The 45,053-nt window shown below is 38.1% G+C and carries 37 protein-coding genes, 1 tRNA gene and 5 pseudogenes; 28 read left to right on the forward strand and 15 right to left on the reverse strand.

What is annotated here, in order from left to right; translation table 11 throughout:
• Positions 1–58: 58 nt before the first annotated feature.
• From mtnA to FJR06_RS09470, 5 genes and pseudogenes are all read left to right on the forward strand, one after another.
• Entirely contained in the window at positions 59–1,096 is a 1,038-nt protein-coding gene (gene mtnA / locus FJR06_RS09450; RefSeq protein ID WP_015078313.1) for an S-methyl-5-thioribose-1-phosphate isomerase, read from the forward strand.
• A gap of 168 nt (positions 1,097–1,264) precedes the next feature.
• Positions 1,265–2,044: a transposase gene (locus FJR06_RS09455; protein ID WP_371723719.1), complete on the forward strand. Its 780-nt coding sequence runs from the start codon at positions 1,265–1,267 to the stop codon at positions 2,042–2,044.
• Positions 1,977–4,097 (forward strand): annotated as a pseudogene (locus FJR06_RS09460) (peptidase domain-containing ABC transporter); the annotation flags it as partial. The gene FJR06_RS09455 and the pseudogene FJR06_RS09460, both read left to right, overlap by 68 nt.
• A 2-nt stretch (positions 4,098–4,099) precedes the next feature.
• Positions 4,100–5,140: pseudogene (locus FJR06_RS09465) on the forward strand (HlyD family efflux transporter periplasmic adaptor subunit); the annotation flags it as partial.
• Between the two features lie 394 nt (positions 5,141–5,534).
• Positions 5,535–6,272 (forward strand): peptidylprolyl isomerase, encoded by a 738-nt coding sequence (locus FJR06_RS09470; RefSeq protein ID WP_168651299.1) that lies wholly within the window; start codon positions 5,535–5,537, stop codon positions 6,270–6,272.
• Positions 6,273–6,464: 192 nt separating this feature from the next.
• Here the strand turns inward: FJR06_RS09470 and FJR06_RS09475 are convergent, their stop codons facing one another.
• The 3 genes from FJR06_RS09475 to FJR06_RS09485 all read right to left on the reverse strand — a co-directional run bounded on the left by FJR06_RS09475 (position 6,465) and on the right by FJR06_RS09485 (position 9,452).
• The gene (locus tag FJR06_RS09475) at positions 6,465–6,689 is read right to left on the reverse strand and encodes a hypothetical protein (protein WP_168651300.1); all 225 of its coding nucleotides are present in this window, start codon (positions 6,687–6,689) and stop codon (positions 6,465–6,467) included.
• Positions 6,690–7,121: 432 nt separating this feature from the next.
• Positions 7,122–8,081 (reverse strand): DUF4351 domain-containing protein, encoded by a 960-nt coding sequence (locus FJR06_RS09480; protein WP_168651301.1) that lies wholly within the window; start codon positions 8,079–8,081, stop codon positions 7,122–7,124.
• A gap of 384 nt (positions 8,082–8,465) precedes the next feature.
• Positions 8,466–9,452 carry an ATP-grasp domain-containing protein gene (locus FJR06_RS09485; RefSeq protein ID WP_015078329.1) on the reverse strand — a complete coding sequence of 329 codons (987 nt, stop codon included), beginning with the start codon at positions 9,450–9,452 and terminating at the stop codon, positions 8,466–8,468.
• Between the two features lie 278 nt (positions 9,453–9,730).
• Between FJR06_RS09485 and FJR06_RS09490 the strand changes: the two genes are divergently transcribed.
• Positions 9,731–9,988 (forward strand): hypothetical protein, encoded by a 258-nt coding sequence (locus FJR06_RS09490; protein WP_015078330.1) that lies wholly within the window; start codon positions 9,731–9,733, stop codon positions 9,986–9,988.
• Between the two features lie 143 nt (positions 9,989–10,131).
• Here FJR06_RS09490 and FJR06_RS09495 read toward each other — a convergent pair whose 3' ends face one another.
• The gene (locus FJR06_RS09495; RefSeq protein WP_015078331.1) at positions 10,132–12,258 is read right to left on the reverse strand and encodes a M3 family metallopeptidase; all 2,127 of its coding nucleotides are present in this window, start codon (positions 12,256–12,258) and stop codon (positions 10,132–10,134) included.
• Between the two features lie 681 nt (positions 12,259–12,939).
• On the opposite strand from FJR06_RS09495, the gene FJR06_RS09500 reads away from it, so the two are divergent.
• On the forward strand, positions 12,940–13,317 hold the full coding sequence (locus FJR06_RS09500) for a DUF1823 family protein (RefSeq protein WP_168651302.1): 378 nt from the start codon (positions 12,940–12,942) through the stop codon (positions 13,315–13,317).
• Positions 13,318–13,629: 312 nt separating this feature from the next.
• On the forward strand, positions 13,630–14,673 hold the full coding sequence (locus tag FJR06_RS09505) for a 3-deoxy-7-phosphoheptulonate synthase (RefSeq protein ID WP_168651303.1): 1,044 nt from the start codon (positions 13,630–13,632) through the stop codon (positions 14,671–14,673).
• Between the two features lie 142 nt (positions 14,674–14,815).
• Here FJR06_RS09505 and FJR06_RS09510 read toward each other — a convergent pair.
• A tRNA-Arg gene (locus FJR06_RS09510) sits at positions 14,816–14,889 on the reverse strand.
• A 105-nt stretch (positions 14,890–14,994) separates the two neighbouring features.
• On the opposite strand from FJR06_RS09510, the gene FJR06_RS24315 reads away from it, so the two are divergent.
• Together FJR06_RS24315 and FJR06_RS23960 are read left to right on the forward strand one after the other, a co-directional pair.
• A complete protein-coding gene (locus FJR06_RS24315) occupies positions 14,995–15,198 on the forward strand; it encodes a hypothetical protein (protein WP_174783446.1) in 204 nt (67 codons plus the stop codon).
• Complete coding sequence (locus FJR06_RS23960) at positions 15,144–15,959, forward strand: recombinase family protein (RefSeq protein WP_254434408.1); 816 nt, start codon at positions 15,144–15,146, stop codon at positions 15,957–15,959. The genes FJR06_RS24315 and FJR06_RS23960 overlap by 55 nt, the downstream gene beginning before the upstream one ends.
• A 113-nt stretch (positions 15,960–16,072) precedes the next feature.
• Here the strand turns inward: FJR06_RS23960 and FJR06_RS09530 are convergent, their stop codons facing one another.
• Positions 16,073–17,176: a tocopherol cyclase family protein gene (locus tag FJR06_RS09530; RefSeq protein WP_168651304.1), complete on the reverse strand. Its 1,104-nt coding sequence runs from the start codon at positions 17,174–17,176 to the stop codon at positions 16,073–16,075.
• Positions 17,177–17,856: 680 nt separating this feature from the next.
• Here FJR06_RS09530 and FJR06_RS09535 point away from each other — a divergent pair.
• From FJR06_RS09535 to FJR06_RS09560, 6 genes are all read left to right on the forward strand, one after another.
• The gene (locus FJR06_RS09535; protein ID WP_174783447.1) at positions 17,857–19,281 is read left to right on the forward strand and encodes a sugar transferase; all 1,425 of its coding nucleotides are present in this window, start codon (positions 17,857–17,859) and stop codon (positions 19,279–19,281) included.
• Positions 19,278–20,255: a UDP-glucose 4-epimerase GalE gene (gene galE, locus FJR06_RS09540; RefSeq protein WP_168651305.1), complete on the forward strand. Its 978-nt coding sequence runs from the start codon at positions 19,278–19,280 to the stop codon at positions 20,253–20,255. The genes FJR06_RS09535 and galE overlap by 4 nt, the downstream gene beginning before the upstream one ends.
• 259 nt (positions 20,256–20,514) lie before the next feature.
• Entirely contained in the window at positions 20,515–22,704 is a 2,190-nt protein-coding gene (locus tag FJR06_RS09545; protein ID WP_168651306.1) for a polysaccharide biosynthesis tyrosine autokinase, read from the forward strand.
• Between the two features lie 262 nt (positions 22,705–22,966).
• Positions 22,967–23,527 carry a Uma2 family endonuclease gene (locus FJR06_RS09550; RefSeq protein WP_168651307.1) on the forward strand — a complete coding sequence of 187 codons (561 nt, stop codon included), beginning with the start codon at positions 22,967–22,969 and terminating at the stop codon, positions 23,525–23,527.
• 296 nt (positions 23,528–23,823) lie between these two features.
• Positions 23,824–25,290 carry a lipopolysaccharide biosynthesis protein gene (locus tag FJR06_RS09555; RefSeq protein WP_168651308.1) on the forward strand — a complete coding sequence of 489 codons (1,467 nt, stop codon included), beginning with the start codon at positions 23,824–23,826 and terminating at the stop codon, positions 25,288–25,290.
• Positions 25,291–25,388: 98 nt separating this feature from the next.
• Complete coding sequence (locus FJR06_RS09560) at positions 25,389–26,168, forward strand: class I SAM-dependent methyltransferase (protein ID WP_168651309.1); 780 nt, start codon at positions 25,389–25,391, stop codon at positions 26,166–26,168.
• A 23-nt stretch (positions 26,169–26,191) separates the two neighbouring features.
• On the opposite strand, the pseudogene FJR06_RS24320 reads toward FJR06_RS09560, so the two are convergent.
• Positions 26,192–26,380: pseudogene (locus tag FJR06_RS24320) on the reverse strand (IS30 family transposase); the annotation flags it as partial.
• Between the two features lie 117 nt (positions 26,381–26,497).
• On the opposite strand from FJR06_RS24320, the gene FJR06_RS09565 reads away from it, so the two are divergent.
• The 7 genes and pseudogenes from FJR06_RS09565 to FJR06_RS09595 all read left to right on the forward strand — a co-directional run.
• Positions 26,498–27,445: a glycosyltransferase family 2 protein gene (locus FJR06_RS09565; RefSeq protein ID WP_168651310.1), complete on the forward strand. Its 948-nt coding sequence runs from the start codon at positions 26,498–26,500 to the stop codon at positions 27,443–27,445.
• Positions 27,442–28,389 carry a glycosyltransferase family 2 protein gene (locus FJR06_RS09570; protein WP_168651311.1) on the forward strand — a complete coding sequence of 316 codons (948 nt, stop codon included), beginning with the start codon at positions 27,442–27,444 and terminating at the stop codon, positions 28,387–28,389. The genes FJR06_RS09565 and FJR06_RS09570 overlap by 4 nt, the downstream gene beginning before the upstream one ends.
• A gap of 12 nt (positions 28,390–28,401) precedes the next feature.
• Positions 28,402–29,745 carry a hypothetical protein gene (locus FJR06_RS09575; protein ID WP_015078344.1) on the forward strand — a complete coding sequence of 448 codons (1,344 nt, stop codon included), beginning with the start codon at positions 28,402–28,404 and terminating at the stop codon, positions 29,743–29,745.
• Between the two features lie 311 nt (positions 29,746–30,056).
• A complete protein-coding gene (locus FJR06_RS09580) occupies positions 30,057–31,214 on the forward strand; it encodes a glycosyltransferase family 1 protein (RefSeq protein WP_015078345.1) in 1,158 nt (385 codons plus the stop codon).
• Entirely contained in the window at positions 31,211–32,392 is a 1,182-nt protein-coding gene (locus FJR06_RS09585) for a glycosyltransferase (protein WP_015078346.1), read from the forward strand. The genes FJR06_RS09580 and FJR06_RS09585 overlap by 4 nt, the downstream gene beginning before the upstream one ends.
• 11 nt (positions 32,393–32,403) lie before the next feature.
• A pseudogene (locus FJR06_RS09590) lies at positions 32,404–32,985 on the forward strand (ISKra4 family transposase); the annotation flags it as partial.
• A 124-nt stretch (positions 32,986–33,109) separates the two neighbouring features.
• Positions 33,110–33,259 (forward strand): annotated as a pseudogene (locus FJR06_RS09595) (GDP-mannose 4,6-dehydratase); the annotation flags it as partial.
• Between the two features lie 64 nt (positions 33,260–33,323).
• On the opposite strand, the gene FJR06_RS09600 reads toward FJR06_RS09595, so the two are convergent.
• The 4 genes from FJR06_RS09600 to rpsF form a co-directional block, all read right to left on the reverse strand.
• Positions 33,324–33,812 (reverse strand): hypothetical protein, encoded by a 489-nt coding sequence (locus FJR06_RS09600; RefSeq protein WP_015078348.1) that lies wholly within the window; start codon positions 33,810–33,812, stop codon positions 33,324–33,326.
• Positions 33,809–34,918: an AAA family ATPase gene (locus FJR06_RS09605; protein ID WP_015078349.1), complete on the reverse strand. Its 1,110-nt coding sequence runs from the start codon at positions 34,916–34,918 to the stop codon at positions 33,809–33,811. The genes FJR06_RS09600 and FJR06_RS09605 overlap by 4 nt, the downstream gene beginning before the upstream one ends.
• 384 nt (positions 34,919–35,302) lie before the next feature.
• On the reverse strand, positions 35,303–35,863 hold the full coding sequence (locus tag FJR06_RS09610; RefSeq protein WP_168651312.1) for an Npun_F5560 family protein: 561 nt from the start codon (positions 35,861–35,863) through the stop codon (positions 35,303–35,305).
• 362 nt (positions 35,864–36,225) lie between these two features.
• Positions 36,226–36,549: a 30S ribosomal protein S6 gene (gene rpsF, locus FJR06_RS09615; RefSeq protein ID WP_015078351.1), complete on the reverse strand. Its 324-nt coding sequence runs from the start codon at positions 36,547–36,549 to the stop codon at positions 36,226–36,228.
• A 289-nt stretch (positions 36,550–36,838) separates the two neighbouring features.
• Between rpsF and FJR06_RS09620 the strand changes: the two genes are divergently transcribed.
• Positions 36,839–37,612: a fumarylacetoacetate hydrolase family protein gene (locus FJR06_RS09620; RefSeq protein WP_015078352.1), complete on the forward strand. Its 774-nt coding sequence runs from the start codon at positions 36,839–36,841 to the stop codon at positions 37,610–37,612.
• Positions 37,613–37,615: 3 nt separating this feature from the next.
• On the opposite strand, the gene FJR06_RS09625 is transcribed toward FJR06_RS09620, so the two are convergent.
• Together FJR06_RS09625 and FJR06_RS09630 are read right to left on the reverse strand one after the other, a co-directional pair.
• Entirely contained in the window at positions 37,616–38,092 is a 477-nt protein-coding gene (locus FJR06_RS09625) for a Tic20 family protein (protein WP_015078353.1), read from the reverse strand.
• Between the two features lie 465 nt (positions 38,093–38,557).
• Positions 38,558–38,755: a hypothetical protein gene (locus tag FJR06_RS09630; protein WP_015078354.1), complete on the reverse strand. Its 198-nt coding sequence runs from the start codon at positions 38,753–38,755 to the stop codon at positions 38,558–38,560.
• Between the two features lie 352 nt (positions 38,756–39,107).
• Here FJR06_RS09630 and glyA point away from each other — a divergent pair, with 352 nt between their 5' ends.
• Positions 39,108–40,391: a serine hydroxymethyltransferase gene (gene glyA / locus FJR06_RS09635; protein WP_168634677.1), complete on the forward strand. Its 1,284-nt coding sequence runs from the start codon at positions 39,108–39,110 to the stop codon at positions 40,389–40,391.
• 224 nt (positions 40,392–40,615) lie between these two features.
• Here glyA and FJR06_RS09640 read toward each other — a convergent pair whose 3' ends face one another.
• On the reverse strand, positions 40,616–42,148 hold the full coding sequence (locus FJR06_RS09640; protein ID WP_168634676.1) for a YifB family Mg chelatase-like AAA ATPase: 1,533 nt from the start codon (positions 42,146–42,148) through the stop codon (positions 40,616–40,618).
• Between the two features lie 120 nt (positions 42,149–42,268).
• Here FJR06_RS09640 and FJR06_RS09645 point away from each other — a divergent pair, with 120 nt between their 5' ends.
• Both FJR06_RS09645 and FJR06_RS09650 read left to right on the forward strand, forming a co-directional pair.
• Complete coding sequence (locus FJR06_RS09645; protein WP_168651313.1) at positions 42,269–42,874, forward strand: Uma2 family endonuclease; 606 nt, start codon at positions 42,269–42,271, stop codon at positions 42,872–42,874.
• Positions 42,875–42,914: 40 nt separating this feature from the next.
• On the forward strand, positions 42,915–43,478 hold the full coding sequence (locus FJR06_RS09650; RefSeq protein WP_015078358.1) for a Uma2 family endonuclease: 564 nt from the start codon (positions 42,915–42,917) through the stop codon (positions 43,476–43,478).
• Positions 43,479–43,542: 64 nt separating this feature from the next.
• Here FJR06_RS09650 and FJR06_RS09655 read toward each other — a convergent pair whose 3' ends face one another.
• A complete protein-coding gene (locus FJR06_RS09655; protein WP_015078359.1) occupies positions 43,543–44,424 on the reverse strand; it encodes a hypothetical protein in 882 nt (293 codons plus the stop codon).
• 96 nt (positions 44,425–44,520) lie between these two features.
• Between FJR06_RS09655 and FJR06_RS09660 the strand changes: the two genes are divergently transcribed.
• Positions 44,521–44,871: a histidine triad nucleotide-binding protein gene (locus tag FJR06_RS09660; RefSeq protein WP_168651314.1), complete on the forward strand. Its 351-nt coding sequence runs from the start codon at positions 44,521–44,523 to the stop codon at positions 44,869–44,871.
• The last annotated feature ends 182 nt before the right edge of the window (positions 44,872–45,053 follow it).

A 45,053-nucleotide genomic window follows, 5' to 3' on the forward strand; every position in this document is an offset into this window, starting at 1 on the left:
TGACCGATAATTTATCTTGCAAATGCTTCGCCCCTACTGACAACTGACAACTAACAATATGGTTTATCCCGTTATTTGGCGCAATAATTCAGTATCACTCATTGATCAAACTCGCTTACCTAATGAATATACAGTGGTGGAGATTCACCGCAGTGAAGATATGGCACAAGCCATTACAACCATGATTGTGAGAGGTGCGCCGGCGATAGGAGTGGCTGCGGCCTATGGAATGTATTTAGGTGCAAGGGAAATTGAAACAAGCGAAATCCAAGAGTTTTTGACTAAACTGGAAACAGTCGCTAATTTGTTGCGTTCTACCCGTCCCACTGCGGTAAATTTGTTTTGGGCCATTGGCAGAATGATGAAAACGGCTTATGAAACCGTGGGAACAGTCGCCGAAATTAAACAAGTTCTTTTAGAAACTGCCCAAAAGATCAATGCCGAAGATCTACAAACCTGTCAAGCTATAGGTGATCATGGTTTGGCAGCATTACCGCAAACCCCAGACCAACTAATTATACTCACTCATTGCAACGCTGGGGCATTAGCCACTGCCGGTTATGGGACAGCATTAGGTGTAGTCCGTTCTGCGTGGAAAGAAGGACGTTTAGCCAGGGTATTTGCTGACGAAACCCGTCCCCGGTTACAAGGTGCAAAACTCACCGCGTGGGAATGTGTCCAAGAAGGCATTCCAGTGACAGTAATTACCGATAATATGGCTGCCCACTGCATGAAACAAGGTTTAATTGATGCTGTAGTTGTGGGTGCTGATAGAATTGCTGCTAATGGTGACACTGCCAATAAAATCGGAACTTATAGTTTAGCTATTGTCGCCAAAGCTCATAATATTCCCTTCTTTGTCGCTGCACCCTTATCTACAGTAGATTTTGAATTAATTGATGGTAGTCAAATTCCCATTGAAGAACGTCACCCAGCAGAAATATATCAAATAGGTGAAACTATCCTCACCCCTCCAGGAGTGGAATTTTATAACCCGGCTTTTGATGTCACACCTGCTGATTTAATTACCGCCATTATTACTGAAAATGGGGCTTTTCTGCCAGGTGATTTATTAAAGGCTAAAAAGATGCTTTAATTTTTGGCGTTGCAGATAGCCTACGTGGTGTAGCCATATTGGCGGATGATTTTTGGAGGTAGAGCCGAGAATCTCTACCCATGTAAAGTCTCTACAAAGGTATTAAACGGATGCGAAATTATTTTCATCCCTAAAATAAGGCCAAGCTCTCATTAAGAGGGAACTAGGATGCTTGCGGAGTTTGATTTTTACGAGATTGAACCATTTATGTATACATATCAATGGACAAGTAGTAATAAAGCGGGGAGCAATTCTTCAAGTAACTTGTTAACAGATTTTCAGCGACAAATGCTGTTAAAATCATTACAAGAACATCGCTCTCAATCCCAGCGGCAACGGATTCAAATTATGTTGTTAGCGGACCAAGGGATAACTCAAGCAGAAATTTGTCAAATTTTGGGGTGTTGTCCCGCAACCGCTAGACATTGGATACACATAGCTCGTCAGGGAATGGCGCATCAATGGCAAGATTGTCCGATTGGTCGCCCTAAATTAGTTAGTAATGAATACTTACAACGATTAAAAGAATTATTTTACAGTAATCCTCGTGATTATGGTCATGTTTCTCAACACTGGACATTGAATTGGTTACAGAAACATCTATGCGAAGAATTTGGCTTTGAAGTGAGCGATCGCCACTTTAAGCGACTTCTCAAACAAATGGGCTTATCCACTCGACCGAAACCCAGTCATGATGGACAAAATAGCCCAAAATCGGCTACAGAACCCAAAATATCAATTGCTGACCTCAAAAAAGCAAATACCACCGATTCCTCAGAAATTATACCTATTAATTTTCACAAAGCAGTAAAGGATTCAGACATTTATGGCGCACAATATATCCGCTCAATTAGTATCTCTGCAACAAATCAACAATACATTGGGGTATTCACTAACCGCAGAAGAATTTTATCACTATCTTCCCGAACTTCAGTCTATCAACCCTAAAGTCGGCAAATTCTGGACAGGAAAGAATGTTGAACCGGGCATTTACATTATCATTACGGGCAAAGTCAGACTATTAGATGATAGAGATGAATTAATTACTACCCTAGAGCCTGGAGAATCTTTCGGTGAATTTACTTTGTTTTCCGAATCTAAATTTCAGACTTATGCAGCCAGAGCTTCAGCAAATTTACAGTTATGCTTCTTGCCAGAAAAGTTACTATTGCCATTAATAGCCAAGTATCCCCAAATTCGAGAACATTTATGGGAGAAAGCATACTCACTCCTGAGAAACACAGATTATACACCCATAAAACCAAGCTCTCCAGAGAACGACAATTCAGATTCAACCCCCTATTTGACCTCAGAATCAAAAATTAGTAAAGCCTATTTTCCCAGTCCCAGACAACGGGTGGGGCATTTATGGCAAAAGGTAATGGGGCGCTATCCATTCTTTGCTCAACAAAGTGGTTCTGACTGCGGGGCAGCTTGTCTAGTCATGGTGTCCCGGTATTGGGGGAAACGTTTTAGTGTAAATCGCTTGCGTGATATTGCCAATGTAGACCGCAATGGTGCATCCTTGCGGGGGTTATTAACAGCAGCAGAAAGTCTAGGTTTTGCCACTAGACCTGTCAAAGCTAGTTTAAAGCAGTTAGGAAAGCAAAAATTACCTGCTATTGTTCACTGGGAAGGCAAACATTACATAGTGGTCTACGAAATTACCCCTAAATATGTAATTGTGGCAGACCCTGCTATTGGTCAACGCACCCTCACCCATGAGGAATTTAACAACGACTGGACTGGTTATACATTGTTGTTACAACCGACAGCAATGCTCAAAGAAACGAAAGAGACATCTACACCTTTTTGGCAATTTTTTGAGTTAATAAAACCCCATTCTGTAGTCATGTTGGAAGTATTTATCGCTTCCATATTCATCCAGATATTTGGCTTAATTACCCCCCTATTTACCCAATTAATTTTAGATCGGGTAGTGGTACAACGGTCAGAACTGACCCTGACAGCAGTAGGAATAGGATTGTTGATTTTTAGCCTTTTTCGGGTGGCTATGACGGGTTTAAGGCAATATCTTTTAGATCATATAGCTAATCGGATAGACTTAGCATTAATTGTCGGTTTTATTCGCCATACATTGCGTTTACCCCTGAGTTTTTTCGAGACTCGTTATGTGGGGGATATTATTTCTCGCGTGCAGGAAAACCGCAAAATTCAACGCTTTTTATCGGGTGAAGCATTATCAATTCTCTTAGATTTATTCACTGTCTTTATCTATGTGGGCTTGATGTTTTGGTACAGTTGGAAAATGGCATTATTAGCTTTAATAATTGTGCCACCCTTTGCCTTATTAGCCTTAATTGCCACACCTTTTTTACAAAGGATTTCCAGAGAAATATTCAATGCAGTCAACAAAGAAAGCAGTTATTTAATAGAAGCTTTAACTGGTGTGAGAACTGTCAAAGCCACAGCAGTAGAACAAACAGTAAGATGGCATTGGGAAGAGTTATTAAATAAAGAGGTAAAAACCAACTTTTCCGGGCAAGTTATCGGCAATAATTTACAAATTTTCAGTAACACAATTGAAGCAGTAGCTACCACAGCTTTATTATGGTTTGGGGCATATTTAGTAATTCATAATCAGTTAACTGTGGGACAACTAGTAGCATTTAATATGCTGCTGGGTAATATTATTCGCCCCTTCCAACGGTTAATTGTCTTATGGAATGAATTGCAGGAAGTTGTGATTGCAGTAGAAAGAATTAACGATGTTTTAGACACAGAACCAGAAGAAGACTTACAAAATCAATCACGGCAGAATTTACCACCAATTCAGGGGCATATTCGCTTTGAAAACGTCACATTTCGCTATCATCCAGAAAGCGATATTAATATATTAGAAAACCTCAGTTTTGAAATCAAACCCTGACAAATGGTAGCTTTAGTGGGACGCAGTGGTTCAGGAAAAACCACCATTTCTAAATTAGTTATCGGCTTATATCCCCCCACAGATGGTAAAGTTTTAATTGATGAACAAGATAACAACAACAAAATCAATCTCAACAATTAGAGAAACAAGCACAAATTGATCAAGCGCAACAGAATATTAATACCCTAAAAAATGCCTATCAATTTCAGAAAGAAGAAAGATTATCTCAACTTAATCAAGCGCGACAAACCCTAACTAATAGTCAAACTACTAATCAATTAGCAGAGAGTAGTTTATTAAGTAGTCAGCGAGAAGTAAAACGCTATAGTCAACTCAGACAACAGGGAGTAATTCCAGAAATAAATTTAGTAGACAAGCAAGATATCGCTAAGGAAAAGCAAAAATTGTATGCACAAACCCAATCAGATGTTCAACAAGCTAAGTTACGTTTAGCAGAACAACAAAGTAGTTATGAGCGAAATTTTCGCCAAGCTCATGCCGATATTGAACAGGCTAAATTGCGACTGGGAGAACAGCAAAGAAGCTATCAAACTTTAACCCTTTCTGGTCAGTCAGCGGTGTTAAAAATTGCTGAACAGCAGAAAAGTTTAGACACAGATATTAGTTCTCTCAAATCAGATATTTCTCAAACTAAACGCCAAATTGATGCCTTAAAATTTCAGTTGGGACAGCGAGAAATTAAAGCTTCTGTCAATGGTATATTATTTCAATTACCAATTCAAAAACCCGGCTCAGTTGTGCAAGTAGGGACAATGGTTGCCGAAATTGCTCAAGATAATTCACCCTTAATAATTCGAGCGCAAATGGCAACTACAGACAGTGGTTTTTTGCGGTTAGGATTACCAGTAAAACTCAAATTTGATGCTTATCCTTTTCAGGATTATGGTATTATCTCAGGAGAGTTAATTAAAATTTCTCCTAATACGATAGAGATAGATACAGCTAATGGCAAAGTAGCCGCTTATAACTTAGAAATTTCTCTCAAACAAAGTTGTATTCCCACTGCTAATAAATGTATTCCTTTGCGTCCAGGGGATACAGCAACCGCTGAGGTAATTGTCCGTCAGCGACGAATTATTGATTTTCTACTTGACCCATTTAAAAAATTGCAACAAGGAGGAGTGAAATTGTAGAAAATTTATCGAATTACCTCCCTTAGTCCCCCCTTGTTTCCCTCGTTCCCATACTCTGTATGGGAATGAATTACGGAAGGCTCTGCTTTCATTAATACTAAGTCATGGAGGCAGAGCCTCTAGGTAGCATTCCCAGTCTGAGACTGGGAACGAGAAGGGGGGAAACAATTAATTCAGTCCCCTCTCTTTAGTCTTTCCCCTCGTTCCCATACTCTGTATGGGAATGAATTACGGAAGGCTCTGCCTTCATTAATACTAAGCCATGGAGGCAGAGCCTCTAGGTAGCATTCCCAGTCTCCGACTGGGAACGAGAAAAAATTCATCGAATTGTCCCCTCCCCTTAGCAAGGGGAGGGTTAGGGTGGGGTATAATTTATGTATTTAGGGAGCAAATTATGTCAGAAAGCATCACCATTACCCAATCAGATATTTTACAACAAATTAAATTATCCTGTAAAATACCTGAGTTAGTTGAGCAAATTATCAGCCGAAAAGTGATTATAACTGCTGCGGAAGAAGCAGGGATAAAAGTAGAAGTTGAAGAATTACAAAAAGCAGCGGATTTTCTGCGATTAAATAATGACCTGACCAGTGCTAATGACACTTGGAAATGGTTAGAAAAACATAGTTTATCTATAGATGATTTTGAAGATATAGTCTATACTGGTGTGGTTACTGCTAAGTTAAGCAAACATTTATTTTCTGATCAAATCGAACCTTTCTTCTTTGAAAATCAGCTAAATTATGCTGGTGTGGTTATGTATGAAGTTGTATTTAATGATGAAGATCTAGCAATAGAACTTTTTTATGCAGTCAAAGAAGGAGAAATGAGTTTTTATGATGTAGCTCACCAATATATTCAAGATATAGAATTACGTCGTAAGGGAGGATATTTAGGAATATTAAATCGTCGGGATTTAAAGCCAGAAATATCTGCTGCTGTCTTTGGTGCCAAACCCCCACAGGTAATTAAACCGATAATTACTTCTAAAGGGGTACATTTAATTTTTGTTGAGGAGATTATTCAGCCGGAATTGAATGATAAATTGCGTCAGGAAATTGTTAGCGATTTACTATTAAGTTGGATCAAAAAACAGGTTAATCAAACAGAGATTAATGTTAATTTCGAGTGATTTAATCACAAAAATGTTCTCGTTCCCATACTCTGTATGGGAATGAATTACAGAAGGCTCTGCCTTCATTAATACTAAGTCATGGAGGCAGAGCCTCTAGGTAGCATTCCCAGTCAGAGACTGGGAACGAGAAACGAGAAAAAAAATGTAGGGTGGGTTAGCTATAGCGTAACCCACCATTTAATAGTGTGGTTAGTGGTGATGCACTTCTCCCTCACGGACTATAGATGCACCAGCACCAATCAGGGCTACACCTATCTGAAATGGACTTGTGAAAATCCCCAACACTATCAGTACTGTTCCAAATATTCTTGTAAACCAAGAACCTCCATTAATATCTAAAATCTCCCCGTCATTAAGTTCATACAAAAGTTCAGATTCAGAGGGATTAATATCAGCAATTTGAATGCGAGCCATTTTGGTATTCTCCTTGGTTTTAAAAAATCAAAAAATCTAGAAGAAATCGGAAATGTTGTACTTTTTCATTTCCCGACTACATCCTATGAAAAATAAAACCCTCTGTCTAGAGACTTAGACAAAATAAAAGTGACATAATTGTTTCAGTTTTGTCACTTTCAATAGCTTGATGATAACAGCATTTTCCGCACAAATATCCGTAAAATTGCCTTTTTAGGTTGAAAATATCACTAAAAAACGCACAATTACGGATTAAAAATAGCCAAAAAAAGTGACATAATTGCTGCAATTTTGTCACTTTTGCCTATTAACTTAAATACAAACAAATGCCCGACTTATTTAAGAAGTCAGGCATCTATCTTAATCAAGACTTATTTCATGTACTTTATTGCTAATCTACCTTACATATATTTGAAGATTTCAACAAGAGGATTAATTTAATTGCAACCAATTAAGTAAATCCGCCATACTGCTAAAATCTAGTAAAGCCTCGCTTAAATTTTCCAACTGATTAACAGAAAGAGATTGAATCCGCTGTGTTGTTTCCGGTGATAATTCACCTAGTCGCCTTTTAAGCAGTTTTAAAATAACTAACCGTTCTCCTTCCTGTCTACCTTCTTCTATTCCCCGCTCGTAACCTATGCGCTCACCAGTGGTAATATATCTCATAGTTCGCTCCTGCTCGAATTTTTTATACTCCGACCACAATTGATTTTCCAATGGTTTTGGTAAAATCATCACCCAGTCTATAAAGCGATACAGGTTACGAATATCTTGCTCTTGTAAGCCTAAATCGTATAACCTGCGAATTAAACTGAATTTCCAGATTTTGCGTTTTTGGGGATATGAGCGCGTTTGCTGGGTTTTCAAATGCGCCATAACCACTGTAGCAAAAGGATTCTTACTATTTTCTAACTCTTGCCACCGTTGTTCATAATCTAACAGTTTAATGCTACCAAATTCAAAATTTAACTTTGTCTGGGGATAATTGTAACCGTAATTACTCGGTCGCCATTCACGGTTTGTGTCACATAAAATCGCCAAACTGGTTGCGGGTTGACCAAAACTGTCAAAAATGCGATAATTGTAGGTAAACATCCGTTGACTGAAATTATCTTCTTTTTTTCCCTGAATTTCTACATGGACTAATAACCACAATTGTTCACCCTGAATTTGCCAAACTTTGACTAATTGATCAGCATATCTCTTTCCTTGTTCGGCTTCACGGGTAATTTGTTGAAATTCTTTATCGAGAAATTCATAAGGACGTTCCCAGTCAATTAGTGCCTCGGTTTCGGGAAAAAAGAATTGCATTGCTTGGGGAAAATATGCGTTGAGAATTTCTTTCCATGGACTATCAAAATCAGCCCGTTTATTAATAATATTGGTCATGAATTAATGGCAGATGATTATTTATCTTACCTCAAATTATTAGTTACTGAATAAAAGTTATATAATCTGAATTATAGATATAGCTATTCTCCCTGGTTTGTGAAGGGATTTTTTGGAACGAACCACAGAGGACACAGAGGACACAGAGGTAGAGAAAAGGAGGTATTTATGTCTTATTTAGGATACATAATTGCAGCAATTATGTCCCTTTTATTTTTTACTTTCAATATAAACAGATACCCGACTTCTTTAAGAAGTCGGGTATCTATATTAATCGAGGCTGATTTAATGTATTCTTTTGCCAACCCACCTACGCTTTAAATAGGGATTAATCTGATGGAAACTCCAGCAATTTTTCACTCCTATTGCTTTTTTCAGCCAGCCCTAACTATCATTCTCTAGGACTTGGAGAATTTTCAGATAAAACTCTTCCACCCTTTTTGCTGCTACTTCACCACTAGCAGCATAGTGATTTAGACCAGGAGAACCATTGACTTCAATGAGCGTATAATCTACCATCGGCATAGTTATATCATGGGTGAGTATATCCACCCCTGTTAATCTTAATCCCATATCTTTAGTAATGTTAATTGCTAATTTTTGAAAATCAGGATGAATCCTTTCAGAAAAATCTACTGCTTCACCTCCACTGGATAAATTAGCACTATCCAAAAGATAGATAATATTATTATGAGGAATCACACTATTCCAATCAATATTTTGCGTTTTTAATTTTTGGGAAATGCGAAAATCATCAAATTTAATCACATTTTTTCTCCCCATGTTCAAAAATTTTTCCTGTTTTTGTTGAAGTAACTCTAAAACATTAGATATACCATCACCAACAACAAATAAGGGAATTCTTTGATAAGCGGTAATCACCTCATCATCCAAAACAACAATTCTATAGTCATTACCACTATAAAACTTTTCTACAATCAATCCTGATTTAATTTCAAAGATTTTATGAGCTACATCATAATATTCTGCCTGATTATATACCTTAGTCACCAAAATGCCTTGACTAAGATTCAGAGGTTTAACAATTACTGGAAATCCGATTGATTGTGCATAATTAAATCCATCATGAATATTTCTAGGATGAGCTATTTTCGCACATAACTGATCAGTAAAAAATGTCTTACCCTCCGTTACTCGATATCCAAGCTGCTTGAGGAAAAAATTACTATAGGCTTTATCTTTGACTAACTCGGCTGAAGCAAGACCGTTAATATTCAATTTGGCATAACTAAAAACTGATCTTTTCCCGTTTTTAAAAGTAATATGCCCAACTAATTTATATTCTGGTTCAAGTAAAACCACAGCCCCTATTTGTAATGCTACTTTTTGGATGATTGATGTAATTGACATTTTTATTTTGCAAGATGATCTCAAATGATTGAAGCTTGGTATGGTTTATACCAATATTTCTTGTCTCTATTTAAGTTTAAATACTGAACTAATACAGTATATATTAGTCCGAATTAAATAAAAGCAAAGATTGTCAGAAAATAAGTTGTTGCACCAAGTATTGACAATTTTTAAAATATGTAATAACAAGGTGGCATCATCAATAAAAGACGCTAGTAAATCTTTGGTTAAGAGACATACTAACGCCCTTCACTCAAGTTCTTATGCATAAAATAATCATGCCACAAAATACGGATTACAAAAATAGCACTTCAGAAGATCTCACAATTCCTGCGGCAAGAGAAGATAACGCCTACAAAAAAAGGCTGAATGGTTGGGCTGTAGCCCGTATCGTTAGCGAACGGGAAAAAGTTATTGTTTCCCGGTTTCGCAGTCGTTCTGATGCCGAAGGCTATATTCAACACATCCGTCAGATGATTCCTGATACTGTTTTTGAACTTTTCTTTGATTGCCAACGGGAAGAAGTTGTCGTGTAAATTTACGGAATGGCTGACTGGTGCAAGGGAAAAATTATCTTCCCCAACCTCCCCAACCTCCCCAACCTCCCCAACCTCCCCAACCTCCCCTACTTCCCCTACCACCCCTACCACCCCTACCACCCCTACCACCCCTACCACCCCTACCACCCCTGCTTATCCGAACAGCATTGAGTCAGCAGCCCATTGTGCTTAAGTAAAGCCTTGGTACTGGGTTCTCGTCCCCGGAAGGTTTTAAAGACATCCATGGGATGCTGACTGCCACCTAGTGCTAAAACCGTATCTCGGTAACGTCTGCCAATGGCGTGGATTGCGGCTTCATCTTCTAAGCCCGCTTCTTCAAAAGCAGCAAAAACATCAGCACTGAGAACCTCAGCCCACTTATAACTATAGTATCCGGCTGCATAACCCCCTTCAAAAATATGACCGAAAGCACATAGAAACGCATCCTCCGGCAATGGTGGTAATACAGTTGTTAACTTAGCAATGCGGTGTCGCAGATCTGTCACGGTTTCCTGACTATTGGGAGAATAGCGGTAGTGTAATTCCAAATCAACACTACTAAAATCTAGTTGCCGCAACATAGTTGAACCGCTCATGTAATTACGTGCTGCCAACAATTTTTGGTAATAATGCTCTGGTAATGATTCCCCTGTTTGATAATGTTTAGCCATACCAAACAAGGTTTGGCGGTCATAGCACCAGTTTTCCATAAATTGGCTCGGTAATTCCACAGCGTCCCACTCAACATTATTAATACCTGCTGCTCCCAGATAATCCACCTTAGTCAGCATATGATGTAAGCCATGGCCAAATTCATGGAACAGTGTCTCCACCTCATCAAAAGCCATCAAACTCGGATTCCCATCCACAGGGGGAGTTTGGTTACAAATCAAATAAGCTACAGGGAGACGGATAGTAGTCAAATCATTTTCTGTAACTTTCCTCCGGTGAATGCAAGCATCCATCCAAGCCCCACCACGCTTTTCTGCGGGACGGCTGTAAGCATCTAAGTAAAAATAAGCAATAGGTTCACCATATTTATCAGCAATTTGGAAATAACGCACATCCTCATGCCATATTGGGGCTTGGCCATCAGCCGGTGTCACCGTCACCCCAAAAAGCCTTTTTACTAGCCCAAATAGCCCATCTAGGACTTGAGGGAGGGGAAAATAGGGCAGTAATTCTTCCGCAGTAAAAGCAAATTTTTCTTCCCGTTGCCGTTCAGCCCAAAAGCCAATATCCCAATGCTGCAAATTTTCGGCTTCTGCTGCTCCCTTGGCTTTAGCAAAGGCTTTGAGTTTTTCTAAATCTTTGACAGCAGCATGATAACTAGCTTGACGGAGTTCTTCTAATAGTTTTTCGACAGAGGCAACATCTTTGGCCATCTTACTAGCCAAACTCAGTTCAGCAAAAGTCTCAAAGCCAATTAATTGAGCTAGTTCTTTTCTTAACTCTAAAATACGGATAATCAAAGGATTATTATCTAATTCCCCAGAAGATGCCCTGGTAATATAAGCCTTATAGATTTTTTCCCGTAAATCCCGCCGGGTACTGTGCTGCATGAACGGGAAATAGCTAGGAAAATCTAAAGTAATATGCCACGGTCCATGTTCTGGTGTAGCATTTTCCTCTCCAGCCGCCCGCGCAGCTTGGGCTGCAAGACTCAACAAGCTACTTGGTAAGCCATCAATGTCATTGTGGGTGGTGAGAATTAAAATAAAGCCTTTAGTGGCATCTAGAACGTGATTAGCAAATCTAGTCGCTAGTTCTGCTAATTCCATTTGGATATTATTAAACCGTTCTCTGTCTTTTCCTTCTAAACCAACACCAGACAATTCTGCATCTCGAATTGCCGCTTTGATAATTCTCTGTTGGGCTGAATTTAAAGTTTCCCAGGTAGGACTATGGCGAATTGCTTTAAAAGCATTATAAATAGGTTTGCTTTGTCCCAGGATATTCATAAACTGAACTACTTGCGGCTGTACCTTTTCATAGGCAATACGTAGTTCTGGACTATTTTTTACACCCATTAAATGATTTAGGATTCCCCAACTCCAATTTAGCCGTTCTGTCAATTTTTCTAGAGGTTCTACTAAGCCGCTCCAAGTAGGCTCTATATTTGCCTCTAAGTCAGTTAATTGCTTTTCAAGTTCTCCTAACAGATAACTAAAAGCTGGTTCGACTTGCTCCGATTTAATAGCCGCAAATGCGGGTAAACCAGAGCTTTGAAGTAGGGGATTCTGATAAATAGTAGCAGTTGCACGCATGGTAATGAGCTAATAGCCGATGAATTAATTGGGAACAACGATTGATTTTTCTTTATATAACTAATAATTTAGCGTTACGACAAAATTTCGCATTGCTAGAATGGCAATCTTACTAAACAGAATACAGAAGTTAGGAGATTATGAGCAATTAAGTAAGGTTTTATACAATAAATAATTGAATCTACCTCAATTCTTATGCCAGTTATACAAAAAAGTTCATTTTGATAGCGTAGCGTAGTGTGGCGTAAACCATCCTCCTGCAACTTTTAACAACTGAATTCCTGTTTGATAACTGAGATACATCATCCAGAAGCTAAAAGCAGAATTGTAGCAATTATTTTCAAAATAATGACTTTTATTTTGTCGAGTTTTGTGGTGATAATTCACCATAATCAATTTTGAATACTTAATAAAGTTATGAAATTTTGACTTTCTGTTTTGCTGACACTGCGCTAGTGTTGTTAAGTTCTGCTCATGTATTAGCAGAACTTAAAACTAAAACAATTGAGTACAAGCAAGGAAGTACAGTATTAGAAGGATGTCTTGCTTATAATGATGCTATTGAAGTTAAGCGTACCTTTACTAAGTAATATTTTGTGGGTTTGAACACTGATTATATCTGCAAGGGCTGGTAATTGGTAAAATTATCATCTGTTACCTGTTCCCTGTTTTCTCAAAATTATGTCTCATCTTCCCCCACTAAATACAGAAACAATTTGGGCAATCATTAATGATAAAATTGATGATGATACTGTAAAAAAATTATTATGGTATCACCTGGGTTATCGCTATAATCCCATTACAGACACATGGACTAATAGTGAAGTAGCACCAACCTGGAGAGATGAATATCCACAACCACCGGATTTTATTGATTCTCGTCCAGCAATTATGAAATTGACTCGTTCTATTCCTCCAGAAAATAAACAGGCTCTCAAAGAAAAACTCGGTTTTAAAGGTTACAAAATCGGTGAATTTAGTCCGCGACAAACTCGCAGAGCCACATCAGCAAATTGGTTATTAAGTTATATGTTAATAACCACTGGTAAAATTGAGTAAAGTTACTATATTTAGTAATTTTCCAAAAATATCCCCTGCTTCTCTAAGGTTGGGGACAGGAGCTTTTTATCTAAATTTCTGGATTAAATTATTGTTTTATGTCCAAATGTTATGGAAATAACACGGACTTATCTTGTATTTTTCTGAAAAACTGTGTATATTAATATATTCAACCCTTGCATAGAGTAATCTGATCTAAATTTGTGCAACTTGTTTTTTTAACAAACTACTTTAGGCTTAAAGAGAACAAGAAACGTTTTCACAGATATTTGAGAATTACTACCGTATAACACAAATCCAGAGATTTCTGCTATGATCCACAAATTAATTAACACTAACATTAAGAGTTCTCATGTTTTACCAACTCCTAATGAAGTGAAGGCAAAATTACCTTTAACGAAAACTGCTGAAAATACAATTTTAAAATTCAGACAAGAAATAGAACATATTCTAGATTTTCAAGACCGACGTAAATTCATTGTCGTCGGTCCTTGTTCAATTCATGATCCAAAAGCAGCCATAGAATATGGAGAAAACTTGCTAGGTCTAGCCGAAAAAGTTCAGGATAAACTGCTGCTAATTATGCGGGTTTATTTTGAAAAACCCCGAACTACAGTAGGCTGGAAAGGATTAATTAATGATCCAAAAATGGATGATTCTTTTCATGTAGAAGAAGGAATTTCAATTGCCAGGAACTTACTATTAAAGTTGACAGAGTTAGGATTACCAACTGCCACAGAAGCACTTGATCCCATCATCCCTCAATATATCAGTGAATTGGTATCTTGGTCAGCAATTGGCGCAAGAACCACCGAATCGCAAACACACCGAGAAATGGCCAGTGGTTTATCTATGCCGGTGGGATTTAAAAATGGTACAGACGGGAATATTCAAGTTGCAGTAAATGCGCTTAAATCAGCGAACACACCCCATCATTTCCTGGGTATCAATCAAAAAGGACAAGTGAGTGTATTTCAAACTAAAGGAAATGCTCATGGCCATGTAATCTTGCGTGGAGGAACTCAGCCTAATTTTGATGCAGAGAACATTAAACTAGTAGAAGAACAATTAAAAGCAGCCAACTTATCACCAAGAATAGTTGTTGATTGTAGTCATGGTAATACCAACAAAGATTATAGATTACAATCCATAGTCTTTGAAAATATTATTCAGCAAATAATAGATGGCAATAATTCCATCGTCGGCATGATGCTAGAATCAAACTTGTACGAAGGTAGCCAACCGATAACCGGAAAACGAGAAGACTTGCAATATGGTGTTTCCGTAACAGATAAATGTATCAATTGGCAAGAAACAGAAAGAATTATTTTAGCTGCTCACGCTAAATTGGAGTAAACCGACAGCATTTTTCATGTATTTACACCGTAAATAGATATACCTCTTCCTTTGCGTCTTTGCTCCTTTGCGTCTCTGCGCGAAACAAAAACAAAATGTAGTTGCGCTTTAATTCCAAGTGCAGCTACATGACAAATACAAATGGGATTGGTGCGGATCGAACGCACGGCCTAGCGCTTAGGAGGCGCTCGCTCTATCCAACTGAGCTACAACCCCAAGAATGAACCAAATATTATCATAGCAGAATTTTTATTGAGACTGCCAAACTCTCTAATCTCAAAATAACGTAGTATACTGGGGCTAATCGTATTTAACCGAAAGATGAAATACCTAACCCCAGAACAAGTTTACAAACAATTTGGCTATCACCCTAAGACAACGGCAGAATGGGCTGACTTAGGGAAAATAGAATGTATTTCCCTGGGGGACATCGGAGATATCCAGAGTCAGCATTCATCAAAACAGTCTCAATGGATAAAGAGAGGGTTCTTTATGCCCGTGTCAGCACAAAAACCCAGTTGTTAGACCTTGACACACAAATAGATTTTTTAGGTAAAACTTACCCAGGATGCCGGGTCGTCAAGGATGTTGCCAGTGGTATGAACTGGAAGCGGAAAAACTTTCTTAAATTAATGACTCAAGTTGCCCAAAATCAAATTTCTGAAATTGTCGTGGGACATAAGGATAGGTTATGCAGATTTGGTTTTGAGTTTGTTGAGTGGTTTTGCAATCTTCACGGCTGCAAAATTGTCGTGGTGAACAATGCCAAGGCTGATAGAATTAAACGGAATAACCTTGGTAAAATCAAGTGGAATAATCGGGAAACATCCTTTAAAGGTAGGATTAAAACAATCGTTTTTACAGCCACCCATGACTTGATGTTAAATGCAATCAAGGTAGCTTTTGAAGATTTGACGGAAGCACTAAAAGGCAAAAAGCCCATGAGAAAGCGTATGAAGAGAAATGTTTCTTCATGGTGCAAGGGGATAGTTGCGGATGCCCTCAAACAAGTTTCAACCCGTGTAGGTTGCACCGTTGTTAGTGTGAATTGTGCGTATACGTCACAACTTGACTCCAGATTTAGTACCTTAACGGGTAGTAGAAATGGTGACAAGTTTACCGGACATGATGGGGTCGTGATGCACTCAGATACTAACGCTGCTGACAACGTTCTAGCAAGAATGAGTGACGTTGAAATCACTCGTTATATGAAACATTCCGATGTAAAAGTAATCTTGCTAGAACGAACTCAGAAGTTTCACCGATTCCCTAATAGTGGAAACTGAAGCGGAAACGGGCATGGATAAGCCCCAGACTCTAGAACCTAAAAGCTCTCCTTACGAGTAAGGTCAATCAGAGAGCAAATTATAAGCAATTGACGTTGTTTGACCTTGTTTAACTACGTTATTTGTGTATCCCAGTAATTATCCCAATCATCACCACCAACTTCTAAACCGCATAGATTACTACTGGCATTGAGGATAACTTGAGATTTGCTGCCATTAAGTTCTCGCAATTCTAAATTTAGCTCCCCTTGCATAGTATCCCGACAACAAAAATTTAAACCATTGCTTGTCGGTGCGCGGAGAGATGTACCTGGTAACTGGGTAGTTCCTGTCAGTTCAATTTCGTAATTTAGGTTTTTGGCTTGCATTTGCCATCTACCCCAGGGCTGAATTTGCCATTTTACTTCTGAATTCCAAGGAACAAATTCATAAAATTTGCCTTGGTGGTGGATACCAATCATCGCCACTGATTCCATCCACCATAATACACCACGTTTACCGCCACCGGCTGTTAAAGCTAAATCGGGTTGATTAATAAAAGAATTGCAATTTAGCCAAAACCATTTTTGGGGAAAAGCACCACCCCAATTTTTTTCTGCGTATGCTGGAGCATTTGTAAATTCATAAATTTTACCATGCCAATCAATCCAACCACTGGCTAAACCGTGAGCCATTAAAATTTGCCAGCCGGGTTCAAATATCTGCGAAAATGATAGCCAACCAGCGGTTGATTGCTGAAGACTATTTTGATTTCCCCATGCGTATACGGGTTTAATTTCGTATTCCCATCGGCAATAATTACCAGTGGCAGGATCTGTAATTATGCCTTGATTTAAGGTGGCTGTGGCTTGATAACCTTCTTGAATATGGTGTGTAAATTCACTGGGGATAAGATACAGGGGGGAAACTTGTAAGTTAGTTTTTCCCCAATGTCCTAATCCTAAAACATCCCGACTCGCCCAAAATTTATTCACATCGGGAAAGGTGCGACAAAGATATTCATCATTTATGCCCAGTATTTGGGCTGCACCGCCGCTGTAGGGCTGATTACCGCTGGGATCTTCGATAGAGTACATGAAGGCGATAGTTTGCTTAATTTCGGGCAGTGTGACGCGGTAATACCAGCCTTCAAAGAAACGACGATGGCTACAGTCCCAATGATAGCCGCTATGGGGAGTTTGAGTGAAATCGAGGAGGTTTTTAGGAATACTCGGCATAAGGTGTCTTTTTTGCTTACTTTTCAGTATGGGCAATGCGGAGATTTTGGATTAAGATGATTCAGGATGCGATCGCCATATCAAAGCAATCACTGAATTTAATCTTATGTCACATTCCGTAATCTCGCTGTTGCTATCCATAATTACTCGAAAAAATGCCCCCCCAAAAATAAAATCAAACATCTGTAGCCACAAAAGACATTTGATTAGCTGTCAATATTCCCATCTGCCAATAAACCCTACTTTCAAATGCGGGTTGGGTTGGTAAGTCTCCCATTAACTCAGCCTTGCTGTATCGTCTTTGTACCGCTTAGTCTCAACTTCAGCAGTGAGAAACTTTACATTTTAGTATCTGCTGTGATTAAATATTTAGTGTTGGGTATATCTATTTAGAATTCACCCACTAACTGTCGCAAAATCCCGCAGTCTATTTAAATTGTATCCATCCGGGAAGAATTGTGAAAGTATGGGGCTGAATATTTTACAAAGCAACAGCGCAACACAACGCTCATGTTATGTTTCATGGTGATTGCTCTGCAACGCAAAAGTAAACAACCTAACCTACAAATTAAGGCTTCTTACAATTTTGACAAGGTATTTATGAATTAAAGCTTTTTTCAATTTGGCGAAGCTATTGTTTACAAGTTCATTTTTTTACAAGCAACTTCAAAAAAATACTTATGTTAGAGATAGGATTTGAGACTAATAGAGGCAGCAGCAGCATTCAGTTAGTAAAACTCCCACGATTTATATCTCTATTCCTGGTGGTGGGGGATGTCCTTGGCCTATTTGTCTGCTTGGGACTTACTTCTTACTGGACGTTAAATAATCCATTGACAGGATTTGACCCATTTGTCTGCGGATTTATCTTACTGGTTTTAACAGGGATGTATTTGTCAGATACATACCATCCAGAGAAAGAAATTGCAGGTTTACAAGCTCCAAATCGCATTCTCATCAGTAGTGGAATAATTACCCTCATCACTTCATTGGTAATTTATCTATCGGAGAGTTGGGAACAGCATTCAGGAGGGATGAGGGGTATATTGCTAGTTAATCTGGGAATATTTACAATCTGGGCAATCATATTAAGACTATTGGCATTCAATTGGTGGCGATCAAAGTCCCACCAGGGTCGTTGGTTAATGCTAGGATCTGGCAATCATGCGATAAAGTTTGCCCAAATGTTCTTAACACGGAATCCCTTGGGAAGATTAGTTATCCTGACTGAAAATGGCCAACAACTGCCTGAATTAGCAGAAATAGAACCCCAACTAAGTCATGAAGGCTGCCTCAGCGACCTATCTGATTGGAGTCAGCAACCCTTATTAGGGGTGGTAGTAGGGACAAAAATCAGTCTCTCTGATGTACAAGTGCAAAGTTTAATGCAACTACGACTAAAAGGCATCCCTGTTTACCAGTTGCCCGATATTTGGGAAACTTTATGCTACAAACTTCCCTCCTCTCTACTTGAAGATGAGTGGTTTGCTTTTAGTAGTGGCTTTAACCTGGTATTTTGTGGTTTTAGTCTCAAAATCAAGCGGTTTACAGATATAATGCTGACTGGAGTATTATCTGTGCTGCTACTGCCACTCATGGTCATTGTTGGTTTAATCATTAAGTTAGATAGTCCAGGTCCAATTTTCTATAGCCAATTACGAACAGGATTATACGGTAAACCATTTCGGGTTTACAAGTTCCGTTCCATGTCTCAGGATGCTGAAAAGAAGGGCGCACAATGGGCAATTCAACGAGATCCACGCATTACCAGGGTGGGATATTGGCTACGAGTTTTGCGAATTGACGAACTACCTCAGATTTGGAATGTGTTATCTGGAGAAATGAGCCTGATTGGTCCTCGTCCAGAGAGGCCAGAGTTTGATGTCAAGCTCAAAGAAGCAATTCCTTATTATGAAATGCGCTATTTAGTCAAACCAGGAATCACAGGTTGGGCGCAGGTACTTTATCCATACGGAGCTTCCCTTGAAGATGCCTATGAAAAGCTGGCTTACGACCTTTACTATATCAAGAACTATTCTTTATGGTTGGATATAGTCATAGTCTTGAAAACCATCAGAGTTGTTTTATTGGGTAAAGGCAGATGAATCAAAAAGTCTTGGTGACAGGAGGTGCAGGCTATATTGGTTCCCACGTCGTGCGTCAACTAGGCGAGGCTGGTTATAATACAGTCGTATATGACAATTGCTCTACGGGTTTACCCCAATCCGTACTCCATGGTGAGCTAATTATTGGCGATTTAGGAGATATAGACCGCCTTTACCAAGTCTTTGGCAAACATCAATTTAGTGCAGTCCTGCACTTTGCAGCTAGTCTAGTTGTACCAGAATCCGTTGCCTATCCCCTCGATTACTACGCAAATAATACACGGAATACTCTGAATTTGCTCCGGTGCTGTAGTGTCATGGGTGTTAACCAATTGATATTTTCTAGTACAGCCGCAGTTTACGGCGAACCCCAAGAAAATCCAGTCACCGAGTCTACTCCTACCCTACCAATTAATCCCTACGGACGCTCCAAACTGATAAGCGAATTCATGATTCAAGACTATGGACTAGCTTCTTGTCTGCGGTATGTAATTCTCCGCTATTTCAACGTCGCCGGAGCCGACCCCGGTGGCAGAATCGGACAAAACTCAAGCAATGCAACTCATTTGATTGCCAATGCCTGTAATGCCGCCCTGAAACGCCAATCAGAATTGAAGATCTTTGGCACTGATTTTCCCACCCCAGATGGTACAGGAATTCGAGATTATATCCATGTTGAAGACTTAGCCGCAGCCCATGTTGATGCGTTACGCTATCTGGAACGAGATGGAGAAAGTCAAGTTCTCAACTGTGGTTATGGAGAAGGTTATAGTGTCCGGCAAGTTGTGGAACGGGTCAAAGCTATTTCTGGTGTGGATTTTCCCGTAATTGAAGTAGCGCGTCGTCCCGGAGATCCAGCCTGTGTGACTGCTGATGCAGAGAAAATTAAGCAGGTATTGAACTGGCAACCCAAGTATAATAACCTAGACAATATCATCTACAGCTTTCTATCGTGGGAAAAAGGTAAGATATGAACTTCTTTGATTAAATTTCATAGCCTGTAATTTTGCAAACTCTTCAATTTATCGAATAGTGTGTAAAAAGGATTATTTACTACCTTGTCCATTTTCTGTTTTGTTGGATTTCGCTGTCGCTTAACCCAACCTACAAATCAAGACTTTTTGCGATTTGGACAAGGTATTGCCGGAAATGACTTAATTTTGTGCAAATACATGATCTACAATTTCTACAACACTTAAGTTCTATACTTAGTATATTTTCTTAAATTAATTTATGTCTATTAACCAAGAAGACCAAGATTCCTCTCTTGATATCCAACAATACTGGCTAACATTCAAAAGACATTGGCTGGTGACATCAATTGTCTTTGCCTCTGTCTTAGGAGTCACAGCCTTACTCACTTACTCAGCAAAACCAGTTTACGAGTCGGAAGGCAAGCTGGTTTTCACTAAAAAAAGTGGGGCTTCCTCACTCGCAGGTCTCTCCCAATCCCTGGGAGAACTGGGCGGATTGACAAACCTCAGTAACCCAGTAGATACCGAATCTGAGATCATCCGCTCCTACCCCATTGTTATAAAAACTATTACCACACTGAATTTGACAAATGATCAAGGCAAACAGATTTCTTTGGAGAACTTTCTCAAAAAACTGAAGCTGAAGACTATCCGAGGAACGGATGTGATCCAGCTTTCTTACAGGAGTACTAATCCGCAAGAAGCAGCAAATGTGGTCAATTCTTTAATGAAATATTATCTGGAGAGTAATATTCGCACTAACCGCACCGAGGCCAGATCCGCGCGAGAATTTTTAGACAAGCAATTACCAGAGGTCGAGAAAAGAGTTACGAAGGCAGAAATGACCTTGCGTCGCTTTAAAGAAAACAACCGGGTGGTAGCTCTGGATGTAGAAGCCAAAACTGGTTTGGAATCTCTTGGAAAACTAGATGAGGCAATTACCCGCAGCCAGGGCGAATTAGCAGCAGCTTACACTCGATCTGTGGCTTTGCAGTATGAAATGAAGTCAACTACACAAGAGGCGGTTGATCTCAGTGCATTAAGTCAATCTCGTGGCGTACAGCAGGTACTCACAGAATACCAGAAAACACAATATGACCTAGCAACAGCGCGAACACTTTATACTAGTGATAATCCAAAAGTTGTGAATTTGGTATTGAAAGAGGCATCTCTTAAAAAGTTACTAGAAGAGCGAGTTACCCAAACCATTGGTAGTTCCAAGTCTCTCCCCCAACAGAATTTGCAGGTAGGAGAACTCAAACAGGCATTAACTCAAGATCTAGTCAAATCAGAGGTGGAAAGGTTAGCCTTAACAAACCAAATCGGAGAATTGCGAAAGGTATTTATAATTAATAGGCGACGTTTGGATAGCTTACCTCGACTGGAACAACAACAGCTACAGCTACAGCGACAGTTATCCGTGGCACAAATCACCTATCAAGAATTTCTGAAGCAATCTCAGTTAGTTCAGGTGCTAGAAAATCAGAATGTAGGTAATTCGCGGATTATCTCTGAGGCTTTAGTTCCTGAACGTCCCGTTTCTCCCAAGATTCCCCTCAACTTAGCACTAGGCGGATTTTTGGGAATCCTCTTAGGTGCGGGAACAGCGCTGCTGTTGGAATCTATGAATCAATCTCTCAAAAATGTTGAAGAAGCGAATCGGCTGTTGGGTTTTCCTTTGCTGGGGGCGATTCCCCAATATGGTGAAAAAAATCCAAAACATCGGCAGGAAGGTCGGCAAGAGTTGCCCTTGTTGGATAACCCCTATTCACCAGTCAGTACATCTTTTGAAATGCTCCAGACTAATTTAGGCTTTACCCTATCTGACAAAGAATTACGGGTAATTTTGCTCACTAGTTCAACCCCTGGAGAAGGTAAATCTTTTGTGGCAGCAAATTTAGCCCTAGCCGCAGCCCACGTAGGACGACGAGTGCTGTTAGTGGATGCCGATATGCGCCGTCCCCGTCAGCACCGCGTTTGGGAAATACCCAATTTATTGGGACTAAGCAATATCTTAGCAGGTCAGACGCAGTTAAAAAATGCTGTCCAGGAGGTATCTCCCCAGGTGAATATGTTGCCAGCCGGAAAAATTCCGCCTAACCCAGTCGCACTTTTGGATTCCCAGCGCATGGCTGACTTGATTGCAGAAGCAAGGAATGATTATGATTTTGTCATCATTGACACACCACCCTTGACTGCTGTTACTGATCCACTGATTGTTGGTAAGTATGTGGATGGATTATTGCTGGTTGTCCGTCCTGGCAAGGTAGAATATTCAGCGGTGAAGTCATCGAAATTATTACTTAATCATGGGAAAGTGCCTATTTTGGGAATGGTAGTGAATGGTATTAGTGAGGAAAGTAGTTATGGTGGGTATTATTATCAGAGAGGTTATTACGGTCAGAAAGTAGATAGTAAGGGGAAGTTTTCTCAGGCCAATCTGCGGTAAGACTTGACTTTATTTCCCGCTCATGTAATATTAACCTACTAAGATGTAGAGTTTTTTGGTTAGTGCAAATACAGTTTACACCGCTGAGAAATTAACTAAAATTATTCGTTTTTTAGGAGTTGAGCTTTGATGGTCTTTTGATCTCAGTTCCTCCCTCGCCACCTACTCGTAACTGGGAAGGCTGAAGTAGGGGAAAGCTATGTCTAAATTATGGTATAATTATCAAAACGATGTCGACTAAGAGCTACAATAATTATCCTTTATGACCATCAGCGCCATAAAATCTCTCACATTGCAGGAGTTTCTGATGCTACCGGAAACAAAGCCAGCATCAGAGTTCTTGGGTAGGGAAATTATTCAAAAACCTACGCCGAAAGGAAGACACAGCCGACTGCAAGGGAAACTTAGTGGCGAAATTAATTTGGTGAGTGAATCTGAAAAAATTGCCTATGCTTTCCCTGAACTCAGGTGTAGCTTTGGTAATCGCTCAATTGTTCCTGATATAGCAGTTTTTACATGGGAACATATTCCTTTCCTTAGCAGTGGAGAAGTCCCAGATAGATTTGAAGTAGCTCCCGATTGGGTAATTGAGATTCTTTCTCCTGAACAGAAATCAAATAAAGTGATTGGCAATATCTTGTATTGTATGGAGCATGGGTGTAAATTAGGATGGTTTCTTGATCCTGATGATTTAAGTATTCTAGTATTTTTGTGCGATCGCCAACCAATACTGATGGAAAAAACCGATATTCTGCCTGTATTGGCAGGAATAGAGTTAAAATTAACTGTTGATGATGTATTTGGCTGGTTGAGAATGGCTTAACTAAGCAATACCTTGTTTTAGGAGTTGAGCTTTGATAGTCTTTTGATCTCAGTTCCTCCCTCGCCACCTAGTCGTAACTGGGAAGGCTGAAATAGGTGAAAGCTATGTCTATATGATATAACCACTCAATTGTAACCGCTCAATCAATAGGGACAGACTACCTGGCTGAGAACGGTTTTAAGTTAGTTGATACTTATAACTAAACGCGCTACCGTGAATTATTGGGCGGTTACACTTAAATTATTCAAAAAATCTATTGTTTAACGACACCAAATTACTGAAGTAAATTTACTAAATTGAAAAACAGCTTTTTAAAGAATGGATTCTATAATACTGCTGGCGGAATTATCCGAATTGGTTTGGCTATACTTACAATTCCTTTACTGATTCGCTTGATTGGAGTTGAGGAATATGGACTTTGGACTCTAGCTTCTAGTGTTATCGCAATTGTTGGTTTAGCTGAAGCTGGTCTTGCTACTGCAACCACTGTGTTTGTTTCTCAGGACTTAGGAAAGGAAGATAGTGATGGGTTATCACAAACTTTAACTGTGACAGTTGGAGCCATGCTGATATTGGCTACAATCGCAGCGTTCGCTCTTTGGTTTGGTGCTGAGGGTATTGTTAGTATATTTACTAAATTAGATAATACACAACAGTTGACAGGGGTAAAAGCTTTACAGATTGGTGGATTAGTATTGTGGTCGCGATTACTTCAACAGGTTTTAGTTGGTGTGGAGCAAGCATATCAGCGCTATGGTTTGATGAATCTGCTAAATACGATTCAGTCTGCACTAATTACACTGGGAATGTTAGTGATAGCTTACAGAGGAGGACGGACAATAGCATTGATGCAGTGGCAAGCTGTTGCTGCTGTAGCAGTTTTGTTAAGCCATGCCTGGGTGGTGCAATCATTACTTAAAACTGTAAATCTCCACCTGGCTTGGAGTAAAGATAAAGGACTTGCAGTAGGACGCTATAGCGTAATGATTTGGTTGAGTTCTTTGGGAAGCGCACTTTTTGCAAGAGGAGATCGTATAATTGTAGGAAGTTTGCTAGGGACTCAAAGTTTAGGGGTTTATGCGGCGATAACTGATATTACAACACAAATTAATGTACTTTCTTCATTACCTGTACAACCTTTAGTTCCTGCGGTCAGCCATTTAATCCAAAATATAAATAATGAACAAACAAAACAAAACATTAAGCAAGCTATTCAGTTGAATGGTCTCGTTGCTCTTGGTTTAGGAGGTATATTAATAACACTTTCCCCATTGATATGTAGCTTAATTTTCACAAATGTAATAGATATTAAATACATATTTTTATTTTGTATTTCTACGGTAATTTATTCACTTTATTCTCTCAATGCTGTTGGTTACTATATCCTACTTGGCATAGGTGCAGCTAATATTTGTGCTATTGTAGTAGCAGCTAGTGGCTCTTTATCTCTCATAATGATTGCGTTGGGGGCATATAATTTTGGTTTGATCGGAGCAATCTGTGGAAATTTCCCTTATTTATTCACAAATCTGCTATTGTTAATGGGAGTTAAGCACTTTTGTATTCCTCAAAATACAGTGATAAAATGGTTAAAGTTCCCTTTATTGTTTTTCTGCATTGTTGTGTGTCTACATTATTTTATACCTTATAGCGAGTTCCTAAGATTAGGATATGCTATACTACAAAGCTGTATTTTGTTGATTTGGTTCACCGCAAACAACAAGGATTTTTTCACAAAAAAAATATTTAAAAGTGAGGTCTAATTATGAACTGTGTTTACTGCAAGGGATATCTTAAAGAATTTAGTGTCCGAAATGTCCGAAACGACCCAAACACTAAATCTATAAAAGAGCATGTGCTTATGTTAAATTCTTCTGATTTAAAGAATATGCTTCCATCAATGACTCATGGTAAATGTGTTAGTTGTGGTTCTATTATCGCTACTGATAATAGAATGAAAAGTGAAGAATTATTACTAAGCATGTACAATGATCTTCCAAAAGATTATTGGCAAGAACTCGAAACAGAAAAAAGTAATTCTTTTTTTGTTGAATTGGGGAATCTTCTCAATCCGAATCAAGATAATATTATGTCTATCTGTGACGTTGGTTGCGGTGATGGTAAATTCTTGGATTGTATCAGCGAATCTTGGCAAAAATTTGGTGTAGAGCCAGGTAAAGCTAGTGAAAATATGATAAATCATGAAAAGATTACTTACTTTAATGGAACTTTAGATAAAAGCCCATTTAGGAAGCATTCAATGGACATCATTACGTACATAGATGTTTTTGAACATTTAGCTGATCCTATAAAAGAGATAAAAATAGCAAAAGAATTTTTATCCCCAAATGGTAAGATAGTGATATTTACAGGTAATGCTAATAGCATATACTCAAGAATGTCTGGAAAAAACTGGATATATCTTGCTTATGTCGGTCATATTGCAGTTGCTTCTGAAAAAGGTCTAATAAATGCTTTAAATTCATGCGGTCTTAATAAGATAGATGTATTAAACGTAAATCATCATTCTTCTGTGACTTTTCCAAAGTGGCTGTTTTATTTACTTGCTAGTAAGTTGTTAGGCAATCGAGGTAATATACCATTATTCAATGACCATATGATTGTGATTGCAAGTGTTTGAAATATTAAATTTTGAAGTATGGATATTTTAAAGTTCGTGGGTTTGGGATAGAATTGTCGAGTTAATCCATTCGTGTATTCGTTCAATCCACGCTTCCATAAATGATATAGCTTTGAAAAGAAACATTCTAATTTCAAGCTTTCAGATAGCTTCTGATGTCCACAGAATTCTCCTTCATTATCAATCTCAAGCCTCATAAACGTCTCTTTTTTCAACGTGGCTTTCAGGCTCTATCCCTTATGAAACAAGCTGTTTAGCCGCCTTGTCACCCGTTAAAGCTCTATGGTCGTAGCACTGACACTCTTGAATCTTTCCTTTTTTATGACTTTATGGAAATCTCCAGCATCCCAGAATATTTGAAAAAAAAATCTTATCCTGAACGTATAGAAGGCGGACTTAGAGAGATTAATAGTAATCGCAAGGACGAAAATCACCAACATAATCAACCATTAGTTACGATTATAACCGTTGTGTTTAATGGAGAAGAATATATAGAATCTACAATTAAAAGTGTAATTAATCAAACACATGAAAACATAGAATATTTGGTGATAGATGGTGGAAGCAATGATGGCACTTTAGAAATACTTAAAAAGTATTCAGCCCATATTGATTACTGGCTTAGTGAACCAGATAATGGGATTTATGATGCTATGAATAAAGGTATAGCCTTGTCTTCTGGTGATATTATAGGGTTGCTTAATGCAGGTGATACATATCTACCAAATGCACTTTCATTGTTAGTTGAACAATTTGTTCCTAGCGATAATTTATCCATTTATTATGGTGATATTTACCTTGGCTACACAGATGCGAATATTACTATAAAATCTTCTGCAAGTATTGATAGGTTAAAATACTCAATGACTATTTGTCATCAAGCTATATTCATTACGAAGCATACATACTTAAATCAAGGACTATATAATCTTAATTACAAATATGCTTCAGATTACGCTTACGTATTCTCTTTGTTACTAATTGGTGCTGAATTTCATTACTTAGGTGGCGTAGTGGCATATTATCAAACTGGAGGAGTAAGCGATAATAAAATTTTTAATTTGAAATTAGAGTACATCAAAATTCATCGGAATTTAAAAAGTCCATTTTTGTATCGTGCATTAATTTTATACATTCAAGAGTTACTTTCATACTATTTCTATAAGATAGTAGGATATTTTTTCGGAAAGCAAAAAGGCGCAGAGTTCAGAAAAAAACGTTTAATAAATAAATATCAGACACACATACTACAAAATCAAGAGGTTAAATCTAAATGAATAAATTAATAAATACCCCAATTTTACTTTCGCTTATTGTACCCGTGGTAAAGCCTGAATTGTTTTTAGAAAAACTATTTATTTCTCTTAGCAATTTGAAGCATGAACAAATCGAACTAGTCTTGATTAACCAATCAGGGAAAGAAATAGATATACTTAGAAAAATTCTCAATATTAAATTAGTTGAGTATGTGCGAAATAGCTTAATTCCTGCTGCTGAAGCAAGAAATCTTGGAGCATCACTAGCATCCGGTGAATATCTCTTTTTTTTGGATGATGACGCTTTTATCTACTCTAACATAATATCCCTAGAAGAACTGATTATTAGTTTGCCAAATGGGCCAAATCTGCTGGTACCTCAACGAGGAGAGGTAATAGATGGCTGCTATATTTCTCACTGGCCACAGAATACATCGAAAATAACGTATAGAAATTTTTCAAGATTTATAATTGAATGGAACTTAATTATAAAAAAAGAGCTATTTTTGCAATTAGGCGGTTTCAATGATATGGGTCCTGGTTCACATCATGCATGTCAATGTGGGGAAGCTTTTGTTCTAACTTCAAAAATCATAGTGACTGGCCAATCAATCAAGCTATGTCCTAACATTAAAGTTGCACATCCTGGACTATTTGAAAAGGCTAAAAACACTAAAAATGCTCTTGCTTATGCTTATGCTACAGGATTTGCAATTGGAATTGGATTAAATTATTTTAATTTTATCGCTAAAATTTATTGGATTAATAGGGGAATTTTCTCTGCTTTTTATGAACTATTGAGACATAGTAAAAATCAAATTAAACTAGTTGAGAATGTTAATTTATTTATATATAGGTTAGCTATATTGAAATGTAAAATTTTGGGTTTAATTGATGCTGTTACTAAGAGTAAGCCCCGGTCTTTAATATGGTTAGATGCAGAAGCAAAAAAAATAATAAATTAGTGATAGTGAAAAATGAACGATTTTATATTCGATTGGATATGGTTGTATACACAAATTTTGTTACTAATTATTCTAATAATTCGAGAGCTTGTTCAAAATCATAACCGTAACTTATATGTTGTATTTATATCAGCAACAATGTTGACTTTGGTTCAAGGTCAAGCATGGTGGTTATTAAGTCAATTCCAAAATGGAGATTCGGATATTGTACATTTGTATCAGTTATTGAGCTTGGAAAGCACACGATTAGCAAATTTATATGCAGGTTTATGTACTATTAGCCTATTCATAACTTATACATGGATGGCAAGGCATAAATTTAAAAACAAAGGCTTTTTAAATTCAGAAGTAGTTGTTTTTTCAATCAAAAATACTAACTCCCTCGTGTCATACATAGTGATAGCCCTTTGGGTTACGGTCTTTGGTGGAATTTTAATACTTCTGCTAGGTGGGTTACAAGCAGCTATAGATAATCCAGGAAATTCTGTTGGAGGACAGACTTTCCTTCTAATTGGTGTTAGTTTGGGTAAAATGCCTTTACTATACAAATTATCTCTTAAACAAAGGCTGAATAGAGTTGATATCCTAACATTTGGCTTTACTTTCTTGCTGACCTTAATCAATTCCCGTTTTTTAGCAACTTTCATGCTTGTTCAAGTCCTATTAATATTCAACTACTGCTGGAAACAAATTCCACGCCGTTGGATTATTGCTAGTAGTTTTGTTTTCATATTTATCTTTATAATTTATGGACTGTATAGAGATAACAGTGCAATAAATTATAATTTAAGTTTATTTGAAAGGTTAGAAGAAATCTCGAGTCGTTTGAATCAGCAAGACAGTCCAATTGAATGGTTTTACCGTACCAATGTTGAGGTTTTTGCGGGCTTAGCAGGCATTTTAACTTATGAAAATAACGTAGGAGGTATTAACAGTGATTTCGGTTTATCTAATCTAAGCTTATTCACGCAATTTATTCCAAATATGATTCGCAATGACCCATATCTAGTAGGTCCGTTAACAGATTTCTTGAAGTCATTGTATCCATACCCTGAAGGTTCAGTTGTTCCATCAGGACTTGAAACTTTTTATGCTCATTTTGGTGTATTTGGACTAATACTTTTAGGCATATTGTTAGGATATTTATCCTACTTTTTGCATATGAAAATGCTTTATCAAAATGATGATACTTTGAAAGTATCTTTACTATCAGTACAATTAATTAATATAGTCCGAACTATGCTTTCTAATGTTCTATTTTTTGGATTAGCAGATTGGACTATGCTTTTCGCTTATAGACTGATATTAAATTTTGGAAAAAAGCAAGATAAGCGAGCAGATTACAAGAGTTATTAGGTTGTTTATTTGATGACAACGAAATTGTTCTTTTATACAAGGAATTGTAAAATGATTAAAAGCTTTGAATCAGACTGTCAATATATCATTAATTCAGCACATAATTTTGCAGTCAAAAATCCAGATTTTACAGGTTCTCTTTGGTTTCTGCTAAAGAGGTTTATCGATAAATTATGGTGGGTTATAGGCTATAAGCCTTAATTATGCTGGATTATTACTTTGCATCAACACCATAATTTATTTCAACATGAAATAGTCATTAACCCTACCTGCTATTTACGATTACGTCAAGACTGAAGGAGTACCTTTAATTGATTATTGGAATTGATACCCGCTTTGCACTCAAAAAGCGTAGGGGAATAGGCAACTATACCCTCAATTTATTGCAATCTTTAGCAAAAATAGATCAGGAAAATCAGTATTTTCTTTATACAGATCAACCTGATTCTGAAAATATTTTACCAAAAGCTGCAAATTTTGAAGTTAGAATCCTAGTCCCAGCCAATTATTTACTATGGGAACAGCTAGTTCTGCCAAGACAAGCAATTAAAGATGGTATAGACGTACTTCATTGCACTGCTAACACATCTCCAGTTTTTCTAAAAAAAAGTACAAAACTGATAGTCACTATTCATGATGTGATGTATCTGAAAGATTCCGTACTATTGCCAAAGTCAAATGTTGCTTATCAAAGACTAGGTAGGATATACAGAAGTGCTATTGTCAGCAAAACTATTAGAAATGCTACTAAAGTGATTACAGTTTCTAACTTTTCTAAAAGCGATATTCTGCATCACTTTCCCAGTCTTCAAACAAGCTCAATTATAACTACCTATGAAGCACCGGATGCTGCATTTAGGATACTTGACAGGGGAAACGCATCTAAAATTATCAAGAATAGTTTTAATCTATCTGGAAAGTATTTATTAACTTTAGGTGGTACAGATCCACGAAAAAACACAAAATTAGTTATTAGAGCTTTTTCAAAGCTAAAGCAAACGAAAAACATTGATGAAAAGTTAGTTATCGTAGGAATTCCGAACTGGAAGCAGTCTGAATTTTATGATCTTGTGTGTTTACTTGAATATGGAAATGATGTTATTTTTACTGACTATGTTACTCAGGAGGAATTAGTATGTCTCTATAATTGTGCAACATTATTTATCTATCCTTCTTTATACGAAGGCTTTGGTATCCCACCCTTAGAATCAATGGTTTGTGGTACTCCAGTTATTACCTCTAATACAACATCTATTCCTGAAATTGTTGGAGATGCCGCTTTGCAAGTAGACCCCACCAATCAAGAAGAACTTGAAACAGCAGTATATAAATTATTGATTGACAGTTCTTTAAGAAATAACTTAATTCAGCGTGGATTAGCAAGAGCAAAGCAATTTTCTTGGCAAAGAATGGCTGAAGAGACTCTAGATATCTATAAATCTATTATTGCTTATGATAATAACTCATGAAAATACTTTTTGTTACTCCGAGATTTCCTTACCCCTTGTTACAAGGAGACCAACTGATACTCTATCATCGTCTTCGTATCTTAAGTCAGCGACATGAAATTACATTGTTGACCCTTTATCATAGTTCGTGGGAACTAGAAAATATTGATCAGATACGTCCTTACTGTAAAGCAATATATACTGTTCCTCTTCCTAAATGGCAATCACTTATCAATGTAGGAAAAGGTTTATTTACTTCACAATTACCTCTTCAAGCTTGCTACTACTCTTCTAGTAGGTTTCAGCAACAGCTAGATTCAATTTTAGCAGCCAACAACTTTGATATAGTTCATGCTTTTATGATGAGGATAGCCCCTTATTTTCATCATATACACACCCCTAAAATTATAGAACTGATTGACTCGATGCAACTAAATTTAGAGCGTCGTGTAGTGTTGGAATCTTTTCCTCGACGCTGGATTTTTCAGGAGGAACTTCAACGAGTCATCCGCTACGAACGTGATTTGCCTAACTTATTTAATAAGTTAGTAGTTGTATCTGAAAAAGATGCACAACTAATTCCTAGTGACCGAGTGAAAGTTATCCCAAATGGGATAGATACTGATTTTTTTAGTCTACAACAACAATCTCCAATAGATCCAACTCTAATTTTCTCTGGAAATATGAGTTATGCACCTAATATTCATGCTGTTAAGTGGTTTGTTGAACTTTGTCTACCAATAATTCAACAAACAGTTCCTAATGTTTCTCTTATAATTGCTGGAGCAAAACCTTCTAGAGAAGTTCGCAGTTTAGCGCGAAAAGAAGGAGTTATAGTGACTGGTTTTGTAGAGTCTATGCCAGAAACTCTGAAACAGGCAAAGGTTGCGATCGCTCCTATGCAATCAGGATCAGGTATGCAAAACAAAATTTTGGAAGCAATGGCTTCTGGACTACCTGTAGTCACTACAACATTAGGACTTGGTTCTCTGAGTGCAAAACCTGACAAGGAAATTTTGATAGCAGATAGTCCAGAAGATTTTGCGAAAGCTACGATTACTCTGCTACAAAACTCTGATCTAGCTAGAGAGATTAGAAATCTTGCAAGACAATTTGTTGTGAATAAATATAGCTGGGAATTTTCAGCTAACCAAGTTGAAAACCTGTACAATCAGATAATCATTGATAGAGGCAGATAAACTGAAGTTTTCAAACTATCAAGAAAACAACAGCCGCGCAAGTACCCAAACGGCAAGTGGAAGAATTAGCGCAAACAATTGCCAGAGACTTTAATGAGTTCTATGAATACCAGCAATCACAATCACAGCAATTAGAACAGACAGGAGAAATCATCGTCATCAGTGCCGATGGCAAGGGTGTAATCATGGGTCGAGAAGATTTACGCCCCAGTACCCAAAAACGAGCAATTGCTAGTCAAAGGAAACTAGAAAAACGATTGACCAAAGGGGAAAAGCGTAACTCAAAGCGGATGGCAACGGTAGCTGCTGTTTATACTATCAAACCATTTATTCGTACCGCCGAACAAATTATCAACCCCAAGGAATTTCCCCAGAGCCAACGTCCTCGTCCTGAAGTCAAGCGCGTTTGGGCTTCTTTAGTCAAAGAACCGGAAACGGTGATTTCTGAGGCGTTTGATGAGGCATTGCACCGTGATCCAAATCAACAAAAACACTGGGTGGCATTAGTTGATGGCAATAAGACACAATTACGTCTTCTCAAACAATTGTCTCGAAAACACAATATTAAGCTGACAATTGTTCTTGATATTATAAGGAAGAACGCCGAAAACCCTTGAAAATGTGGCTGACTCAGGAAGCCACATTTGGGCCAAAGGTGTCTCTCAAGCTCGTTGCTCTACTACTCCACCACCAATACCAATGGTTGTTTGATCTCCTGCTTTTAACTTTGTTGGGTTAAACTGGCAAGATTACGTTGTTGTTGATCCTGCTTTTTACCGACCAGATGAATCAGTGCAATTAGTGGGTAATATTGATAAAATTCACAACCAATTAGGTTGGAAACCCCAATATTCCTTATTTTTTTAGAGGAAGATATTAAATTTCTCTTTTTTTAGGCTTTTTCTTAGCAGTGTAACTATTGTTTCTTGGTTTAATTTGGAAACAAAAATGGTTTAATAGATAAAATCATCCGTTCTAACTCAGGTTTATTATGTATGAGAAGACAATGTTCCCATAATTTATGATTGTTTTCCGCGCAATCTGTAGCCAGAGATTCTCCAATAGTCTCAAAATTCTTTTGAATATCCCTTTTAAGACTCTCTGGATTAGATTGTACACCTAAAACAAATACTCTATTTTTTATATCATCTGGAATATAACTTTCTACAAAATTTAATCTATCTTCACATTCATCAAAATCAATAATTAATAGGATGTTTCTCTGTGGATATTGTCGCATAGCTTTGATATGATCATTTGTGAATTTATCTACAGCTTTTTTCCAACCATCAGCAATTGGTAGGATTTGAATAGCCCGATTATTCACATTCAAATTTTGAATAAATCCATTAACAATCTGACGATTAGCATCATCTTCAGGTAAAATTAACAAATGTGGTTTATTCTTATTTATACTCATAATTCTATATCACCACAAATCAAAGAATTAATCAAATCGCCAGTAACAGGTATATCACTAAGCAATCTAATTAAAGTTGGTTCTAAGTGACTTTTTCTATCCAGAATAAAAGTGTTTTCATTGGAGAATTTTCTAATTGCTTCAGGATTATGAGAAGTTACTAAAATTTGGCCACTATCCTTAAATGAACGTCTCAGAGATGTGATAAAATGACCTACTTCTGAGATAGAGAGATAGTTGTCAGGTTCATCCCAAAAGCAAAAAACTGACCCATAGAATTTATTAGCTGCTAATACCACAGCACAAAGAAAAAAGCATTTTTCACCATCAGATAAATCTTGAAAGTTAACATTCAAGGTTGCATTATTTTCAGCAAATCTCACAATTAAACTTTTGAACTCTTTACCGATAAGTTCATTCAAGAAATCTTGAAAATCGGGCATAACTTCCCGTAAATATTTATCAACGTCTCTATAGGCCGCAGGATATCTACCAAGTAAACCAGAAAACCATTCCCCAATATTTGCACCATCTCTGTTTGGTTGTAAAGTTTCTCCGTGGGAATCTCCAGTCATTAAACTAGGAATTGGTGCTAGAATAATTATATGAGCCAGCCAATTTTTGAAAGTATGAAGTGGATCTGTTTCTGATTGCTCCTGAATAACTGGAAGGGCTACTAAATGCCAATCTACTAAAAACTGAGATTCACGATTTTGTGAACTACTATAAATAGTAACTTGTGCTTCTTTCCGAGAGTAAATTGGATTTCCTGCAACTAAAAGTTGTTCTTCAAAAACTCGCAATTCTTTAAATTTTTCTGGCAACTCTAAGGCCAGGACGTATTTATATAATTTCTCCTCAAGTAATACTTCTATTTCCAAGCGAATGGGAACATCATACCTGCCACGAGTAAAATCTTTAGACTTGACAAGTTGACCAACTCTATTTATGCCTCTACCAATAGATTGAAATACCTCTAATGCGGTTGCAATAGTTGATTTACCTGTGCCATTTTTTCCAATCAAGAGAGCAGATGACATCTCCTTCATTGTTAATTCAAAGTTTTCTAAACACCTGAAGTTGTGTACATATAGTCTTTGGAGCATAATCAAATAATTTCCCGGAATGGCAAGTGAAATAACTTTTTGGTGAGATATACCAATTATAGGTTCAGATACCTGACTTCGTAGAAAAATCAGGGTTTTAGCTTAACCATGAGTGGTTATCACTAACTTATTCTCAATGTCTGCAACAAGTCTATCTAGATATCCTCAATTTTCCAAATCCGACAAAGAAAAATGCACCTATTCTATTTTGAGACACCATCAGCCAAAACCTTGCACTTTTCGACAACAAAAAAACCTGAAACCCTTATCTGTTATTCCTTCTAATCTTATTCAGCAAGCCCTAACTAAAATCCGCAGTACCTCAAAAAAAGATAGGTACTGCGGAATAAAAATTTTGATTTATTTCAAATACAGTCACAAATTTTAGACATTTTGGGCAGCAGGTAAACTATCGGTTGCAACTTCCGAACGAGGAAAAGTAGGTAAATCAATACCGCCATGATTGGTGTAGCGGTTCTTGAGTGCTAAACGATAACTCACACTTTGCAATTCGGCTTGCAATTGGCGATTTTCTCGTTGTAGGATTGTTACCTTGTCTCGCACTGGTGTCATGCGTTCCTCAAACTTACGACGGTAAATCTGGGGTAATTCCTGTACTACCTGCTCTAACATTCGACTACGATCAGTTAGTTCTTGTACAGACTGTCGTAATTGGTAAATCTCCGTATCACGATTCGTAATTTGATCTTGATAGAACGTCACCTGCTGTTCGACGGCTTGGATTTGATCTCTTAAAGCCTGCAATTGACTCAAATCTATCTCTGGCTCAGATTTTGGCGGTGTAAAGTTAGTATTACCCTTAACTAGCCGGAATAGTTCTTGAGATAACTGTTGAACTAATTGATCTCGCAGTTGCAAGTCTTGGCGCAACTGCGAGATTTCGGTGGACAGTTCTTGGATGTTTGGTATATCAGATTGGCTCACAGTCACTTAAAGCTCTTACTTAATATATATAGTTAATTTTTCACTTGCGCCGATTATATCACATAGGTCGCAGTTCGAGTGAAATAATTGAGCGATTTTTAGTAATTTCCTGATGTCGCAGTATGACGCAGGCCATACTGCTGAACTGCTAAGAGACTTCCAATTAAAGAAATATCCAAAATTTCTTGTAGTGCGGGCATACTTCGACCCTTCGACAGGCTCAGGGCATCGCAAGCTCAGTACAAGTCTTGCCCGCTAATAATACAAGAACGATACCACAAACTTGGACAGCGAAGCCCTGCTGCAAGCAGTTCATCTTTTTTGTGGAGTTATCTAACTAATAACCTCGGAAAACGCGGTTATTAAGCTGCTACAACTTCTTCTGGTTTTTCTTTGTGAACTTCTTGCTTGACTGTCATATAGCGAATCACTTCTTCACTCAATCGCATTGCGCGTTCCATGATAGCAATTACAGTTCCAGGACCTGTGTAGTTGAGTTGAACATAAACGCCATCACGATGCTTTTGAATTTCATAGGCCAGACGACGCTTACCACGGTTTTGAATTTCAATATTCTCAGCACCGTGTTCACGAATTAAGTTTTCGTATTTGGCGATTTGTTGTACTACTTGCTCATCTCCCAAGTCAGGACGCAAAATGTACATGGTTTCGTAAACTGTGGTCATGTTTTTTAATTCACCTTATGGACAATGGCTGAAGAGGTATTAATTTATACAAATATTGCTATGGGCGATACTTTAATTGATTAACATCTCAAGCAACAAGGAATTTTGACAATTTTTTAGTTATTCTACAGTAGCACAATTTTGAGCAGGATTTGTCCACTGGTTAATAGTTTGTTAATTAAGGTCATAAGATTTTCAATATTTATCATATAATCTTACAAGTTTTTAATGGCAATCATTAAGCACATTCTGCTGGAACAAAGTATATTCAAGGATATTTGTCAAAGTTATGGCGCAGCGATATGTGCGAGTTCAAAGTCAAGAAGGGAAAATTTACTATGGGTTACTCCAGCTTTCTCAGAATGTAGAAGTGCTGGATGCTCCACCTTGGTTGGATGGTCAACCTACGGATTTAATCCTGCCATCCAATTCTTACAAGATTCTAGCCCCCTGTGCGCCTTCAAAAATTGTGGGTGTAGGCAAGAATTATGCTGATCATGCGGCGGAAATGGGAACACCTGTACCCGCTGAACCGCTAATTTTTTTCAAACCGCCTACATCTGTGATTGCGTCAGAAAGAGAAATTAAGTATCCTCATCAGTCTCAACGGGTAGACTATGAAGGAGAATTGGCTTTGGTGATTGGCGATCGCACAAGTGATTGTACCCCAGCCCAAGCCCAAAGTAAAATTTGGGGTTATACCATTGCCAATGATGTTACAGCCAGGGATTTACAAAAAAAAGACCCCCAATGGACAAGAGCCAAAGGTTTTGATACTTTTTGTCCTTTGGGACCTTGGATTGTCCGAGAATTAAACCCAGGAGCGAGATTACAGACGTTTCTGAATGATAATCCCCATCCAGTCCAATCTACTTGTATTGATCAAATGGTATTTTCCCCAGATTTTTTGGTGTCTTATATCAGTCAAGTGATGACCTTATTACCTGGGGATATAATATTAACTGGTACACCAATGGGGGTAGGAGCTTTGCAAATAGGCGATCGCATCCGTGTAGAAATTGAAGGAATTGGTCGCCTAGAAAACACAGTTGTGGAGCGTTAACTGTTAGCGTACTTGCATATGTACTGCATCGGAAATCGCGGGAATTTCCGCATACTTACCCATTAATGACTGAGCAACGGAATAAACAACTGCTGCTACTATCCCCATGAAAATGGTTGTATAAAGTGTTTGCATAGCAAATCCACTACCAGGAACTAATTTCACAATATCGGTCAAGATGCTACATAAAAAGATCACAATATCGAGAATGATGGCTTGCATCGTGTTAAAACGAATAAAATGATTAATTTTCTCGTTTCTGACCACCAACAGCCACAAAGCAAAGAAAATAATCATTCCCGCATAACGGACACCATAGTAAATTCTTAATAGTGGCAACAGGGGCAAAAATATCAGTCCTAAAAGTGGAAAATCATTCATTAAAAACTGACCGAAAGCAAATACCTCAATCAAAGGCAGTAGATAAGGTAAACAGGCAAAAATTCGATCAGGGAAAGTTGTAGACCCGCGCCAAGACATTTTGTGTTCTCCTGTGGCTAAATTTTAACAGCTATTGAGCTTAGGATAACGCAGATGCTTGACCTTGCTGACAAATCACCAAATAGAACGAAAGGCACGGAAGCCACTTGGCAATAGATGCGTGGAGGAAGTGCCAACGGCGAATTTATTCGCCGTGACATGATAGAATTAATTAGCAAGTAGGAATAACCATCAACGCCAAGAAGTGTTTTATTAAGGAGAAACCCCTGATTTATCTCGTCTCGGCATAGCCGTAGCCTGGGTAAACAAGCAATGGTAAATCATGGAGCGTTTAACATTAAAAATTGATGGACTCACAAAAGCAGCAAAAAAAAATCAAAAGTAAGCGCAATTGCAATACCTGTCGTACTGGTAGTTGCCTTGAGCGTCTAGGAGGATAATTGACTATCCTTTTTAAGCAGGTCTTAAAGAATCTGCGTGTCTTTAGACCGCAGAGTATCAACATTATTCTACATTGGCGACACGAAAGCCCATGACACACTCGTATTGATCTGGCTGTTGTTCCGTAAACTTACTAATTGCTTGACCACAGCGCAGTTTACCTCCACCCCAGCGAGGTTGTCCACTACCATTTGCTAGTAAACAAGACTGACAGACCTTTTCAGAGCTAAGGATTTGATTGTCCATTACAATGACTAACATCTCAACCCCTCCTTGTTCCAAATAGAGTCAGGAATGTAATCTAATGTTGGGTTACACTGTCGCTTCACCCAACCTACAAAGAATTGTAAGTTAATAAATCCACGTTCCTAACTAGATAATCTAGGTTTATTGTATCTTATATATCTTAGATTTTTGTAAGTTTGAGTACAAAATAATACATAAATTCAGGCTACCACGTTGATGAAAGTCAGTAATTCTTAAATAATGACGTTCCCAGTTCTCAAAGCTTTTCAGTCTAAATCCTATAATAAACAAGTTGCCTGATTTCTAACTTTGGTAATAGGTTTAACCGCAATCTCGATTTTCGTCAACTGCCATAAGGATAATAAACGTGACAAAAACTAATTCAGACCTGTTAAAAAACTCTGATCCTGCTATTAATGAACTAATTAACCAAGAATTACAGCGTCAACGAGACCACTTGGAATTAATTGCGAGTGAAAACTTTACCTCCGCTGCTGTATTAGCTGCTCAAGGTTCAGTATTAACCAACAAATACGCTGAAGGATTACCAGGTAAACGCTATTATGGCGGTTGTGAGTTTGTTGACGAAATTGAACAAATAGCCATTGACCGGGCTAAACAGCTATTTGGTGCGGCTCATGCCAATGTTCAACCCCATTCCGGCGCACAGGCTAATTTTGCCGTCTTCCTAACCCTGCTGCAACCAGGGGACACAATTATGGGTATGGACTTATCCCATGGAGGACACCTTACCCACGGTTCACCAGTGAACGTTTCTGGTAAATGGTTCCAAGTCCGTCATTATGGCGTAAGTAAAGAAACTGAACAATTAGACTATGACCAAATTCGTGATTTAGCTATCAAAGAACGGCCTAAACTCTTGATTTGTGGTTATTCAGCCTATCCTCGGATTATTGACTTTCAAAAGTTCCGCAGTATTGCTGATGAAGTTGGCGCGTACTTACTCGCAGATATTGCTCACATTGCTGGTTTAGTGGCGACTGGTCATCATCCCAACCCCCTGCCTTATTGTGATGTTGTCACAACTACAACTCATAAAACCTTACGTGGACCTCGCGGCGGCTTGATTTTGACTCGTGATGCAGAATTGGGTAAAAAGCTGGATAAATCAGTTTTCCCCGGTACTCAAGGTGGACCACTAGAACACGTGATTGCTGGTAAAGCTGTGGCTTTTGGTGAAGCTCTTAAACCTGAGTTTACAACTTATTCTGGCCAAGTGATTGAAAATGCCCGCGCTTTGGCTACTCAATTGCAAAACAGAGGATTCAAATTAGTGTCTAATGGCACGGATAATCACTTAATGTTAGTAGATTTACGTTCTATTGCCATGACTGGGAAGAAGGGAGATCAACTAGTCAGCACTGTTAATATTACCGCCAATAAGAATACAGTTCCTTTTGATACTGAATCACCTTTTATTACCAGTGGTTTAAGATTGGGTTCTCCCGCTATGACTACTAGGGGTTTAGGTGTGGCAGAATTTACGGAAATTGGCAATATTATTGCTGATCGTTTACTTTCTCCAGATGCGGATACAGTCACTAAAGATTGTTTGATGCGAGTGGCGGCATTGTGCGATCGCTTCCCATTATATCCTCACTTGGAAATTCCTGTACCAGCCCTAGCTTAATAAACTTTGGATTTTGGGTTATTGATACTGATCCAAAATCCAAAATTTGGTTTTTAAACCGACTATTTTTGCTTTATTTGTTCTATCGCACTGGACAGGGTAAGTAGGTGAACACAATAAAACCAATCTGTGTAAAGAAAAGTAAAATCGCCCAAACCCTCTTCACTCTTGCCTCTTGCCTCTTGCCTTGCCATAACGACAATTTTTAATGCTAACCTACTTAGTTATTGCATTCTATCAATTGTCCGATATTGAATTGCTTCGGCTACGTGCTGGGGTTTAAGGTTTTCATCTGCTGCTAAATCTGCTATAGTTCGTGCTACTTTAAGAATGCGATCGCTTGCTCTTGCTGATAACCCTAATTTCCTAATTGCTGCTTCTAATAAAGTCCGACTAGCATCATCTAAATTACACCATTTTTGTAAATGACGACTTTGCATTTGAGCATTACATTGTAAATCTTCTTCTTTTTGAAATCGAATCATAGCCAATTCTCGTGCTTTTTTCACTCTTTCTGCTACAGATTTTGACGCTTCTCCCGTTGGTTGTTGAGTAATTTCTTCGGGTTTCAAACGATTTACTGCTACTTGCAAATCAATTCTATCCATTAATGGTCCAGACAATTTTGCCCAATATTGTTCCCGTTGTCGAGGTGAACAAGTACATCCTTGAATTGTATCACCATAATAACCGCAAGGACAGGGATTTGTACTGGCTACTAATGTAAATTGTGCCGGAAAAGTGACAGATTGTTTAGTTCTAGAAATTGTCACAAAACCATCTTCCAAAGGTTGACGCAGAAACTCCAAAACATCTCTTTTAAATTCTGTTAATTCATCTAAAAAAAGTACACCTCTGTGAGATAATGAAATTTCGCCAGGACGAGGAAAAGTACCACCACCAACTAAAGATGGACCAGATGCAGAATGGTGGGGACTTCTAAAAGGTCTTTCTCTAACTAATGAACCTCGATTTTTCAACAATCCAGCCACAGAATGAATGCGTGTTACTTCCAAAGATTCAGGAAAACTTAAAGGTGGTAAAATTCCCGATAAACGCCTTGCTAACATCGTTTTTCCGCTTCCTGGTGGTCCAACGAAAATCAAATTGTGTCCTCCCGCAGCCGCAATTTCTAAAGCCCTGCGGGCGTGCGCTTGTCCTTTGACATCTTGCAAATCTGCTAAATTTAAAGATGTTTCTTGGGTAGTTTCTACTGCTTTATTTAACTGGACAGGTTGATATTTTTTAGGATTATTTAATAAGTCCACTACATCAGCAATATCTTTACAACCATAAACCATTAAACCTTCAACAACAGCAGCTTCTTGGGCATTATCAGCAGGAACAACTAAACCTGTAATTCCCATCTTTTTTGCAGTTGCAGCAATAGGTAAAACACCAGCAACAGGACGCAAACTACCATCTAAAGAAACTTCCCCCAAAAATAAAAAATCTCCTAACAAATCGGCGTTAACTTGTTCAGAAGCTGCTAAAATTCCCACACTAATCGGTAAATCAAACGCGGGTCCCTCTTTTCGTAAGTCTGCGGGAGTTAGGTTAATGACAATCTTTCGGATGGGAAAAGCAAAACCCGCATTTTTTAAAGTTGCTTTTACCCGTTCTTTAGATTCTTGAATTGCGGAATCTGGTAAACCTAAAATCACAATTCCCGGTAAACCACCAGAAACATCAACTTCCACACCCACTTTTACAGCGTCAATCCCGATGATAGATGCACTCCAAACTCTAGCCAGCATTTTTTATATATCAATAAACCTTGATCATATCAAAGCAGATTTGTGGGTATATTAACAATGAGTGAAATCACCCAAGAGGATTGTTAATATAATAATAGCAGCTAAAGATGCAGGTGAATTATGGTTCAAGCATTAACAAAATTATTAACCTTTGCACAATTCATCCTTGAATACGGTAACAACCCCCGCTATGAACTTGCAGACGCAGAATTGATTGATATGGAACCAACTGGACCACATGAAGCCGTGGGTGGTAAACTGGCAACCAAACTGGGTATTGCTATTACTCATGCTGAACTTCCCTGGTTTATTCCTCGCACCTGTCTAATCCGTCCTTTTGCAGAAACAGCCACAGCCCGCCGTCCTGATATTGTAGTATTAGATGAAACTGTACTTGACGATGAGCCTTTTTGGGAACATGAACCAGTGATTGCTTTAGGAAAATCTATTAAGTTAGTTGTGGAAGTTGTTAGCAGTAATTGGGAAACTGATTATGCGCGTAAAGTTGAAGAATACGCTTTATTAGGAATTCCTGAATATTGGATTGTTGATTATCGGGGATTGGGTGGCGTTGTTTTTATTGGTAAACCAAAACAACCTACATTTACAGTTTGTCAACTAATTGGAGAAGATTATAGTCAGCAAAAATATCGGTTAGGAGAATTTATTAAATCTCCTCTTTTACCCTCGCTGCAACTGCGGTTAGATGATGTGATGCCACGATAATTGATTTAGAATAATTACAATTCACTTAACTCAAACGATAATGGTTCAAACTCCCACTAAACTCCTAACCTTAGATGAATTTCTCAAACAGCCAGAAACCAAACCAGCCAGCGAATTTATAGACGGTAAAATTATCCAAAAACCTATGCCTCAAGGAAAACACAGCACGGTGCAACTTGATCTCGGTGCTGATATCAATATAGCTCTCAAACCCCAGCATATCGCTCGTGCTTATTCGGAACTGCGCTGTACCTTTGGGAGTAAATCTATTGTTCCTGATATCGCAGTTTTTACTTGGGAACGTATTCCCCGTGACGAAAATGGTAAAGTATCTAATACCTTTGCACTCGCACCAGACTGGACAATTGAAATTCTTTCTCCTGATCAAAGTCAAACTAAAGTTGTTCGCAATATCCTTCATTGTCTCACTCATGGGACTGAAATGGGGTGGTTGATTGACCCAGAAGAAGAATTAGTATTTGTTTATTTTAGCAATCGTACCATTGAAGTTTTTGAAGTTGCAAGCGATCGCCTACCTGTTCCCCATTTTGCAGAGTCCTTTAAGCTAACAATTGGTCAACTTTTTAGTTGGTTAAGCGAATAGCAAAACATGAGAAATTATCTGCATTTTTACCTTTTATACTCGTGATAGTTGAGATTTGAACTTGTTATGAGAAACTTTGGAGTATGTGTTTTAGTTCCTCTAAACTTTCAACGGTGAGAATCGAGCGTTGAATTGTTTTTAGTGTCTCAAGATCAGATATTTCTGATATTTTCTGCACGAATTTTAATCCTTCATTGCCAAATTTAACTTCTAAACATAACTCAATGCTAGAGAGTCTGTCTTTTCTTTCTCCTTGTTGTTCACCTTGTTGCATTCCTTGTTGCATTCCTTGTTGCAATATTTCTTGATACCAAGGTGATTCGCGTAAAACTGTCATATCCCACCTCATAATTTCTTGAACTAAGGAACTATCTAATACAAACGTAGCAAAAAAAGCAAGAACCGTTTCTAATTGATTTAATTGTTCATCAGCTTGCAATAAACGCAATGCTTCCCGAATTATAGATTCATCTTCACCACCTTTGAGAATCGGCACAAAAGGCAGTAGAGACGGTAAAGGTTGTTCTAAGGCAATTTTAACATCTACTTCCCACAGGTTAATTACACGGTAATCTTGACGCACTTCTAAACCAGCAAGATTAGATTCATATCGCGTGGGGATTTCAGCATCACCTGTTTTGAGAATGTTAATTAGTACAGGATATGTGGGTAATTTATATTTTTCCTCAGCTAATCCTGCATAAGCTCGCATCCTTCGCGGCATTTCTGGTTTATACCGCAATTGCAATTCATTGAGAACCATAAATTTCCCATATTCTTTACTTTCAGCACGGATAAGTACATCACTTTCCCTACTAATCCATTGAAATTCAGAATTGAGAATTTCCCCAGCAACCACATCCGGGATTTGCGTTACCCATTTTACCCAATTATTGGGCGCAAGACTAATTAAGCGTTTCGTACTAACATCCGCAGGTTTGGCCATAAAACTATAAATGCACTGACTACACAATAGCTTAACTTTTTATCGCCTGTTCCAGCGATCGCTTAAAATCTTGAGCAGATGAGTAAGTAAAACTGTATGAGTCAGAACACAGAAACGATTTTCAGTAAAATCATTCGTAAAGAAATCCCCGCGAATATTGTTTATGAAGACGATTTAGCACTAGCCTTTACAGATGTTAACCCTCAAGCACCAGTTCACATCCTTGTAATTCCCAAAAAACCCATAGTTAGCCTAGCTACCGCAGAACCTGAAGATCAAGCACTTTTAGGACATCTATTATTAACAGTCCAGAAAGTTGCAGAACAAGCGGGACTGGAAAACGGTTATCGCGTAGTTATGAATACTGGTGTTGATGGCGGACAAACGGTCTATCATCTCCATATACATATACTAGGCGGTCGTTCTATGTCCTGGCCTCCTGGTTGAATTTTACATCTGAAATAGTCCAGAACTCCTGTGGGGTGGGCATCCTGCCCGCCTAATTATCACAATAGCTGCTGTAAATCCCATGATATCAGAAAAACTAATGACTTTCATAACTAATACCTACTTTAAATAGCTTTACAAATCGAAACATAAGGCTTAATATAAATTCATGAGGTAGAAAC

Source organism: Dolichospermum sp. UHCC 0352 (assembly GCF_009711925.1).
In the GTDB taxonomy this organism is placed as follows: domain Bacteria; phylum Cyanobacteriota; class Cyanobacteriia; order Cyanobacteriales; family Nostocaceae; genus Dolichospermum; species Dolichospermum lemmermannii.

Bases quoted from the DNA above. Each gene is read 5' to 3' on its own strand.
- FJR06_RS09630 (WP_015078354.1), bottom strand. From the start codon at position 38,755: ATGTTAGTCATTGTAATGGACAATCAAATCCTTAGCTCTGAAAAGGTC.
- FJR06_RS09560 (WP_168651309.1), top strand. From the start codon at position 25,389: ATGTTAAATTCTTCTGATTTAAAGAATATGCTTCCATCAATGACTCAT.
- FJR06_RS09485 (WP_015078329.1), bottom strand. From the start codon at position 9,452: ATGTCAATTACATCAATCATCCAAAAAGTAGCATTACAAATAGGGGCT.
- FJR06_RS09535 (WP_174783447.1), top strand. From the start codon at position 17,857: ATGTTAGAGATAGGATTTGAGACTAATAGAGGCAGCAGCAGCATTCAG.
- FJR06_RS09480 (WP_168651301.1), bottom strand. From the start codon at position 8,081: ATGACCAATATTATTAATAAACGGGCTGATTTTGATAGTCCATGGAAA.
- FJR06_RS09660 (WP_168651314.1), top strand. From the start codon at position 44,521: ATGAGTCAGAACACAGAAACGATTTTCAGTAAAATCATTCGTAAAGAA.
- FJR06_RS09585 (WP_015078346.1), top strand. From the start codon at position 31,211: ATGAAAATACTTTTTGTTACTCCGAGATTTCCTTACCCCTTGTTACAA.
- FJR06_RS09500 (WP_168651302.1), top strand. From the start codon at position 12,940: ATGTCTCATCTTCCCCCACTAAATACAGAAACAATTTGGGCAATCATT.
- FJR06_RS09655 (WP_015078359.1), bottom strand. From the start codon at position 44,424: ATGGCCAAACCTGCGGATGTTAGTACGAAACGCTTAATTAGTCTTGCG.
- FJR06_RS09625 (WP_015078353.1), bottom strand. From the start codon at position 38,092: ATGTCTTGGCGCGGGTCTACAACTTTCCCTGATCGAATTTTTGCCTGT.
- FJR06_RS09650 (WP_015078358.1), top strand. From the start codon at position 42,915: ATGGTTCAAACTCCCACTAAACTCCTAACCTTAGATGAATTTCTCAAA.
- FJR06_RS09495 (WP_015078331.1), bottom strand. From the start codon at position 12,258: ATGCGTGCAACTGCTACTATTTATCAGAATCCCCTACTTCAAAGCTCT.
- galE (WP_168651305.1), top strand. From the start codon at position 19,278: ATGAATCAAAAAGTCTTGGTGACAGGAGGTGCAGGCTATATTGGTTCC.
- FJR06_RS09620 (WP_015078352.1), top strand. From the start codon at position 36,839: ATGGCGCAGCGATATGTGCGAGTTCAAAGTCAAGAAGGGAAAATTTAC.
- FJR06_RS09565 (WP_168651310.1), top strand. From the start codon at position 26,498: ATGGAAATCTCCAGCATCCCAGAATATTTGAAAAAAAAATCTTATCCT.
- FJR06_RS23960 (WP_254434408.1), top strand. From the start codon at position 15,144: ATGGATAAAGAGAGGGTTCTTTATGCCCGTGTCAGCACAAAAACCCAG.
- FJR06_RS09490 (WP_015078330.1), top strand. From the start codon at position 9,731: ATGCCACAAAATACGGATTACAAAAATAGCACTTCAGAAGATCTCACA.
- rpsF (WP_015078351.1), bottom strand. From the start codon at position 36,549: ATGACCACAGTTTACGAAACCATGTACATTTTGCGTCCTGACTTGGGA.
- FJR06_RS09470 (WP_168651299.1), top strand. From the start codon at position 5,535: ATGTCAGAAAGCATCACCATTACCCAATCAGATATTTTACAACAAATT.
- FJR06_RS09455 (WP_371723719.1), top strand. From the start codon at position 1,265: ATGCTTGCGGAGTTTGATTTTTACGAGATTGAACCATTTATGTATACA.
- FJR06_RS09530 (WP_168651304.1), bottom strand. From the start codon at position 17,176: ATGCCGAGTATTCCTAAAAACCTCCTCGATTTCACTCAAACTCCCCAT.
- FJR06_RS09545 (WP_168651306.1), top strand. From the start codon at position 20,515: ATGTCTATTAACCAAGAAGACCAAGATTCCTCTCTTGATATCCAACAA.
- FJR06_RS09600 (WP_015078348.1), bottom strand. From the start codon at position 33,812: ATGAGTATAAATAAGAATAAACCACATTTGTTAATTTTACCTGAAGAT.
- FJR06_RS09475 (WP_168651300.1), bottom strand. From the start codon at position 6,689: ATGGCTCGCATTCAAATTGCTGATATTAATCCCTCTGAATCTGAACTT.
- FJR06_RS09505 (WP_168651303.1), top strand. From the start codon at position 13,630: ATGATCCACAAATTAATTAACACTAACATTAAGAGTTCTCATGTTTTA.
- FJR06_RS09575 (WP_015078344.1), top strand. From the start codon at position 28,402: ATGAACGATTTTATATTCGATTGGATATGGTTGTATACACAAATTTTG.
- FJR06_RS09645 (WP_168651313.1), top strand. From the start codon at position 42,269: ATGGTTCAAGCATTAACAAAATTATTAACCTTTGCACAATTCATCCTT.
- FJR06_RS09570 (WP_168651311.1), top strand. From the start codon at position 27,442: ATGAATAAATTAATAAATACCCCAATTTTACTTTCGCTTATTGTACCC.
- mtnA (WP_015078313.1), top strand. From the start codon at position 59: ATGGTTTATCCCGTTATTTGGCGCAATAATTCAGTATCACTCATTGAT.
- FJR06_RS09550 (WP_168651307.1), top strand. From the start codon at position 22,967: ATGACCATCAGCGCCATAAAATCTCTCACATTGCAGGAGTTTCTGATG.
- FJR06_RS09640 (WP_168634676.1), bottom strand. From the start codon at position 42,148: ATGCTGGCTAGAGTTTGGAGTGCATCTATCATCGGGATTGACGCTGTA.
- FJR06_RS09605 (WP_015078349.1), bottom strand. From the start codon at position 34,918: ATGCTCCAAAGACTATATGTACACAACTTCAGGTGTTTAGAAAACTTT.
- FJR06_RS24315 (WP_174783446.1), top strand. From the start codon at position 14,995: ATGAAATACCTAACCCCAGAACAAGTTTACAAACAATTTGGCTATCAC.